Below are 56,010 nucleotides of genomic sequence, written 5' to 3' on the forward strand. Positions count from 1 at the left end.
CGCGCTCGGCCTCATCGGCCGGTGCCGGTCCGCCGACCCTCGCCGCCTGCTGAGCCTGCCGCCGCATGGGGTCGAATATCGGTCCGCCCGGTTCGACACCGCCACCGGCACGCTCTCGCAACGCCTGCCGGTCTATATCGCGGCGGCAGACGGGTTGTCCTTCGATGTCGTCGCCCGGTTCTGAGGAGTCTGATATGAATACACCGTCTTCCGGCCCCGCCCGGGAAACGACAAGGAAACAGTGATGTCCGGCGAGTCTCTCCAAACGACCATCGGCTTTCTGGTCGCCAATCTGAACCGCCAGCTCGAACGCGAGCTGGAAGAGAATCTGCGGCCGCTGAAGCTGCCGGTCGACCAGCTCCGGGTCCTTCAGACGCTGGCCTCCGACGGTGCGGCCGACGGGCTCAGCATGTCGGAAATCGCCCGAACGATTCTGATCGATGCCTCGACCCTGACCAAGGTGATCGATCGGATGATCTCGGACAGCCTGGTCTATCGGGCCGCCGATCCGGCCGATCGCCGCCGGGTCCGCGTGCTGCTGACCCAGAAAGGCGCCGCCCTTCTGAAGACGCTGCGCCCGATGCTCGACCGGCAGGAGGCGGAGCTTCGGCGCACTTTCGACGTGTTGATGGACGACCCGACGCCGCGGAACTTCGCGGAGTTGCTGGAGCATTTCTGCAAGCGAAGCGCGCCGCCGGCATAGGGTCGCCCGGATACAGGCGGCGCCCGATCAGACCCCTTCCACCATCAGCACGCGATAGTCGGCCGCCCGATAGCGATGGCCGCGGGCCTCGGCATAGGCCGGGCTGTCATACCAGGCGCGGGCGGCATCCATGTCGGGGAAGGACAGGATCACCACGCCTTCCGCCGCCGCACCTTCCAGCACCTGATGGGGGCCATAGAAGGCAAGCGGGGTGATCGGGTGGTCGCCGCGCGCGGCACGGGCGCCGGCGGCATAGTCCTTGAAGGCGTCTTCGTCGCGCATCTTCTCGCGGATCATCACGACATAGGCGGTCACGGGGCATCTCCTCCATGGGGGTGGTCTGGTTTCGACATCAAGGTGACCATCCGCCTGAACCCATCGGCAAACTGGCGGCGCGCGACCACCGGATCGGAGGTGATCGCACCCGACAGGTAGAACGCGCCGAACCCGATGCAGTAGGCCAGCAGGTCGGTCGTCATATGCCGCAGATTGCCGGTCTGAAGCCGGCCGGCCTCGACGCATTCCCGAATGGCATCGCGGGCCACGTCGTAGGTGGGCAGATGGATCCCCTCGATCGGGCGCCGGTCCTTCAGCCCGCTCAGCGTGCCGGAAGACAGGAACATCAGTTCGAAATAAGCGCTCTTCTCGATCGCGAAGTCGAAGACGCGGGCCGCCAGCGCCTCCAGATGGCGGACCGGATCCGCCTCCTGCCGTTCGATCGAGAGATAGCCTTCATAGATCCGGAAGCCCTCTTCGATCAGGGCACGCATCAGGGCTTCCTTGTCGGCGAAATGGCGGTAGATCGCCATGGGCGACAGGCCGGCCCGTTTGGCGATTTCCCGCAGGGAAACCGAGCCTGCGCCCATCTCCAGGAAGGCGTCGACGGCAATGGCGAGGATCCGGCTGCGCGTGTCCGACGGAGCCCCGCCCTCAGTCATGAGGCATCCTGAGCGAAAACCGGCGCCTTCTTGATCTCATCGACCATGTCCCTGCCAGTGACGGCAGAGGCACAGAGCACACCGCCGAACAACGCGCCGATGATGCCGTCGCTGGTCACGTCCTGTCCAGTCAGATACAGGCCCGGTACGGGGGTCTGCGCCCGCAGCCAGTCCTGTTCATAGCGCTGCGGCGAGCTTTCGATCCCCAGAAAATCGCCGTATTGCTGACGGACGAAGGTCTCGTAGGTCAGCGGGGTCGAGACCTCGACATAGCGCACGGCACCGCGGGTCGCAGGTACCAGGCGATAGAGATCGGCCAACAGGCGCTCCTGCACCTTCGCCTTCATCGCCTCGTAATCGGCGCCGCGCTTCATCCACCGCGTACCCTGCCAGGGGGCGAAGTGGCGGTAGTCGGTCAGCGCGTGCATCTCGATCGTCGACCGGTTCGGGAAGGTCTCGTTCCATGTCGGGTCCTTCGCCGAGGCGAAGGTGATGAAGTGAAACGGAAACGGCGCATCGAAATCGACACGGTGCGCCGCCAGGTTGGCGTCGAAATCGGTCCCCGGATGCGCCCAGATATTCGCAGGCTCCAGACCCAGCGTCGCCGCATCCCCCTCCAGCCCGATATGCAGCCCGACCACGGTATTGGTATAGGTCACGCTCTCGCGCATCCGGTCCAGCCCGGCCGCCGCACGCGCCTCGGGCGCCATCAGCCGGCCGAAGGTGTTGCGCAGGCCGGCGCCGCTGATCACGACCCCGGCGCGCACCTCTTCCCCCGATGCCATCACGACACCGGTCGCCCGGCCGTCCTCGACCAGGATGTGCGCCACCTCGGCACCATGCAGGACCAGCCCGCCCGCCGCCTCGATCACCGGCACGATCGCATCCGCAAAGGCCCGGCCGCCGCCATGGGGATAGCTGGCGCCGTTCATATAGTGCTTGGCCAGCATGGCATGCATGGCGAAGGAACTGCGCGCGGGTTCGATGCCGTAATCGCCCCAGTTGGCGCAAAGTACCGCGGTCAGTTCAGGATCCGAGGTCAGGTCGGCGATCACTTCGCGGGTCGTGCGCCGGGCGAAATCATGGAAGGGGCCGGTCATCGCTTCCAGCGCCGGCATCGGCCGGTCTGCCGGATAAGCCTTCAGAGCGAAGAAGGGGGCCGAGGACTTCGATGCCGCCGCCAGAAGCTCCAGATAGCGGTCGATCGCGGCATGCTCCTGCGGGAACCAGCCGTGGAGCGCGGCCCGATAGGCCTCGACTCCGGCGGGAATGCGATATTCGCGCCCGGCAATGTTCATCCGGTTGTAGATCGGGGGCAGATGCGCCCAGCGGATCCCACCCCGGGCCGCGTAGTCGAACATCTTCCAGGTCAGCGTCCGTGGCGATGCGACGTCGCCGATATAATGCATGCCTACCGTCCAGCGATACCCGGCCCGGTCATAGCTCTGGGTCAGGCCGCCGATCACGGCGTTCTGCTCCAGCACCAGCATGCGCATCCCCTGCTGCGCCAGGACGGAGGCCACCCCCAGCCCGCCCATGCCGGAGCCGATGACGATGGCGTCGAAGCCATGAGGAATGCCGTCCTTGCGCCTGTAGGGCCGCCCTTTGGTGTACATGCATCCTCCCGATTCTTTTGTTTATGCTTGTAAACTATCATACCGGGCCGCTTGGACAAGTCGGATTCTGAAATCCGGCATCTCTGTCCTCATCCGGTCAAATTCCGCAGACAGATTATCGAATGGCGGCCGGTTGCATAGTATACGACTGTACACTATGACTCGATCGGAGGAAACCTGAAGCCCCACACAGACCGGACAGAAAGGACGGCCCAGAGATGTCGGACCATCAGCCGAGCCCGACCATGACCATCAACGGTCATGGCGTGACCTCATCCCAGGTGATCGAGGTGATCAACCCGGCCACCAGCGAGGTCTTCGCCACCGCCCCGGACTGCAGCCGCGAGCAGCTGGACGCGGCGGTCGAAACCGCGCAGCAGGCCTGGGAAAGCTGGCGCCGGACCCCGGTGGCCGAGCGCCAGGCCGCCGTACGTGGCGTCGCCCGTGTACTGCGCGGCCATGCCGACGAGCTGGCACGCCTGTTCACCGCCGAACAGGGCCGGCCGCTGAAGGCCGCCCGGCAGGAAATCACCGGCGCCGCCGACTGGCTGGATGTCGTGGCCGGCATGACCCCGCCCGAGCATCTGACCGAAATGCCGGATGGTCAGCGCATGCATACCCGCCATGTGCCGCTGGGCGTGATCTGCGCGATCGCGCCCTGGAACTTCCCGGTCAGCCTGGCGATGTGGAAGCTGGGTCCCGCGCTGGTGGCGGGCAACACCGTGGTGCTGAAGCCGTCGCCCTTCACCCCGCTCTGCACGCTCAGAATCGGCGAGTTGCTGCGCGACGTGCTGCCGGCGGGCGTGCTGAACGTGATCAGCGGCAGCGACCGGCTGGGCCCCTGGATGACCGCGCATCCGGGTTTCGCCAAGATCTCGTTCACGGGATCCACCGCCACCGGCAAGGCGGTGCTGGCCAGCGCCGCCGCCGATCTGAAGCGCGTGACCCTGGAACTGGGCGGCAATGACGCGGCGATCGTGATGCCCGATGTCGATGTCGACACGGTCGCCCAGAAGATCTTTTTCGGCGCCTTCTTCAACACTGCCCAGATCTGCGTCGCGACCAAGCGGCTCTATGTCCACGAAGACATCTACGACGCACTGCGCGACCGGCTGGTTGCGATCGCCCGATCGGTGAAGATGGGTGACGGCACCGAACAGGGCACGGTTCTGGGGCCGATCCAGAACCGGCGCCAGTTCGACCGGGTGATGGAGCTGCTGGACGACGCCCGGCGGAACGGGCTGACCCTGCTTCAGGGCGCAGACGTGCCCGCATCGGGGTATTTCATCCCGGTGACCATCGTCGACAACCCGCCCGAGGCATCGCGTGTGGTCCAGGAAGAGGCCTTCGGCCCGGTGCTGCCGATGATGCGCTTCTCGGATGTCGACGAGGTGATCGCGCGCGCCAATGACAGCCCCTATGGCCTGGCCGGCGCGGTCTGGTCGGCGGACGAGGTGGCGGCGATCGCCATCGCCGAACGGCTGGAGACCGGCACCGTCTGGATCAACCAGAACCTCAACATCCGCCCCGACACCCCCTTCGCCGGCCACAAGCAGAGCGGTTTCGGCGTCGAGAACGGCATGGAAGGACTGCTGGAATATACCGTGCCGCAGGCCATCCATCTGCCGCCGCTCGCGGCGCGGCGCGGCGGGTCCTGAACGGCCGGCGATCTTTGGAAAAGGCAGGGGCCGGCCCCGAAGGACCGGCCCCTGCCCTACTCGTTCAGATCGACCCGTTCCGGGTTCTGGTGCAGATGCGCAGGCTTTGTCTGTTCAGAAGGTCTTCCAGTCGCCCGCCGCCTCGAAGGCAGCCGCGGCGGCATAGATGGTGCTCTCGTCATAATCCTTGCCGACCAGCATCATGCCGACCGGCAGGCCGTCGATCAGACCGCAGGGCACCGTCATGGCCGGATGGCCGGTCACGTCGAACTGCTGGGTGTTGCCCAGCACCGAGAAGGCGGTGGTGATGATCTCGGTCAGCGAGGCGTCGGCGGCCGGGATGGCCGGCGCCACGATCGGGCAGGTCGGCATCAGCAGCAGGTCGTACTCGGCGAAGGCGGCGTCATAGGCGGCCTTGACCTTGCGGGCGATGTTCTGGGCCTTGGCGTAGAAGCGGCCGTTATACTTCTGGATGAAGTACTCGCCGATGAACATCGAGATCTTCAGCGAGGGCGACAGCTCGTCGGCACGCTGGCGCCAGCCGCTATGGGCATCCAGCAGGCCGACATTGTAGAGCCCCTTCCAGTTCATGCCCATGCCGTTGCCGGCCATCATCTGCCACTGCAGACCTTCCAGCGCGATCGGCCCCCAGATCACCGCGGCGGTGTGGTGCTCGGGGATCGAGATTTCGGTGAGCACCGCGCCCGCCTCTTCCAGCTTCTTCGCCGCGGCGCGCACCTTCTCGTAAACGGCCGGATCGCCGTTCGCGACCTCGAACCCCTCCTTCAGGATGGCGATCTTCATGCCCTGGACGCCCTTGCCCAGCGCCTCGGTATAGGGCGCGGTCACAGGGGCGTACTGGCGCGGATCCAGCCCGTCCGCACCGGCGATCACCTCCAGCATCAGGGCGTTGTCCGCCACCGACGAGGTCATCGGGCCGGTGTGGTCGATGGTCGCCTCGATCGGCATCACGCCGGTATAAGGCACCAGACCATGGGTCGGCTTCATGCCGTAAAGACCGCAGAGGGCAGACGGCATGCGGATCGAACCGCCCTGGTCGCCGCCGATCGCCATGTCGACCTCGCCGCAGGCGACCAGCGCCGCACTACCCGACGACGAGCCGCCCGCGATATGACCCATCTTATAGGGGTTGTGCACCGGCGCCGGCGACGAGGTGTGGCTGCCGCCCGACAGGCAGAAATACTCGCAGGTCGCCTTGCCGACGATGGTGGCGCCTTCGTCGAGCATGCGGGTGACGATGGTCGCATCCAGCGCCGGGATATAGCCTTCCAGCGTCGAGGCGCCGTTCATCATCGGCACGCCGGCCAGCGCCACATTGTCCTTCAGCACCACGGTCTTGCCGGCGAGCTTGCCGGTGGCGGCACCCTTCACTTCCGACTTCACATACCAGGCACCGTATTTGTTCTCAGCGCCTTCCGGACGGTAGCCGGGGGTGCGGGGGTATTTCACGACCGGGATGTTGTCGGGCATCGCGTCGAGCGCGTCATAGGCGGCGAAATTGCCGGCCATCAGGGTGAGATACTCGGCCGCCTCGTCGGCGGAGAGCGTCATGCCGAGATCGGCGGCGAGGTCGATCAGCTGGTCGGTATTCGGGCGGGTGACGGACATCTTGGTCTCCGTTGTCCTTGAACGTGAAGCGAAAGACAAAGGGGGAGCGGCCCGGCGCAGAGTCCCTGTTCTCGCGCCGGCGGTCTGCATGCTCCCCGGGTTCTGGCCCGGTCGTCTCTTGGGGAAAATCGGGCGGGGGCCGTGGGTGTGGGGGGACTGGTGGTCCGAGGTCTCCTGTCGGTCAGGCGTGCATGCCGACGAAATCGGCGATGCGCTCCGGATCCGCCATCAGCTCCGGCGAGACCTCGTCGGTGATCACCCCTTTCTGGATGATCAGCAGCCGGTCCGAGAGGGCGGTCAGGAATTCGAGATTCTGTTCGACCAGGATCATGGCGATCCCGGTCTGGCGGCGCAGTTCGTGCAGGGTCTCGACGATCTCGTCCAGGATGTTGGGCTGGATGCCCTCGGTCGGTTCGTCGAGCAGGATCATGCGCGGTTCGGTGCACAGGCAGCGGGCCAGCGCCAGCAGCTGCTGTTCGCCGCCCGAAAGTGCGCCGCCGCGCCGGTCGAGCAGCCGGGTCAGCCGCGGGAACATGGTCAGCACCCGGTCGATGACCTCGCGACTTTCCCGCCTCTTGCCGGCCTGGCCCATGCGCAGGTTTTCGTAGACCGACAGATCCGGGAAGATCTGGCGGCCCTGCGGCACATAGCCGATGCCGGCCGCAGCCTTGGCCGCCGGCTTCGCGGCGGTGACGTCGCGGCCGTCGAGCACGATCCGCCCACCGGTCGCCGGCAGATAGCCCATCAGCGTGCGGATCAGCGTGGTCTTGCCCATGCCGTTATGGCCGAGGATGCCGAGGAATTCCCCGGCGCTCAGGGTGAAATCGACGCCCATCAGGATCGGGATCCGGCCATAGCCGGATTTCAGGCCCTGAACCTCCAGCAATGCGGTCATGTCAGTGCACCTTCTTGCCGAGATAGACGTCGCGCACCCGCTGATCCGCCAGCACCTGATCGACCCCCGCCTCGACCAGCACCTTGCCCTGATTGAAGACGGTGACGGTCTTGGCGATCATCCGGATGAACTGCATGTCGTGTTCGACCACGATCAGCGCCTTGGTCCGGTTGATGTCGCGGATGATCTCGGCGGTGCGCAGCACCTCGTCATGGGTCATGCCGGCGGCGGGCTCGTCGAGCAGGATCAGCTCGGGATCGCCCGCGATCACCATGCCGATCTCCACCCATTGCCGCTGACCATGGGAGAGCCGGCCCACCTGGGCATCGGCCAGTTCGGTCATGCGGATCCGCGCCAGCACCTCGTCGGCGACGTCGCGGGCCTTGCGGTCCAGATGCTGGCGGCGGGCGGCGAGCCAGACATGTTCGCGCACCGAGAGCCCGTCGAAGACATTGGGCACCTGGGTCTTGATGCCGATGCCGCGCCGGGCGATGGCATGGGGCTCGTCACCCGCGATCGGCGCCCCGCGGAAGGCGATCGCCCCCGTCGAGGGCTTCAACTGGCCGGTCAGCATCTTGAAGAAGGTGCTCTTGCCGGCGCCGTTGGGGCCGATCAGGCAGCGCAATTCCAGCTCGCGCAGGGTGAAGTCCACCTCCGACACCGCGACCACGCCACCGAAGCGCATGGTGAGGTCGCGGGTCTGAAGCAGGATGCCGTCGGATGGGGTGGTTTCCTGGATGGTCATGTCACTTCGCCCCCTCGACAGCCGTGGTTTCGGTGACGGTGGCGTCGGATGCCCGGGCCCTGCCGGGCAGCAGCCGCATCACCAGCCCGACCAGCCCCAGCCGCATCAGCGGCACCAGACCCATCGGGATCGCCATCACGAAGCCGAGCAGGATGGCCCCCATGACCAGATCGGCGTTGAAGGTCTGCTGGGTGCCGATCTGCATCACCAGATACTGCATGATGAAGCAGCCGAGCACCGGGCCGACCAGGGTGCCGAGGCCGCCGATGGTCACCCAGATGATGATCTGGGCTGCCGTCGACAGGCTGAACACGGTGGGGCTGACGAAGGCGCCCCAATTGGTGAACAGCCCGCCGGCCAGCCCCGCCACCGCACCGCCGACCACGAAGACCATCAGCTTGTAGATCCGCGGGTCGTAGCCGAGCAGCGCCGCCCGGGTCTCGTTCTCGCGCACGGCCACCACCACCCGGCCGAAATGGGTGCGCAGCAGCCCTTTCAGCGCCAGATAGACCAGCAGCAGGCAGCCGGCCGAGAGATACCAGTTCTCTTCCGGCCCGAAGAAGAAGTCGGGATCGCCGGGCATCGACAACCCGGGGACTGCGGGAATGCCATTGAAACCGCCGAGCGCCGCATTGCCGATGGTATAGGCATCACCGGCGGTGCTGTTGACCACGTTGAACAGGATCAGCGTCACCGTCAGCGTGATGACACCCAGATAGACGTCGCTGATCCGGCCGTAGAACATGAAGTAGCCGAGCACGGCGGCGAACACCGCCGGCACCAGCACCGCCAGGCCGACCGCGGCCCAGCTGCCGTCGGTATTGATCGCGGTCACCGCGAATGTATAGGCGCCCAGGCCGAAAAAGGCGGTCTGGCCGAAGGAGAGGATGCCACCGAAGCCCCAGATGAAGCCGAGGCTGAGCGCCAGCACGCCCATCACCACGAAGATCGTGTACTGCATCAGATCGAACAGCTCGACCATCGCCGGCATGAACACGATCAGCAGGGCGGCGATGAGAACGCCGATGGTCTGGCCGGCTTTGGAGACGGTCCGGATGTCGAGGCCCATGGATCAGAGGCTCCCCCTGAAGAAGCGCCCGGAGATGCCCTGGGGCAGCAGGCGGATCAGGATGATGGCGGCGACGAACAGGAAGACTTCGCCGATCACCGGGGTGGTGAGATACGAGGCGGTCTGGTTGATGAAGCCGAACAGACCCGAGGCGGTGGCGCTGCCGGCGATGATCGAGGTGCCGCCCGCAACCACGGTGATGAAGGCCTTGGCGATATAGGCCGCCCCCATGGTCGGCAGCACGCCCGCCACCGGAGCGAGCAGCCCGCCGGCAAGGCCGGTGATGGCGGCACCGAGGCCGAAGGTCGCCATATAGACCCGGGGCGGGCTGACCCCCATGGCCGCCGCCATGTCGGGGTTCTGCATGGTGGCGCGCGCGATCAGGCCGAAGCGGGTGCGACGCATCAGCAGCCAGAGCCCGCCGAGCAGGGTGATCGCCACCGCCACCAGAAAGACGGTGTAGAGGCTGCTGCGATAGGCGCCGATGGTGAAGCCGCCCAAAGGCGACGGCACGCTCTTGATCGTGTTGCCGAAGATGGTGGTGATCAGGCCGACGAGGAACAGGCTCAGGCCCCAGGTGGCGAGCATCGAATCCACCAGCCGGCCATAGAGCAGGCGGATGAAGGTCCGTTCCACCAGCAGCCCGACCAGCCCCACGAAGACCGGCGAGACCACGAGCATGGCGATCCAGATGTTGATGCCGGCCTCCACCGCCACCACGGTGGCATAGGCGCCCAGCATCAGGAATTCGCCATGGGCGAGGTTGATGATCTTCATCATCCCGAAGATGACGGCGAGGCCGGTGCAGAGCAGGATCAGCGAGGCCACGCCGTTCAGCACATCCAGGGTCAGGACGGCTGCGAGATCCATGAGCCTGTCCCCCGGGTCAGAGCGAGATCACATACTGCTTGTTGTCGTTCGGATTCTTGACCAGATCGCAGACCGCGGCGGTATCCGAAGGCTTCTGGTCGGGATAGCTCGCCACCACGTCCCAGAGCTTGTCCTTCGCCTCGGCGAGGAAGGCGTTGCGCACCGAATGATGGGTCGCCTTGTCCAGCGTGACCTTGCCGGTGGGGCCATCGAAGCTGAGCCCGGTCTCCAGCGCCTCGATCACCTTCATGCGGTCGATCGACTTCGCCTGCTGCGCCGCCTTCACCCAGAGATGGAAGCCTTCATAGGTGCCGGCCGCCAGTTCCGAGATATAGGGGATGCCGGGGAACTTCTCCTTGAGCGCCGAGACGAATTTCACGCTGGCATCGGTCTTCAGCTCTTCGTAATAGCCATAGCCCGAGACGATGCCGTTGCTTTCCGACGGCTCCAGCGCCGCCAACTCGTTGACCAGGCCGAAAGTGGTCGATGAGATCGGGATCGACCCCTTGAGGCCGGCCGCCGCCCACTGACGGTAGAAGGCGGTATGGTTGCCGCCGACCAGGGCCGAGAACACCACATCCGGCTTGGCCTGCTGAATCTTGCTGATCGTCGAGCCGAAATTGGTCACGTCGAGCGGGAAGAAGTCGATGGCCAGCACCTCGCCGCCATTGTCGCGGGTGTACTTCTCCATCCATTTGGCCGTGATCTGGCCGTAATTATAGTCGGCCGCCAGGATGTAGACCTTCTTGCCCCAGCGCTCCAGAGAATAGGGCACCAGCTTTTCGACCGTCTGGGCCGGGGTGGTGCCGGTGCAGAAGATGTTGCGGTCGCAGACGCCGCCTTCGTAGAGCGTGTTGTAGAAATAGAGCGTCTTGTAGCGATCGAAGATCGGCCGGATCGCTTCACGCGAGGCCGAGGTGATGCCGCCATGGATCACCGCGACCTTGTCCTTGAGCGCGATCTGCTGGGCATACTGGGTGTAGAGCTGAATGTTCGACTGGGTGTCGTAATGCACCAGCTTCAGCGGCCGGCCGAGCACGCCGCCGGCCGCGTTCACCTCTTCGATGCCCAGTTCCAGCGCCCGCACCATCGGGACGCCCGAGGTACCGACCGGGCCCGACTGGTCGTGCAGGCTGCCGATCAGGATCGGATCCTCGGAGCCGAGCGCAGCGTGGCGCATGATCATCGGCGCCGCGATCAGCCCGCCGGTCGCGAGTGCGGTGCTGCGGAGAAAACTCCTGCGGGTGAAGTTGGTCCGGTCGTTGGACATGTGTCGGCTGCTCCCTGCCAATGGCCGCCTTTCAGGACACGCTCCCCGTGTCCCTCGACGACTCCCTGACAGGCATTTGAAAACGAGCTTATTGAAAAGTCAACTATATGACGCGCTGCAAAAATGATGGATGATCAGACCAGGACCGGCGGCGCCGGCCGGCGGGGAAGCCCCCGGGGGGCTAGCGGCCGGCGCTGCGGAACGCGGTCTCAGAAAGACGCGACATGTTTGAAGTCGATACCCTGCACGGTGGCGATATGGACATGACTCGGCATTTCAAGGCTGTCCTCGCTGCGCGCCGACAGATGCGCCAGATGGAACCGGTCGCGCCGCTTGAACGGGCCGTAGCCGCGGGGAACCGCATCGACCAGGCTTTTCAGGAAGTGCACGCCCTCGTAGCACGACTGCCCCAGCATGTTGGGCACCGGCGAGCGCGCCCCGAAGAGCGCCAGATAGCGGTCCAGGAAGCGGTTGTTGGCGCGGGTGTCGAGATTGGCGAAATAGGCCGAGACGCTGTAGAGCCGCTCGGTGTTTTCCTCACCCACCGCATAGAGCAGGTTCTCGTCGAAGGCGAGGCAGAGCCGCGCCGCCCGTCCGGCCATGCCCGCCTCGCCGAAGGCGCGGTGGAACATGATCGCGTCCTCGCCCAGCAGCATCACCAGCACGCCATCGGCGCCGCTCGCCCGGATTGCGGCCAGTTCCTCCGAAAAGTCGGACCGTTCGGAATAGAGCCAGGGGACGTAGCGCTCCCCCACCAGCCGGGCACCGGTTCGTGCCGCGAGCGCCTTGACCAGCGCCGCCGAGCGCCGGGGCCAGACATAGTCGTTGCCCAGGATGAACCAGCGCTGCACCCGTTCATGCTCCGCTACCCAGCTCATGGCCGGCGGCAGCAGCTCGCGGCTGGTCTCGCCGATGGTGTAGACGCCGGGATGGCGTTCGCCGCCCTCGTATTGTGGGGTGTAGACATAGGGCACGCGGCCGGCGATGGAGGCGGCGATCCGCGCCCGCAGATCGCTGGGATGCATCGCCACCACCGCATCGATGCGCCGTTCGGCCACCGCCTTCGACACCCTGGCGGCCACCTGGTCCGGCGGCAGACCGGCATCCAGCACTTCCAGCGCGATTTCGTGCCCGCCAATGCCGCCGGCGGCATTGATCTCGTGCACCGCCAGCCGGGCACTGGTTTCGCAGGACGGTCCCCAGATGCCGGCGGGACCTTGGAGCTGAATCAGCAGTCCGATGTTCATCGGCGGAACTCCCTCGATTGCCAGTCAGGCCCTGAAACGGCGGCGACTTTTCTTGGATTTTTCGGTCGCCGGACCGCTTCCCTATCCCCTGTCGTTCTCGTCCGCGGCGCGCAAAGCGCCGCGGTCACTTGCACAGACATGTCGACGTCGGATAAATGATCGCGCGCGTTCCCCCGTGGTCCCACCCGACACGCGCCGGAAAGAGGGTGCAGAGTCTTCGTGCCGACGTCCATCGAACATAACGTGGCCTACATCGCCGCCCGTGTCGCCCGCCATCTGGAGCGGGATCTGGAAGAGGCGTTGCGGCCCGAAAAGATCCCGGTCTCGACCGCGCGCGTGCTGGCCCTGCTCGCCGACGATCAGGGCCGGCCGATGTCGGAACTGGCCGATGCGGTGCTGGTCGATCCGCCGACCATGACCAAGATGATCGATCGCCTGGTCTCGCAGTCGCTCGTGTTCCGTGCCCCCGACCCGGATGACCGGCGGCGGGTGCTGATCTTCATGGCCCCGCGCGGCGAAGAGCTGTGGCAGCGCATCGCGCCGGCTATCGCCCGCCAGCAGCAGCGCATCGAAGCGGCGATGGGCACAGCGGATCTCAACCGGCTCTGCCGCATGCTCGACGATCTGACCCGCGCCTGACCGCATCATTCCGCCCCATCCTCGTTCAGCAGAATATGCTTGGCCACCGAATACTGGTCGAGCGCATGGATCGACATGTCGTAGCCGAAGCCCGACCGGCGGCGGCCGCCATGGGGCATTTCGGCCGGGAAGACCATATGGTCGTTGATCCACACACAACCATAGGCCAGCCTGCGACCCAGCCGTATGGCGCGGCCGATATCGCGGGTCCAGATCGACGCCGCCAGGCCATGTTCCGAACGGTTGGCGAAGCGCAGCGCCTCGTCCACATCGGCGCAGCGCGTGACGGTCACCACCGGTCCGAACACCTCGCGGGTGACGATCTCGTCCTGGGGGCTGGTGTTGACGATCAGGGTCGGCTCGTAAAAGCAGCCATTGCCCGGCACCACCCGGCCGCCGGCGACGATTTCGGCGGTGCCGGCCGCGCGGGCGCGTTCTACATAGCTCGCCACCCGGTCGCGCTGGCGCGCAGAAATCAGCGGCCCCATCTCGGTCGCCGGGTCGAAGGGTGATCCGATGCGGATCGCCGCCACCGCCTCGGCCAGCCGGGCCACCAGCCGGTCATGGATGCCGGGCGCCACGAACAGCCGGGCCGCGGCGGTGCAGTCCTGGCCGGCATTGTAGAAGCCCGCGCGGCGGATGCAGGCCACCAGCCGGTCGACATCGGCGTCTTCTGCCACGATCACCGGGGCGTTGCCGCCCAGTTCCAGCAGGCTGCGCTTCACGCCGAAGGCCGCCCCGTCCAGCACCTTGCGGCCGGTGACCAGATCGCCGGTGACGGTGACCAGCGCCACGCCCGGATGGCGGACCAGGGCCTGGCCCACCACTTCGCCCGATCCCGCCACGACATTGAGCACGCCGGGCGGCAGCAGGTCGGCCGCCAGCGCCGCCAGCGCCAGCACCGAGAGCGGCGCCTCCTCCCCCGGTTTCAGGACGACCGTATTGCCCGCCGCCAGCGCCGGCGCCAGCTTCCAGGCCGCGATCATCAGCGGATAGTTCCAGGGGATGATCGCCGCCACCACGCCCAGCGGCTCGCGCAGCAGAATGCTGGTCCGGCCGGGCAGATAGGCATCCGCGGCCATGTCGGTGCGGGTGCGGGCGGCACCGGCGAAGAAGCGGAAGACATCCGCCGCCCGCGGCAGTTCACCATCGCGCGACGCCGACAGCGGCTTGCCGCAATTGCGCGCCTCGATCCCGGCAAGCGACGGCGTGTGGCGATCTATGGCATCGGCCACCGCCAGCAGGGCGCGCGCCCGCTCGCCGGGGGTGAGCGCCGCCCAGCCGGGTGCCGCCCGCTCTGCCGCCGCCACCGCCTCGTCGACCTGGACCAGGGCGGCATCGCGCAGCGTTGCGATCCCCGCACCGGTCGACGGGTCGATCACCATGCGCTCCGGCCCCTCGCCCGCCACCAGCCGGCCGGCGATCAACAAGGCGGTGTTGTCGATCTGCCCCGCCGGTCTCATGCCGTCATCTCCCCGGCGCGATGGCCCGGCCTCTGGCCCTGGCGGCAGGATTGCAGGAAATGCTCCACCGCCGGCATCCGCTCCAGCCCGCGCCGCCAGACCACGCCCACATCCAGCGCCGGCAGCGGATCGGCGATCGCCCGCACCTCCAGCCGATCGCCTTCCAGCGACCAGGGCCGGTAGGCGAGATCCGGGGCAATGGCGATGCCGGCGCCGGTGGCGACCATGCTGCGCACCGCCTCCACCGATCCGGTTTCGAACAGCACCCGGGGGGTGAGCCCGGCCCTGCGGAAGATCCGCGCCAGCGCGTCGCCGTAATCATCCGCACTCAGCACGATCAGCGGTTCCTCGCAGACGTCGAACAGCGTCACCCGGTCGCGCTTCAGGAAGCGGTGATTGGGCGGCAGCCACAGCCGGTTCTGCGACCGGGCCAGCACCTCATGCGCCAGCGCAGCCTTCTCTTCGATTTCCGAGACGATCAGGATCGCGACGTCCAGCTCGCCATTGATCAGCAGCTGTTCGATGAACGGCCGGCGGTCCTCCGAGGGCGCCACCTCGACCCCCGGAAAGGTGCGCCGGAAACGCGCCAGCAGATCGGCCAGGAAATAGCCCGCCACCATCGGCGAGACGCCGAGCCCCAACCGCCCGGTCAGCTTGCGGCCGGCGGCCGACAGCGTGCGGCCGGCCGCGGTCAGCGCCTCGATCATCGCATGGGCGTGGCGCAGGAACTGGTGCCCTTCATGGGTCAGCGACACACCACGGGGGTGCCGCTGCAGCAGTGGCACCCCCAGCTGATGTTCGATCGACTTGATGGCCTCGGTCACCGCCGATTGCGACACACCGACCAGCGCGGCCGCCCCCGTCACCGACCCCGCTTCCGCGGCGGCGACGAAATATCGGATGTGACGGAAGGACAGGTCCATGACGCGATGGTCGCCTTTCCGGCCCGGTTTCCCAGGGTGGTTCTCCCCGGGGTGGCAGAGGTCAGCCGAGCGTCACCCAGACGCTCTTGGTCTGGGTGTGGGCGACAACGGCCTCGAAACATTTGTCGCGGCCATTGCCGGTCTGTTTCCACCCGCCCCAGGGCTGGGTCATGTCGCCGTTCATATAGCCGTTGATCCAGACCATGCCGCACTCCACCCCCGCCGCGAAACGGTGGGCCTTGGTGAGATCCCGGGTCCACAGCCCAGCTGCGAGGCCATAGACCGTGTCGTTGGCGATGCGCAACGCCTCGTCCAGCCCGTCGAACGGGATCACCGCGCCCACCGGACCGAAGATCTCTTCAGATGCAATCCGCATGCCATTGTCCACATCGGCGAACAGGGTAGGTGCGACATAGGCCCCGCCTTCGCACCCCGGCGGCACCATGCCGCCGAAGGCCAGGCGCGCGCCCTCGGTCCGGCCGGTCTCGATATAGTCCAGCACCCGGCGCTGATGGCTGCGGGTGACCAGCGGCCCCAGCGTGGTGGCGGGGTCGAGCGGGTCGCCGACATGAACGGTCTCGCGGGTACGGGCAGCGAAGGCGTCGAGGACATCGGGCAGGATTGCCCGCTCGACCAGGACGCGGGAGCCGGCGCTGCATACTTCGCCCTGGTTGCCGTAGATGCCTGCAACCGCCGTGTTCACCGCGGTTTCCAGGTCGGGCGCATCGGCCATGATCACATGGGGCGACTTGCCACCGCATTCGGTCGAGACATGCTTGAGGTTGGACTGGCCTGCATATTCCATCATCAACCCGCCGACCTCGCCCGAGCCGGTAAAGGCGATCTTGTCGACATCCATATGGCGGGCCAGCGCCTGACCGGCCTCTTCGCCGAAGCCCGGCACCACGTTCAAGATGCCGGGTGGGCCGCCGGCCTCGACGAACAGCCGGCCGAGCAGCAGGGCGCTTAGGGGTGACTGTTCCGCAGGCTTCAGCACCACCGCATTGCCTGCGGCGAGGGCAGGCGCGATCTTCCATGCCGCCATCATCAGCGGATAATTCCAGGGCACGATGCAGCCCACCACCCCAAGCGGCTGCCTGAGGATGTAGTGGAGGGCCTGTTCTCCCGTTGCGGTGGTAGACCCGGTGATCTTGTCCGCGGCCTCGGCCATGAAGCGGAAGCAGGCGAGGCTGCCCGGGACGTCGATGGTCAGCATCTCGGCAATCGGTTTGCCCATATCCTGGGCATCCAGCACTGCAAATGCCTCGGCATGCGCCTCGATCAGCTCGGCGAAGCGGTAGAGCACCTCCATGCGGGCACGGGGCGGGATGCGCGCCCAGGGCGCCGTGCGGAAGGCCCGCCGGGCCGAAGCGACCGCCCGGTCGATATCGGCGGCACCACCGCGAGCGACCTCGGCCAGAACCGCATCATTCGCCGGATTGATCGTGGCGAAGCGGGCGCCGCTGGCGGCCTCGACGAACTCGCCATCGATGAACAGGCCGGTATCGGGTTTGAGCCGGCCGGCGAGCGCCGTCCAGTATCCGGCGGTCTTCAGATCAAAGGGCATGGGTGCCGCCTCACTTGGCCGAAAGTTCGGTGCAGGTTTCGAGGATCACCGGCCCGTCGAAATGCGGCGAAACCGCGGCGAAGAACACCGCCACCGCCTCCGACCCGTTATGGCGATCCATGGCCGCGACATCGGTGAAGCGTTCATAGGTCGTGAACCGGCAGGGATTGTCCCGCGACCGGCTGATGAAGAAGTCCACCGTCTCGGGCTCATTGGCCCGAACATGCGCCGCAACCTTGAGCAGCTCGGCCTCGGCAAGCGCTTCGGCGCCGGGCGTGACGGTGATGATGGCCGTGATGGTGATCATGGATCTGCAAATGCCTCCCGCGCAGGCCGACGGATCTCCCCAGACCCGTCCCCTGATCAGCCTGCGGCCGGCGGGGGCGGCATGACCAATTCAAAATCCCGGATTGCGCTATCGGAAAAGCCGAACGCGCTGGCAGGGCCTGCCGCAGATCGATGCATCTGCCATCGGCTTTGCCGATACCGGACCCGGCGCGTTTCCTGTTTTACAGCCCGCACGCGCCTGCGCTCTGCTGGCAGGCGGCCGGAACCCTGTCCGGCCGGCACTGACGGACGACGACAAGGAGATGGCAGACATGGCGCGCATGCAGGCGGCAGTGGTCGAACGGCCGGATGAGGGGTTGCGGATGATGGAGGTCGCGCGCCCGGAACCCGGTCCGGGCGAGGTGCTGATCCGCGTGGCAGCCTGCGGTGTCTGCCACTCCGACCTGCACATCGTCGATGGCGACTGGGGCACGCCGCCGAAACTGCCACTGATCCCCGGCCACGAGGTCACAGGCCATGTCGCGGCGCTGGGCGCCGGTGTGTCGGGCATCGCCATCGGCGACGCGGTGGGCGTGCCCTGGATGGCCCATGCCTGCGGACGCTGCGCCTGGTGCCAGGCCGGGATGGAAACGATCTGCGAGGCCGGCGGCGCCACCGGCTTCAGCCGCGATGGCGGCTATGCCGAGTATATGCTGGCCGAGGCCGCCTTCGTCGCCCGGCTCCCCGCCGATGCCGATCTGGTGGCGATCGCGCCGATCCTCTGCGCGGGTGTCACCACCTGGCGCGGCCTTAAGCGATCGGAGGCGCGGGCGGGCGAGCATGTGGCGATCGTGGGCGCCGGCGGGCTCGGCCATGTCGCGATCCAGTATGCCCGGGCGATGGGGCTGCGTCCGGTCGCGGTCGACGTTTCGCCCGCCCGGCTGGACCATGCCCTGACGCTCGGCGCCGAAGCGGTGGTCGATGCCGCGGCCGGTGACCCCGTGGCCGGCGTGCAGGCGGCGACCGGCGGCGGCGCCCATGCCGCAATCGTCACCGCCACCGCACCCGCGGCCTTCGAACAGGCCATCGCCATGACCCGCCCCGGCGGCACCACGGTGTTCATCGGCCTGCCGGGGGGCGAACGCGATGCCATCCGGGTGTCGATCGCCCGCATCTCCAACTGGGAACGCTCCATCCGCGGATCCAATGTCGGCACGCGCCGCGACCTGCAGGAGGCGGTGGATTTCGCGCTCCGCGGCCATGTTCGGGCAGAGGTGACCCCCCTGCCCTTCGCCCGGATCGACGAGGCCCTGGCCCGGCTGCGCCGCGGCGAGGTGACGGGCCGCCTGGTGCTGACCATGGGCAGGTGAAGACGGGCGCAGAGAGGGCTTGCACGTCATATAAGTATCTGCTTATCTATCGGCATGACCGAGACCGATGTGTTCAAAGCCCTCGCCGATCCCACCCGCCGCGCCATCTTCGAGAAGCTGGCCGCGGGGCGGATGAATGCCAGCGCGCTCAGGGACGGCATGGCGATCAGCCAGCCGGCGATGTCGCAGCATCTGGCCGTGCTGCGTGCCGCCGGGCTGGTGCGGGAAGAACGCCAGGGCCGGTTCGTCGATTACGAGGTCGATCCCGACGGTCTGGCCGTGGTGGCGGACTGGCTGGCGAAGTATCGCGCATACTGGCCGGCGCGGATCGATGCCCTGAAGGCGCTGCTGAAGGAGATGGACCAATGACCACCCCCGCCTCCACGCCCGGCGCCGATCGCATCGTGCAGGATTACGATCTCGACGCCCCGCCGCAGAAGGTCTGGCGGGCGATCAGCATCCCCGAACTTCGGGCACACTGGCTGCCGGCCGCGGATCTGGCGGCGGCCGAACCGGCCTCGGTCACGCCCGGGCGCGAACTCAGCTATCGCATGCGGGAACAGGCACCGCCCTTCACCGAAAGCCTGGTGACCTTCACCATCGCCCCCAATACCACCGGTGGCACCCGGCTTCGGGTCGTCCATCGCCGCATGGCCGCCGCCAATGACCGCAGCGGTCCGATGATGCGCGCCGCCTAGACGCGGTACAGCCTTCCCCACATTCAAAAGAGAGCGGAGGTCGCCGATGCGCGGCACGATGCAGCTCGTCCCCATGGTCGTGGAACAGTCGACCCGGGGCGAACGGGCCTTTGACATCTATTCCCGGCTGTTGAAGGAACGGATCATCTTCCTGAACGGCCAGGTCGACGATGACGTCGCGGCGGTGGTCTGCGCCCAGCTGCTGTTCCTGGAGGCGGAAGACCCCGGCAGGCCGATCAATCTTTACATCAACTCGCCCGGCGGCGTGGTCACCAGCGGCTTCGCGATGTACGACACCATGCGCTACATCCGCTCGCCGGTGCACACGCTGTGCATGGGGACGGCCCGTTCGATGGGTTCCTTCCTGCTGATGGCCGGCACGGCCGGCGAGCGCGCGGCCCTGCCCAATGCCAGCATCCTGGTTCACCAGCCCTCGGGCGGGTTCCAGGGCCAGGCCTCGGACATCCTGATCCATGCCGAGGAAACGCTTCGGGTGAAGCAGCGCATGATCCGGCTTTATGCCGAGCACTGCCATCGCACCCCTGAAGAGGTGGAACGCACGCTCGACCGCGACCGGTTCATGACCGCGGAAGAGGCGCTGGACTGGGGGCTGATCGACCGGATCCTCGACCGACGGCCCTGAGGGCGCGCGCGACACTTGCGGCGACCGGTTTCCGGTCGCATCATGCGCGGGCGTCTCCGCCGGCCGGCGGGGGCCGAACCGCAGGAAAGTCAGGCCCCCGCCCACAGATGCCCACCACTGCCGGCAAGACGGCCGCCCGTCACGACATCGCCGCCGACCCCAATCCGTCGCTCATGGCCGCCCGGCGTGACTGGCACCGGCTTCAGGCCGCGCTGGCGCCCGAGATGCGGGACTGGCTGGCCGGGCTGGTCAGTGCCTCTTCCGACGAGCTGGCGCGCGATTTCTACGATGTGCTGATGGCCGATGCCGAGGCGGCGCCGCTGCTGTCGAACGAGATCGTCCAGACCCGGCTGCGCGGCTCTCTGGCCGGCTGGATCCGCAGCCTGTTTCCGGCCGGCCCCGCACCCGATTTCGACAGCATGGCGACCGTGCAGACCCGCGTGGGCGAAGTTCATGCCCGGGTCCGGGTGCCACTGCACCTGGTCAGCCGCGGCGCACGGCTGATCAAGGCCGGCATCGCCGGACGGATCGCCGGCAGCCGGGTCGGCCGCGACGAGCTGGTCCGCCTGCTGCTGCATGTGGAGACCGTGATCGACATCGCCATCGAGCTGATGGGCGCGGTCTTCGTTTCCGGCATCACCCATCAGAGCCGCGACGAGGAAGCCTACCGGCTGTTCTTCCTGAGCCAGGATCTGTCGCTGGAACGCGAGAGCCAGCGCGCCTCACTGCTGGAATGGAACCAGGCCGTGCTGCTGGCGCTGGCCGGTGGCAGCGGTTCGACCGAGCCCCTGCCCCGCATCGGTCGGTCGGATTTCGGCCTCTGGTTCCACCATCGCGGCGGCATCATGTTCGAAGGCACGCCGGTGCTCGACCGGGTGAACGAGCTGATGCAGCGTCTGGACGAGGGCATCCTGCCCGAGACCGATGCGGCGCGCGCCGCCGGTGACGGTTTCGGGCCGGCGCTGGGGCTGATCCAGGCGGCGGTCAACGAGATCCGCTTCATCCTGAACGACGCCTTCCAGGCCATGATCGGCGCCGAGGCCGGTCGCGATGCCCTGACCCGGACGCTCAACCGCCGCTTCCTTCCCGCGATCCTGAAGCGCGAGATCACGCTGGCGATGCGTCGCGACCATCCCTTTGCGGTCATCATGGTCGATCTGGATCATTTCAAAACCATCAACGACAGCCACGGCCACAGTGCAGGGGATGCAGCGCTGCGCCAGGCGGCGGAGACCATCCTCGGCACCTGCCGCAGCAGCGATCTGGTCTTCCGCTATGGCGGCGAAGAGTTCCTGGTCGTCGCGGTCGAGGCCGGCGAAGCGGCCGCGCGTGCGCTGGCCGAACGGCTGCGCGAAGCCATCGGCAAGACCGAAGTCGTGCTCTCGGGCGATACCCGCATCCGGCTCGGCGCTTCGGTCGGTGTCGCGGTGTTCGACGGCCATCCCGATTACAACCATCTGGTCGAAGCCGCCGACAGCGCCATGTATCAGGCCAAGCGCGCGGGTCGCAACCGCGTGGTGGTCGCCGGCGGCCGATAGCCTCTTCTGTCCGTTTCCAACCCTCACCCCCGCCCGGCCCCACAGGGCCATATGTCCCCTCCCGAGGAGCGAGAGATGTATCCGAATACCAGCCTCTTCATCGACGGTACCTGGGCTCCGGGCTCGACGGGCAAGGACGAGGCCGTCCTGAACCCGGCCACCGCCGAGGAGATCGGCCGCGTCGCCCATGCGTCGACCGGCGATCTGGACCGCGCACTCGAGGCTGCCGCCCGGGCGTTCAAGACCTGGCGCAAGGTCTCGCCCTATGACCGGTCCAAGGTGATGCGCAAGGCGGCCGATCTGCTGCGCGAGCGGGCCGACACCATCGCCCGCATCATGACCATGGAACAGGGCAAGCCGCTGGCCGAAGCCAAGGTCGAGACGCTGGCCGCCGCCGACCTCATCGACTGGTTCGCCGAGGAAGGCCGCCGCACCTATGGCCGGGTGATCCCGTCCCGCGCCGTGGGTCATCTCCAGACCGTGACGCGCGAGCCGGTGGGCGTCGTCGCCGCCTTCACGCCCTGGAACTTCCCGATCAACCAGGTGGTCCGCAAGGTCTCGGCCGCGATCGCGACCGGCTGCACCATCATCGTGAAGGGCCCGGAAGAGACCCCGGCAAGCTGCGCCGAGCTGATCCGCGCCTATGCCGATGCCGGCGTGCCGGCCGGCGTGATCAACCTGGTCTACGGCATTCCGGCCGAGGTCTCGTCCTATCTGATCCCGCATCCGGTGATCGCCAAGATCTCGTTCACCGGCTCGACGGCGGTCGGCAAGCATCTGGCGGCGATGGCCGGCCAGCACATGAAGCGCGCGACCATGGAACTCGGCGGCCATGCGCCGGCGATCGTGTTCGGCGATGTCGACGTCTCGAAGGCGGCCAAGGCGCTGGCGGCGCAGAAGTTCCGCAATGCCGGCCAGGTCTGCGTCTCGCCGACGCGCTTCCTGGTGGAAGAGAGCGTCGCCGACCGCTTCGTCGGTGAATTCACCGAGGCGGTGGCCTCGATCAAGGTCGGTGACGGCCTCGATCCCGAGACCCGCATGGGGCCGCTGGCCAATTCGCGCCGCGTGGATGCGATGGAAGCCCTGGTCGCCGATGCCGTCGCCAATGGCGCCACCATCCGCACCGGCGGCGAGCGCATCGGCAACAAGGGCTATTTCTTCCAGCCGACGGTGATGACCGGCGTGCCGCTCGCGGCCCGGATCATGAACGAAGAGCCCTTCGGCCCGGTGGTGCCGGTTTCGACCTTCAGCGGCTATGACGCGCTGATCGCCGAAGCCAACCGCCTGCCCTATGGCCTGGCGGCCTATGCCTACACCTCGTCGTCGAAGACCGCGGCAGCACTTTCGGCCGATATCGAAAGCGGCATGATCTCGATCAACCAGGGCATGCTGGCCCTGCCCGAGGTGCCCTTCGGCGGCATCAAGGATTCCGGCTACGGCTCGGAAGGCGGCATCGAGGCGATGGAGCCCTATCTGATCACCAAGTTCACCGCCCATAACACGACCTTCTGACGGTCCGCGCCGTCGAAGCGGAAGAGGCCGGGACGGTAACGTCCCGGCCTCTTTTTCGTGGAGCGGTCGGTGCTCAGTCCGTACCGGTCGCCTGTTCCCAGAGGCGGGCATCCGGGTCCCGGGCCAGCGCCACCACCACCGCATTGGTGGTGTGTTCGATATGGCGGCGGATCACCTCGGCCGCGCGGTCGACATTGCGGTCGAGGGCCGCATCCAGCAGGGCGCGATGTTCCAGGTGGATGTCGCGGGTCATCACGGTCTTGGCGCGCGACAGGCGGCGATAGCGTTCATGATGGCGGAACATCATCGCCCGCATGCGCAGAAGCCAGGTCGAGGCGCAGGCCGAGACCAGGGCCTCGTGGAAATCGTGGTTCAGCCGTTCCCATTCCGACATCTGCTCGACGCCCTGGCGGTCGGCCAGCTCCAGCCGTTCCAGCCGGTGATAGGTGGTGATGACCCGCTCTTCCCAGGCGACATCGCCGGCCGGGATCGACTGGGCCAGGGCATCGGCCTCGAAGATCTTGCGCAGATGGCCGATCTCGCGGGCATCGGTCGCCGACATCGGCGCCACCACGAAGCCGCGCTGGCCCTGCATCTGCACCAGATATTCCCCCGACAGCCGGGCCAGCGCCTCGCGCAGCGGCCCCGCCCCGATCTGATAGCGGTCGCGCAGCATCTCGATCTTCAGCTTCAGATCGGGCGGCAGCGCCCCGGTGACGATGTCCTCGCGCATCAGGCGGTAGGCGCGTTCGGCCTGGGTCTTGTCTTCAATATCCGGTCGGGCGGGGCTATCCGGGCGGACGGGCGATCGCTTGTCCATGCGGTACGGGTTTCCCGGCGAGATTGAAATCAGAGGCAGGCTAGTTCGGCTGCCCGAAAATATCAATTTCCAAATTGACACGCTCAAAATATCGATATTTTATGCCCGCAGGGAGGAATATCGATGACAAAAATCCTCGAAGAAGCCGGCGCGTCGCAGTCCCCGCTGCACACCGGCACCCGCGGCGTCCCTGGTCCGGTCGCCTGCCTGCAAACACTCAGCAACCGCATCGCCGGGGTCGAAGCCTGGGCGGCGGGGCTGACGGTGTTCGGCATCTTCTGTCTGCTGCTCGGCAACGTCGTCTCGCGCAGCCTGGGCAATCCGCTGATCTGGACCGACGAACTGGCCGTGTTCCTGATGGCCTGGGCGGCCTTCATCGGCGCCTCGCTCGGCCTCGCGCGGCGTCAGCACATCGCGATCACCCTGCTGCCGGATGCGCTCAGGCCCGCCGCGCGGCGCCAGCTCGCGATCCTGGTGGATGTGGCGCTGCTGGTCTTCCTGGCCGTGCTCTCGGTGCAGATCTGGCGCTGGTTCGATCCCGTCGGCGTACTTCAGGCCCCGTCGATCGAGGATTTCACCTCATCGACCTTCAACTTCATCTATCAGGAGCCGACGGTGACGCTGGGCATGCACAAGGTCTGGTTCTGGCTGGTGATGCCGATCTTCTGCGTCACCGCCACCATCCATGTGCTGGCCTCGCTCGCTGGCCGCCTGACCGGCGGGGAGGAGATGGCGGCATGATCGCGGGCGTCTCTTTCCTCGCCATGCTGGCGGTCGGCATGCCGATCGCCTTCGCGCTCGCCGCCCTGGGCCTGATCTACATCTTCGCCACCGGCAACCTGATCCTGCTCCAGTCCTATGGCCAGCAGATGTTCGGTGGCCTTGAGAATTACGGCCTGCTGGCCCTGCCGCTGTTCATCCTGCTGGGCGAGTTCATGAATGCCGGCGGCATCGGCCGGCGGCTGATGGCGCTGGCGCTGGCCATGCTGGGCTCGATCCGCGGCGGGCTCGCCTATGTCAACCTGGTCGCCAACATGATGATGGCGGCGATTTTGGGCTCGACGGTGGCCCAGATCACCATCATGTCGCGGCTGGCGGTGCCCGAGATGGAAAAGGCCGGCTATCCGCGTGACGTATCGGTGGCGATCACCGCCGCCGGCGGCCTGCTGGCGCCGATCATCCCGCCCTCGATGCTGTTCATCATCTTCGGCGTGATCGCGCAGATCCCGATCGGCGACCTCTTTATCTCGGGCATCGTGCCGGGCCTGCTGATCTTCCTCGCCTTCATCGGCGTGATCATGTGGCTGGGCCGCCGCCACGGCTTTCCCAAGACCGAGGCGATGCCGATCCGCGCCCGCTTCCGTGCCGTGCTCGATGCCCTGCCGGCGGCCGCCATTCCGGTGATCATCGTCGGCTCGATCCTGGGCGGCCTTGCCACCCCCACCGAATCGGCCGCGATCGCCAGCCTCGCCGCGGTGCTGATCGGCCTGTTCGTCTATCGCGAGATGACGCCGGCCGACATCCTTCCCGCCTTCCTGAATGCCGCGCGCGGCTCGGCGACCGTGCTGTTCCTGATCGCCGCCGCCCAGGTGTTCAGCTGGGTCATCACCTTCGAGAACCTGCCCGCCCTCGTCGCCGAGACCATGCAGGCGATGACCGCCTCGCCGATCGTCTTCCTGCTGATGCTGAACGTGCTGCTGCTGGTGCTGGGCATGATCAGCGACCCGATCCCCGCGATCATCCTGATCGTCCCGGTCTTCCTGCCGGTCGCGACCGGCGTCTACGGCATCGATCCCTTCCATTTCGGCGTCGTGCTCTGCCTGAACCTGACGCTGGGTCTGCTGACACCACCGGTCGGCACCGGGCTGTTCGTCGCCTCGCTGATGGGCAAGGTCAAGGCCGAGCGTCTGGCGGTGCTGCTGATGCCCTTCTTCTTCGCGGTGCTGTCGGTGCTGCTGCTGCTGGTCGTCTTCCCCGTTCTTTCCACCGGCCTTAAGGATCTGCTCTGATGGCGCGCATCTGGATCCTGGGCGGCGGTCTGATCGGCTGCGGCTGGGCCGCCGCCTTCGCCGGCGCCAGCCATGAGGTGACGGTGATCGACCCCGATCCGGCCGTCGCAGACCGCATCGCCACCGTCCGGGCGCAGGCACTTCCGGTGCTGCAGGGCCTCGGCACCCTCAGCCCCGATGCGACCACGCCCCGCCATGTCGCGACCGCGGCCGAGGCCGGCCCGCCGCCGGTGCTGGTGCAGGAGAACCTGCCTGAGCGGCTCGATCTGAAGCGTCGGGCGCTGGCGGCACTGGAACCGCATCTCGCGGACGACACCATCATCGCCTCGTCCTCGTCGGGCCTGTCGCCCGACGACATGGCCGAAGGACTGGCCCGGCCGGAGCGCCTGCTGATCGCCCATCCCTGCAACCCGCCCTATCTGATGCCGGTGGTGGAGCTGTCGGGCGGCACCCGGACCGCGCCCGAGGTGGTGGCGCGGGCGTCCGACCTCTTCCGGACGATGGGCAAGACGGTGCTGACGCTCACCCGGCCGGTGCCCGGCCATCTGGTCAACCGCCTGCAGGCCGCCCTCTGGCGCGAGGCGGTGCATCTGGCGAGCGAGGGCATCGCCAGCCTCGCCGATATCGAACAGGCGGTGATCCAGGGTCTGGCGCCGCGCTGGTGCATCGTCGGCCCCTCCACCGTCTTCCATCTGGCGGGTGCCGAGGGCGGCATCGGGCGTTTCGTCGATGCGCTCGGCCCCGAATTCGAACGCTGGTGGGCGACGCTGGGCGATCCGCGCCTGGATGCCGCCACCCGCGCCCGCCTCGTCTCCGGCATGGCCGAGGCGGATCCGCGGCCGGTGGCCGAGATCGCCGCCAGCCGCGATGCCGGCCTGACCGAACTCATGGTCTTCCTCTCCAAGAAGGAAGCCACCCCCCATAACGATACCCCGAGAGGAAACCAGGGATGAAAGCAGCACGCATCCTGACCGCAGCCGCCGCATTGATGGTCGGCCTGATCGGCGCCGAGGCCCAGGCCGAACAGTATCGGCTGGGCCTGATCACCCCGCCGCCGCATCAGTGGTCGAAGAGCGCGGTGACGGTCGCAGAGCGCATCAAAGAAGCCACCAACGGTCGGGTCGAGATCCTGGTCTTCCCCTCGGGCCAGCTCGGCAACGAGGCGCAGATGCTCCAGCAGCTGCAGACCGGCGCGCTCGACTTCGCCTTCCTGACGCTGGGTGAATTCGCCAACCGCGATGCCGATTACGGCGTCTTCCTCGCCCCCTATATCGTCAAGGACGCCGCGGGCGCGCGGCAGATCCTGAAGGGCGGCGTGGCGCAGAAGCTGCTGGGCGGCGTGTCCAAATTCGCCCTCAAGGGCTTTGGCTGGGGCATGGCCGGCATGCGCCAGATCGTGATGCGCGGCCCCGTGGCCTCGGTCGAGGATCTGTCGGGCAAGAAGGTGCGCACCGTGCCCTTCGCCCAGGAGCTGGATTTCTGGACCCGGCTGGGCGCGGCGCCCACCCCCACTGCCGCTGCCGGCGCTCTATGACGCCTTCGCCAACGGCCAGGTCGACGGCATGCAGATCGATTTCGAGGGCACCTGGAACTCGAAGTATTACGAGCATGCCGGCACGATCGTGGCGTCCAACCACATGATGTTCCCGATGATCGCCGTCGGCTCGGGCCGCAAATGGCAGACCGTGCCCAAGGAAGATCAGGCGGTGATCGAAAAGATCATGGCCGAGGAGCTGGACGGCATCGTCGGCGCCTATGCCGAGATCGACGCTACCTATCTCGACAAGCTGAAGACCACCAGCGTGCCGGTGGTGAACGCCGATCGCGCCTTCTTCGGTGGCGCCATCGACCTCTGGTACCAGTCCTGGCGCGAGAAGACCCCGCTGCTGAAGGAACTGGAGAAGGAAGCCGCGGGTCTCTGATCCGCCCCGGCCTTCTTTCCCACTGCCACGGCCGCCGTTCCTCCCCTCGGGGGACGGCCGGCCAGGAGGACGATCGAGATGACCGATATCTACCGGGATCTGCGCTATCTGCGTGTGCCCGTCGAGGATCTGGACGGTGCCGAGGCCTTCGCCACCGGCATTTTCGGCCTGCAGCCGGGCGATCACGACGATGCCAATCGCCGCTTCCGCTCGGATGCGCGCAATTACGCGATCTGCTACACGGCCGAGGCCGGCCCCGCCGCGGTGGCGCTCACCGTCGCCCATGCCCGCGAGCTGGACGAGGCCGAGGCGCGGCTTGAAACCGCCTGTCCCGGCCTGCCCCGGCAGCGCCTGGATGCGGCGGCCTGCGCCGCGCGACAGATCAAGGCCGGGTTGTCGGTGATCGCCCCCAATGGCGTGGTCGTCGAGATCGTCTGGCGGCCGCTCACCTCGGGCTGGCGCTATCACGGATCGCGCGATGCCGGCATCACCGGCCTGCAATCGGTCCAGATCGCCTGCACCGACCCGGCCGCGAACGAGGATTTCTGGACCCGCGGCATCGGCGCCGAGGTCTCGGACTGGGCAGGCGATGCCGTGTTCCTGCGCATCGACGACGCCCATCACCGCATCGCCCTCTACCCCTCGGATCGCGACGGCCTGCTGGGCGCGGTCTGGGAGGTCGACGGCATCAATGCGGTGATGCAGGGCTGGTATCTGTTCCAGGCCCGCCAGGTGCCGGTGGTCCACGGCCCCGGCCGCCAGCCGACCTCGGGCGCGATGTTCGTCACCGCCCGCGGCCCCGGCGGCCTGCTGCATTCCTATGCCCATGGCATGGAGCGGGGCCCGGCGGTGACCGGCCGTGGGCCCCGCCAGTTCGCCGACGCCGCCCTGTCGCATTGCGCCTGGGGGTCACCCTGCACGGCCCCCGAATTTCTGGGGAGGGATGAGAGGTGATCGGTCTCAAGGACGTCGTCTATTGCCGTCTCGGCACCCGCGATCTGGCCGGTGCCGAATGGTTCGCGGTCAACATCCTGGGGCTTGAGGTGGCCGAGCGCCGCAAGGGCGCGATCTACTTCAAGTCCGACGCCCGCGCCCACACGCTCTGCTATGTCGAAGGCGGCCGCGAGCAGGAGGCGACGGCCTTCGAGATCGCGACCTCCGCCGATCTCCAGAACGCGGGTGCGGTGCTGGAAAATCTCGGCCATGCCGTCCATTACGGCACGCCTGCCGAATGCGATGCCCGCCATGTCCGCGAATTCATCCGCTTCGACGACCCGAGCGGCAACCACATCGAATTCGTGGTGCGGCCCGAGACTACGGCACAGCGCTATCACGGCAGCCGCGATGCCGGCATCACCGGCTTTTCCCATGTCGGGCTCTGCTCCACCGACCCGGCGCGCGACGAGCTGTTCTGGACCGATGTCTGCAAGGCGCGGGTGTCGGACCGGATCGGCGATGCGCCGCTGATGCGCTTCGGCACCATCCATCACTCGGTGGCGCTGTTCCCCTTCCACCAGCCAGGCATCCAGCACGTCAACCATCAGGTGGCGAGCACCGACGACATCCAGCGCTCGCTGGCGCATCTGCGCCGCAACCAGGTGACGGTGACCTTCGGCCCCGGCCGGCACCCCACCTCGTCGGCACAGTTCCTGTATTTCGCCGGCCCTGACGGCATGACCTTCGAATACTCGACCGGGGTGTGCGAGATCCACGACGAGCCGCTGTGGCGGGACCGCCAGTTCCATTTCGCGCCCAAGGGCTTCTGTCAGTGGGGTTCGGCACCCAACATCGCCGCCTTCAAGGACTGAGATCATGACCGATCGTCTTGCTGCAACCGTCCGGGTCGCTGCCCGCGCACTCGGACGGGCCGGGCTGGTGCATGCCTATGGCCACTGCTCGGCGCGGATCGATGCCGACACTTTCCTGGTCTGCCCCTCGCGGCCGATGGGGCTGGTACGTCCGGACGAGGCCTGCACCGTGGTGCCGGTGGAAGGTCCCCTGCCCGCCGGCGTGCTGGGCGAGGTGCGGCTGCACCAGCGGATCTATGCGAAGCGCCCCGAGGCGCAGGGCGTGGTGCGCTTCATGTCGCCCAATATGATGGCGCTGGCCGCCCTCGGCCGGGTGCCGCGCATGCGCCATGGCTTCAGCACCTATTTCGCCCCCGGCGTCGGGCTCTGGGACGACATCCAGCTGGTCCGCGACGACGAGAAGGCGGCGGGCGTGATCGCGGCGATGGGCGAGAGCGCCGGCGTGCTGATGCGCGGCAACGGCGCGGTCGTGGCCGGCGCCAGCCTGGAAGAGGCGGTGGGCCTTGCCTGGTATCTGGAAGACGTCTGCCGGATCGAGCTTGCCGCCCTCTCCACCGGCCTCGGCGACACCGCCCCGGTGATCGGCCCCGAGGCCGCCGCCGCCCGCGCCACCCGTGCCGGCCTGATCTTCGAACGCATGTGGGACTACCTGACCGACGGCGATCCCGAGCGCGACATCGCCACGCCGCCGGCCGACCGAAAGGAATGACCGACTTGACCCGTTTCCTGAACTTCATCGACGGCGAATTCGTCGCGGGCAGCGGCGAGGCCTTCGCCAATCATTTTCCGACCACGGGTGAAGTCATCGGCGAGGTCTCCGCGGCCGGCCGGGCGGACGTGGACGCCGCAGTCGGCGCCGCGAAAGCGGCGCTGAAGGGCCCCTGGGGCCGGATGTCGATCCCCGAACGGGTCGCCCTGCTGCGCAAGCTGGCCGACGGCATCAACGCCCGCTTCGACGAGTTCCTGGCGGCCGAGATCCGCGACACCGGCAAACCGCGCTCGATCGCCTCGCATATCGACATCCCGCGCGGGGCCGCCAATTTCAACGTCTTCGCCGACCAGATCCTGACCGCCTCGACCGAAACCTTCGAGATGGCAACGCCCGACGGGGGCGGCGCGCTCAATTATGCGCTCCGCCTGCCGCGCGGGGTGATCGCGGTGGTCTGCCCCTGGAACCTGCCGCTGCTGCTGATGACCTGGAAGGTCGCCCCGGCGCTGGCCTGCGGCAACACCGTGGTCGTGAAGCCCTCGGAAGAGACCCCCGCCACCGCCACCCTGCTGGGCGAGGTGATGAATGCGGTCGGCATCCCGCGCGGCGTCTACAACGTCGTCCACGGCATGGGGCCGGGGGCGGCCGGCGAGTTCCTGACCAGCCATCCGGACGTCAACGGCATCACCTTCACCGGCGAGACCCGCACGGGTGAGGCGATCATGCGCGCGGCGGCCGGCGGCATCCGCCCGGTCTCGCTGGAACTCGGCGGCAAGAATGCCGGCATCGTGTTCGACGACGCAGATCTGGAGGCGACGCTGGAAGGCCTGGGGCGCGCCTGCTTCGCCAATACCGGTCAGGTGTGCCTGGGCACCGAGCGGCTCTATGTCCAGCGCGGCATCTTCGACCGCTTCGTCGAAGGGCTGGCGGCCAAGGCGCGCAGCTACCGCTTCGGCGACCCCTTCGACCCCGCCACCACAATGGGCCCGGTGATCAGCGCCGAGCATCGCGCCAAGGTGCTGTCCTATTACGACAAGGCGCGTGCGGCCGGCGCCACGCTGATCGCCGGTGGCGGCACACCGGATGTCGCGGGCTATGCCGGCGGCTACTGGGTGGAGCCGACGGTCTGGACCGGCCTGCCCGAGGATGCGGCCGTGGTCCGCGACGAAATCTTCGGCCCCTGCACCCATGTGACGCCCTTCGACACCGAGGAAGAGGCGCTGGCGCTGGCCAACGACACCCCCTATGGCCTCGCCACCTCGATCTGGACCACCAATCTCGGCCGCGCCCATCGCACCGCCAAGGCGATCGAGGTCGGCATCGCCTGGGTGAACTGCTGGTTCCTGCGCGATCTGCGCACGCCCTTCGGCGGCTCCAAGGCATCGGGCATCGGCCGCGAGGGCGGCATCCATTCGATGGAGTTCTATACCGAACTCCGCAACGTCTGCATCAAGCTCTGAGAGAGGGATCGGGTTTACCATGCTGACCGAAGAACAGCGCGCACGCTGCGTCGACAGCCTGCTTGAAAGCCACCGCACCAAGGTGCAGGGCCAGCGCCCCTCGGAGATGTTCCCCGAGATCGAGATCGCCGACAGCTATGCGATTTCCTCGGCGGTGGCCGCCGCCAAGGTGAAGGCCGGGGCGAAGATCATCGGCCACAAGATCGGCCTCACCTCCAAGGCCATGCAGGCGGCATCGAAGATCGACGAGCCGGATTACGGCTACATGTTCGACGATCTGGTGCTCGCCGACGGCGCCAAGGTGCGGTTCGAGGATTTTTGCGTGCCCCGCGTCGAGCCGGAGCTGACCTTCATCCTGAAGGAGCCGCTGAAGGGCCCGAATGTCGGCCTGGTCGATGTGCTGCGCGCCACCGAATGGGTCGTGCCCTCGATCGAGATCATCGATGCCCGGGTGACCGAGCCGCGGCGGATCTTCGACACGGTTGCCGATAACGGTGCTGCCGCCGGCCTGGTGCTGGGCGGCCGGCCGGTGCGGCCGACCGATGTCGACCTGCGCTGGGTGGGGGCCATCTTCTACCGCAATTCCGAGATCGAGGAGACGGGGCTCGCCGCCGGCGTGCTCGGCCATCCGGCGATGGCGGTGGCCTGGCTCGCCAACAAGCTCGCCCCCTTCGACGTGACGCTGGAACCCGGCCACATGCTGCTCTCGGGCAGCTTCACCCGGCCGGTCTGGGCGAAGAAGGGCGACACGCTGCATGCCGATTTCGGCCCGCTCGGCGCCGTCGCCGTGCAGTTCGTCTGAGGTGCGGCGATGAAGGCCCCGCGCAACGACTTCAAGCGCCGGCTTACCGCCGGTGAGGTTCTGAACGGCTTCTGGCTGTCGCTGGCAAGCCCCGTCGCCTCGGAAGCCCTGTCGCTGGCCGGCTTCGACTGGCTGCTCTTCGATGGCGAGCATTCGCCGGTGGATGTGGCCGGCGTGCAGCCGCTGCTGCAGGCGGCCGCCACCGGCACCGCCTCGGCGGTGGTGCGCCCGGCCTGGAACGACAAGGTGCTGATCAAGCGCCTGCTCGACATCGGCGCCCAGACCCTGCTGGTGCCCTTCGTCCAGTCGGCGGAAGAAGCCGCGGCCGCCGTGCTGGCCTCGCGCTACCCGCCCCATGGCGTGCGCGGCGTCGCCGGTGCCACCCGCGCCAGCCGCTACGGCCAGACCGAAGACTATTTTGCAGTCGCCAACCAGGAGATCTGCGTCCTGGTCCAGGTGGAAACCGGCGAGGCGCTGGACCGGCTGGAAGAGATCGCGGCGGTCGACGGGGTCGACGGCGTGTTCATCGGCCCCTCGGACCTCGCCGCCTCGATGGGTCATCTGGGCAGGCCCGGCCATCCCGAGGTGCAGGCGGCGCTGAAAGACGCCGCCGCCCGCATCGCCGCCACCGGCAAGGCCCCGGGCATCCTGGCGACCAACGCCGCCGATGCCCGGCGCTATGTCGACTGGGGCTATCGCTTCGTGGCCGCCGGGGTGGATGTGGGCGTGCTGATGGCCGGCGCGAAAGCCATGCTGGCCGAGGTCCGCGGCGGCTGACATCTGACGCGATCGGAACGATGCACGGGGGAGGACGGCATGGCCGTCCTCCCCCGTTTCCCGTTCTCCCCCGGTCACGTTCACCCGCCCGCCGCCCACTGGTCGAGCAGCCGGATCCAAAGCGCCTTGGCGCGGAGCTGATAGGCGATCATGCCCTCGGTCAGCCGGCGCCGCGTCTCGCCCGGGCGCAATTCGTCGGGCAGCAGCGGATCGCGCACCAGATTGCGGATCACCGTGCGGCCGATGGCGAGCGAGTCCGCCGCCACCGGCTCGGGCGCCGCCTCGCCCGCCTCGACCGCATCCTGCGCCGCATTGCCGCGCGCCAGCAGCCGGTCGAGGTCGGCCTCCACCCGGTCCATGGCGGCGGCATCCCAGAGCGCGCGCGCACCCGCCTCGTCTTCAGGCGCCAGATCATCCAGGCGAAACACGGTCGACAAAGGGGCCAGACCCAGCTGCGTCAGATCATCCCGCAGCGCCGCCGTGCCGCCGGCCAGATTGTCGGGCCGGATCCACACCCCCTGGGTCAGCTGTCGGAAGCCGCGCAGCCGCAGCGCGCGGTCGTGGCGGCGCAGCTGCGGCCGGTCCGTCCGGTCGATCGCCGCATCGGCGACACCGATCCAGGCGCCGGACCAGGCCACCAGACGCCTTTCCCGCCGCCGCCAGCCATCCACCTCGCGCACCAGCGCCCCGGCCGCGGCCAGCGCATGAACGCCCCGCGCCGGAGAGGCGATCACCCCGTCCGCCTTCAGCCGGCTGAGCGCCACCCGCACCGTCTGATCGGTATAGCCGAAGAGATTGCCGGCCCGAACCAGCGCCTTCAGCGGCAGTTCATGCGCGTCATGTGTCGTCAAAAGATCCAGAACCATCTCCCGTGCGTTGGGCGGGGTTGGATTCGTGACCGTTTCAGTGGAAACTGAAGCGTCGGCTTGCGATGTTTCGTCGATCGTCATTAAATACCATAAACTGAAGCAAACGGCTTGACCCGACGGAGACACCCGATGAGCACAGATGACACCACTGCAGACCGGCCGGCTGTCAGAGTCGAGACCGAAGCCGGCATTGCAACCATCATCCTGGATCGCCCCGCGCGGCGCAATGCGGTGGACCGGCCGACGGCCGAGGCGCTGCGTGCGGCCTTTGCCGCGGCGGATGCTGATCCCGAGGTGCGGGTGATCGTGCTCTGGGGGAATGGCGGCACCTTCTGCGCCGGGGCCGATCTGCGCGCCCTGGGCGACCCGGATCTGCGCAACGAGGTGGAGCCGACCGGCACCGGTCCCGGGCCGATGGGGCCCAGCCGGATGGTGATCGACAAGCCGGTCATCGCCGCGGTTGCCGGCCATGCCGTGGCCGGCGGTCTGGAACTGGCTCTGATGTGCGACCTGCGGGTCGTGGAAGAAGATGCGGTCTTCGGCGTGTTCTGCCGCCGCTGGGGTGTGCCGCTGATCGATGGCGGCACGGTGCGCCTGCCGCGGATCGTCGGCCATGGCCGGGCGATGGACATGATCCTGACCGGCCGCCCGGTCGATGCGATCGAGGCGCTGACCATGGGCCTTGCCAACCGGGTGGTGCCGAAGGGCGAGGCGCGGACGGCAGCCGAAGCGCTCGCCCGCCAGATCGCCGCCTTCCCGCAGGCCTGCATGCGCGCCGACCGGCGATCGGCGATCGGCCAGTGGGATCTGCCGATGGCCGAGGCCCTGGTTCGTGAGGGCGCCGGCGGCTACCCGATCGTGTTCGAGGAAGCCATCGCCGGCGCCGGCCGTTTCGCCGCCGGCGCCGGGCGCCATGGCAGTTTCGAAGACTGACCGAAGAACCCCGGCACAGACCGGGGCAGGTGACCATGCAACCATGCCGGCCGCGCCCAAGCCCGCGGCCCCGTGACAGGGAGACCAGACGTCCGATGTCCGCCACCGCCTGTGGACCTCTCTACCGCGACCTGATCGACCAGGGTGCGCGCTGGCACGGCCCGCGCACAGCGATCGAATTCGAAGGCCAAAGCCTGACCTTCACCGAGGTCGACCAGCTCTCCGCCCGGCTCGCCAACGCCTTCCATGCCGCCGGCCTCGGCCACCGCACCCGCGTGGCGCTGCTGCTCGACAACGGACTGATGAGCGTGCCGGTCGATTTCGCCTGCGTGCGCGCCGGCATCGACCGCGTGCCGCTGAATTCCAGGCTGTCGCTGCGCGAACACGCCCATATGCTGCGCGAAACCCGGGTCAGTGCCCTGGTCTACGGGCCGGAACTCGCAGGCCGGGCGGCAGAGCTTGCGGCCGAACTGCCCGATCTGACCCTGCTCGGCCTGGGCACAACCGAGGGCGGCGGCAGCGATGTCGTGGCGGCCGCGGCCGACCAGCCCACCACCCCGCCCGCGATCCGGGTTGAACCCGACGACGTGGTGCTGACGCTGTTCACCTCGGGCACGACCGGCACGCTCAAGGCCGCGCAGCACACCCAGGCCTCCTATGCCGCGATCTGCCGCAACGTGCTGCTGAACCTGCTGCCGGCCGGCCCCGACGACGCCATGCTCCATGCCGCCTCGCTGATCCATGCGAGTGGCGTGTTCGTTCTGCCCTTCTGGCTGCGCGGCGGCCGCACGGTGATCATGCGCGGCTTCGAGCCCGATGCCTACCTGGCCCGGATCGTCGAAGACGGCATCACCGCGATCAACATGGTGCCGACCATGCTGGGCATGCTGCTCGACCGGCCAGGGGCGGCCGCCGTGGCGGACAGCCGGCTGAAAACGATCATCTACGGCGCCTCGCCCATGCCGCGGCCGGTGATCGAACGGGCGATGGCGATGTGGGGGCAGCATCGTTTCTGGCAGTATTACGGCCAGACCGAATGCCCGCTGACCATTTCGGTGCTCCGCCCGGAAGACCATGTTGCGGACCTGCTGGGTGCCGCCGGCCGGCCGGCGCTGGATGTCGAACTCCGCATCGTCGATGCCGCCGGCCAGGACGTGCCGGCGGGCGAGCCGGGCGAGATCGCGGTCCGTGCGCCCCAGCGGATGAAGGGCTATCTGGACGCGCCCGCACTCAATGCCGAAACCCTGCTGCCCGATGGCTGGATGCGCACCCGCGACATCGGCCGGATCTGCGACCGCGGCTATCTGCACCTGCTGGACCGCACCTCGGACATGATCGTCACCGGCGGCTACAACGTCTATCCGCGCGAGGTCGAAGACGTGCTGGCGGCCCATCCGGCCGTCGCCGAATGCGCAGTGATCGGCCTTGCCGATCCGCAATGGGTGGAAGCCGTGACCGTGGTGGTGGCGCTCCGCCCCGACCACCGCGCCCGCGCGGCTGCCGACCCCGAAGGCTTCACCGAGGAATTGCGCGCCTTCGCAGGCGAACGCCTCGCCGGCTATAAGAAGCCGCGCCGGGTGATCGTGGTGGATGCGATCCCCAAAACCGCGGTCGGCAAGCTCAACCGCAAGGCCCTGCGCGACACGCATCGGGCGGGCTGACACGCCCGACCCGTCATCGGACGTCTCAGGCCGGCCGCGATCCGTCGCAGCCGGCCTGATTTCGTTCGGGCGGACGATTGTCTCCCGACCTCACTTCCGCCCCGGCCTCACTTCCGCCCTGGCCTCACTTCCGACCGGTCTCGATCCCCAGCCGTTCGATCATCCGGCCGGTGTCGCGCAGATGGGCGGTCAGCAGCTCCACCGCGGTCGGGGCGTCGCGGGCGATGGCGGCGTCCATGATCGCCTTGTGCTCGGCCTCGATGTCGCGGCCGGCGGTGCCCTCGCCGGCCGATGCACCCTCATCATCCGGGGCGGCGCCCGCGCGCATCAGGGCCGGGCGGCGGTAGCGCTCGGTCTGGACATAGAGCATTTCCGACAGCTCCCGCGTCCAGCGCGAGGGACAGGCGGCGATCAGGGCGCGGTGGAAGGCCTGGTGGCGGCGCTCGATTTCCTCGATCGCCGGCTCGCTCGGCCAGTCGCCGGCGGCGCGCAGGCGTTTGCTGCAATGGCTGAGGGCATGGAACGCCTGGACGATGCCGATTTCCCAGTCGTCTCCACCCCGGGCGATCGCGGCGGTGAGCGCCTCGCGCTCGATCATGATGCGGGTCTCGATCGTGTCCCACATCTCGTCGACCGACATTTCGGCGACGCGGAAGCCGCGGAGCGCATAGGCCGTCACCAGCCGCTCGCTCTGCAGCCGCGCCAGCGCCTCGCGCAGCGGCGAGAAGCTGAGCCCGTAGGTCTCCTTCAGATACTCGAACCGCATAGGCTGGCCCGGCGCCAGGCGGCCCGCGACGATGTCGCGGCGGATGGCGCGATAGGCCTGTTCGGCCAGCGTCTGGGCGGGCTCGGCATCGGCTTCGGCACGGATGGCGGCGGTGTCGGCCATGGCGGCTCCGGGGGTGGCGGGTCTGGGGGTGGCCCATCTGGGTGGGACATCGGCCCATGGGATATGAACCCGGCGCGCGATCTTGTCCAGACCGCTTTCGCAGGACGCCTCCATCCTCGCCAATCTGCACGATCGACGCAAGTCTTCTGGATTTTCGACAATCCGTTTGACTTTCTACAGACCGGGTCCTAGCGTTTGAACAGGACGCAGGCCGGGGCATGAGGTTTCCTTGAAGAGACCTGCCCGGGGCCGGCGTGACGCCGGCGCGGGAGAGACGCCGGAATCGACAGACAGGGAAATTCCGGTCCGCAGGGAGAACCGATCGATGCGGGAAGACATTCCCGGCCGGGCGAATGTCGCCGACACGCCCGAACTCGCCGCCTATTACGAAGAGCTGGCCGCCCGCGAGATGGGCGCGCTGTGGACGGTCGCCAACGATATCGAGCCCTGGTTCCCGAAGCCGAAATCGGTGCCGGTGATCTGGCGCTGGCAGGATGTCCGCCCCTTCGTCGACCGTGCCCCCGGCCTGGTGCGGCCGGAAGATGCCGGCCGACGGGTGGTGATGCTGGTCAATCCGGGCCGGCGTGACATCTCGGCCGCGGTCGGCCTGCTCTATACCGGCGTGCAGGTGATGGATCCGGGTGAATGCGCCAGCGCCCACCGCCATATGGCGAGTGCGCTGCGTTTCATCATGGAAGGCTCCGGCGCCTATACCATCGTCGAGGGCGAGCGGATGACCCTCGGCGCCCGCGATTTCGTGCTCACCCCCAACGGCACCTGGCATGAGCATGGCGTGGCCGAGGGTGGCACCCGCAGCATCTGGCAGGACGGGCTCGACATCCCGCTGATGAATGCGCTCGACGCCAATTTCTACGCGGTCCATCCCGATCTGCATCAGGGTGAGACGAAGCCGGTCGACAGCTCCGCAACGCTCTGGTCGGGCGGAATCATCCAGCCGACCGAGCTGCGCAAGAACTGGCAGAAACCCTGGTCGCCGGTGCTGAAATACGCCTTCGAGCCGGCCTTCGAGGCGCTGACCCGCGCCGCGAAGGTTCATGAAGGCTCCCCCTTCGACGGGGTGATCATGGAATATGTGAACCCGCTGACCGGCGGGCCGGTGATGCCGACCATCGGCTCCAGCCTGCAGCTGCTCCGCCCCGGCCAGCATAGCCGTGCCCACCGCCATACCGGATCGATCGTCTACCAGGTGGCCAGGGGCAGCGGCTTCTCGATCATCGACGGCAAGCGCTATGACTGGTCTGAGAAAGACATCTTCGTGGTGCCCTCCTGGTCGCTGCACGAGCACGCCAATGCATCGGAGAGCGAGGACGCCTGCCTGTTCTCGTTCAACGACCTGCCGGTGATGCGCGCGCTCGGCATCTATCACGAAGAGGCCTATACCGGCACGCCTGACGGCCGCCAGGCGATCATCGCCGGCTGAAGCCCTCACGACATCCTCTTCCCCCACCGGTCGCCCGCCCCCGCGCGGCCGGTCGCGGGAGGGCGTGTGCCCGCTCTCCCGCCCCTCCCTTCCGTCACATCCCCCAATCGACGTCTTTTCGAGGACCTGATGAAGCTCGTCACCTTTGACCGGGACGGCGCGGCGCGGCTCGGTGCCGTGGCCGGCGACCTGATCGTCGACCTCTGTGCGCTGGCAACCGCCGCAGGCGAGACCTGCCCTGCAACCATGCTCGCCCTGATCGAAGCCGGCCCCGCGGCGCTGGACAATGTGAAGCGGCTGATGGCCGCCCATGACGGCGCCTGGCCCGCCGGCACCACGGCCAGGCTGGCGGATACCCGCCTGCTCGCCCCCATTCAGCGCCTGCCCAAGGGCGTGATCGGCGTCGGCCTCAACTACTCCGAGCATGTCGAGGAGAGCAGCCGGACGATGGACACCGATCGCGACATGCCCTCGCATCCGGTGATCTTCTTCAAGCCGCCGACCGCCGTGATCGGGCCTGAGGACAGCATCGTCCACAACCAGGCCCAGACCTCGCAGCTCGACTGGGAAAGCGAGCTTGGCGTGGTGATCGGCCGCCGCTGCCGCGACGTGGCGCCGGGCGACGCGCTCGACCAGGTCTTCGGCTATACCTGCGTCAACGACATCTCGGCGCGCGACCTGCGCCATGGCGGCCAGTGGTGCTTCGCCAAGGGCCAGGACACCTTCGCGCCCATGGGCCCCTGGATCGTGACCGCCGACGAGATCGAGGATCCGCATGCCCTGCGCATCGGCCTGCGCGTCAACGGCGTCACCAAGCAGGACGGCAACACCCGCCAGATGATCTTCCGGGTGCCGGCGCTGATCGCGCATCTCTCGTCGGGCATCACGCTGGAGCCCGGCGACGTGATCGCCACCGGCTCACCGGCCGGCGTCGGCATTTCCTATGTGCCGCCGCAATTCCTGAAGCCGGGTGACGTGGTCGAAGTCGACATCGAGAAGATCGGCGTGCTCAAAAACACGGTCGTCGCCGGCTGAGTCTTTTATTTAGTCCCTCGCCGGGCGGGCACTCCGTGCCCTTGGCCGCCGCCTCAATGGCGGCTGGGGGGTGCAGGCCCATCGCCTTCCTCACCTAATTCCCCTCCCCGCACCCGGTGCAGGGCCGGCCGCGCGAACGAGCCGGCCCGCGCCATCCGTCTCAAGCCATGACAGGAGGCCAGACATCATGCGGACCAGGATCACCGCCTTCACCCTCGGCCTGACGGCCGCGACCGCGCTTTCGGGCGTGCTGTTCGCCGCGCCGGCCGATGCCGCCGACCCGCTCCGGATCGGCTTCATCACCACGCTCTCCACCCCCGCCGGCTATATCGGCGAGGATGAGCGCGACGGCTTCAAACTCGCCATCACCCAGGAAGACGGCAAACTCGGCGGCGTGCCAGTGGAGCTGGTGGTCGAGGACGATGCGCTGAAGCCCGCCAATGCCAAGCAGATCGCCGAGCGCATGACCGGGGACGGCATCCGGCTGTTCACCGGCGTCAACTTCTCGAACGTGTTGTCGGCGGTCGCACCCACCGTGCTCAAGACCGGCGCCTTCTATGTCAGCCTCAACCCCGGCCCCTCGGTCTTCGCGGGCGGCGGCTGCAATGCGAACTATTTCGTCGCCTCGTATCAGAACGACAATTTCCACGAGGCCGGCGGCCTTGCCGCCAATGAACTCGGCTACAAGAAGGTCGTGATCCTGGCACCGAACTACCAGGCCGGCCGCGACGCGCTGGAAGGCTTCAAGCGCACCTTCAAGGGCCAGGTCGTCTCCGAGATCTACACCAAGCTGGACCAGACCGATTTCTCGGTGGAGCTGGCGCGGATCCGCTCGGCGGCACCGGATGCGATCTACCAGTTCCACCCGGGCGGTGCCGGCATCAACTTCGCCAAGCAGTATGCCAATTCGGGCCTCGCCAAAGAGATCCCGATGGTGCTGCCGGTGTTCTCGATGGATGCCCGGATGATGGCAGCCACCGGCGATGCGGCCGAAGGCTATTACATCGCCAGCAACTGGAGCGCCGGGCTCGACAACGCCGCCAACAAGGACTTCGTCGCCGCCTTCGAGAAGACCTATGGCCGCAAGCCGACCATCTATGCCGCCCAGGCCTATGACACCGCGAAGCTGATCGCCTCCGGGCTCGACAAGGTCGATGGCGATATCGAGAAGCAGGACGCGTTCCGCGCAGCACTCAAGGCCGCCGACTTCACCTCGGTGCGCGGCAGCTTCGCCTTCGCCCAGAACCAGCACCCGATCCTGGACTGGTATCTGATGCGGGTGGAGCGCGGCGCCGACGGCCAGCTGGCCGATACGGTGGTGCGCAAGGTGGCGACCGCCATGCAGGACGCCTATGCCGCCGAGTGCAAGATGTGACGCCGGGCAAGATGTGACGCCGGCCAACATCTGACGTCCGGCACCGGACGACCGGGCGGCGGTGCCTTGCGCCGCCGCCGCACTTCCTCTCGCATGCGGAAGGGCCCATGTCCACGCTGCTGATCGAGCAGATCCTGAATGGTCTGCAATACGGCGCGATGCTGTTCCTGCTCGCTTCGGGTCTCACCCTGATCTTCGGGATCATGGGGGTGATCAACCTCACCCACGGCTCGTTCTACATGGTCGGCGCCTTCTGCGCCGCCTATGCCGCCACCGCCACCGGATCCTTCGCCGCGGCGGTGCTGGCGGCACTCGCGGGCGCCGGGCTTTACGGGCTGGTGATGGAGCTGGTCGTCATCCGCCGGCTTTATGCCCGCGACCATCTGGACCAGGTGCTCGCCACCTTCGGCATGATCCTGTTCACCAACGAGTTGGTGAGCGTGGTTTTTGGCCGCACGCCGCCCTTCATGGACATCCCGTCCTTCCTGACCGGCACCGTCGCGCTGCTGCCCGGCCTCGCCTATCCGGTGGTGCGCCTCGCCTTCATCCTGGTCGGCGCCCTGGTCGCCATCGGGCTCTGGCTGCTGATCACCCGCACCCGGATCGGCATGCTGATCCGCGCCGGCGCCGATGACCGCGCGATGGTCGATGCGCTGGGCGTCGACATCCGCCGGCTGTTCAGCCTGGTCTTCGCGCTGGGCGCGGTGCTCTGCGGTCTTGCCGGCGTGATGACGGCACCCCTGCTCGCGGTCGAGATCGGCATGGGCGAGCGCATCCTGATCACCACCTTCGTGGTCATCGTGGTCGGCGGGGTCGGATCCGTGCGCGGTGCGGCCGTGGGTGCGCTGATCGTCGGCATGATCGACAGCCTGGGCCGGGCCTATATCCCGATCACCCTCTACGAATTGCTGCCGCCCGAGATCGCGAGCACGCTCGCGGCCGGGCTGGTCTCCGCCAGCATCTATGTCGCCATGGCGGCGATCCTGCTTGTGCGGCCGCGCGGCCTGCTGCCCGCCCGAGGATAGGAAGACATCCGATGTCCGACAGCCTTACCCACAGCGCGGCGGCAGCCACCACCTCCCGCCCGGGCCCCGGGCGGCGGCTGGTGGTCCATGGTCTGGGCCTTGCCGTCTTCGCCGCCATGCCGCTTGTCGCCGCCGCGATCGGCGACCCCTTCGTCGTCAGCCTGTTCACCCGCTTCCTGATCTATGCCATCGCCGCGGTGGCGCTCGATCTGGTGATGGGCTATGGCGCGCTGATCAGCTTCGGCCATGCCGCCTTCTTCGGGCTGGGCGGCTATGTGGTCGGCATCATTGCCCATCACGCCGCCGAGACCGGCACGATCTTCGGTCTGGCGACCAGCAATTCGGCGCTTGTGGTCTGGCCGGTGGCGATCGGGCTGTCGGCCCTGCTGGCCCTGATCATCGGCGCCCTGTCGCTGCGCACCCAGGGCGTGCAGTTCATCATGATCACCCTCGCCTTCGGCCAGATGGTCTATTTCATGCTGGTCTCGCTGGAGGTCTATGGCGGGGATGACGGGCTGCTGATCATGGAGCGCAACACCCTGCCGGGGATCGACCTCTCCAACCCGACGGTTTTCTACTATCTCTGCCTCGCCATGCTCGCCGGCTGGCTACTGCTCTGCCGGCGGCTGGTGGGGTCGCGTTTCGGCATGGTGCTGCGCGGGCTGAAGCAGAATGAGCGCCGGGCGGTCAATCTGGGCTTCGCGCCGCTGCCGCACCGCCTGGCCGCTTTCGTGATCTCGGGTGCCGGCACCGGCCTTGCCGGCGTGCTCTGGGCCAATTACGCGCTCTATGTCAGCCCCGACATGGCCGCCTGGTCCAAATCGGGTGAATTCATGTCGATCGTGATCCTGGGCGGGGTCGGCACGCTGTTCGGGCCGGTGATCGGCGCTGCGGTGTTCCTGGGCCTGGAACAGCTGCTGGCGATCTGGACCGAACACTGGATGCTGGTGATGGGGCCGGTGCTGGTGGCGGTGGTGCTGTTCGCCCGCCGCGGCCTCTATGGCTTCCTGGTCGGGGAGAGAGCCCATGACTGACGCCACCGCAGCCGAACTGCCCCGGCTGGTGATCGAAGGGCTGCACAAGCGTTTCGGCGCCGTTGCCGCCACGGCCGGGGTCGATCTGGAGGTGCGCCCGCGTGAGCTGCATGCCCTGATCGGCCCCAACGGCGCCGGTAAGACCACGCTGATTTCCCAGATCGCCGGCGAAATCTTCCCCGATCAGGGCCGGATCCTGATCGACGGCCGCGACGTCACCCGCATGGCCGCCTATGCCCGGGCCGGCCAGGGGCTGGCGCGGTCGTTCCAGATCACCCAGCTCTTCACCGATTTCACCGCCCTCGACAATGTCGCCATGGCGATCCAGGCCCGGCAGGGCGGCAACTGGCGCTGTTTCGGATCGGCCAGGCAGGACCGGAGCCTGCGCGAGCCGGCGATGGCCCACCTGACCGCGGTCGGCCTGGGTCACCGCGCCGATGAGGTGGTGGCGGATCTCGCCCATGGCGAATGCCGGCAGCTGGAACTGGCGGTGGCGCTGGCCGCCGAGGCCTCGCTGCTGCTGCTCGACGAGCCGATGGCCGGGCTCGGCCCCGAGGAGAGCCGGCAGATGACCCGGATCCTGCAGGGGCTGAAGGGCCGCTATGCCATCCTGCTGGTCGAGCACGACATGGATGCGGTCTTCGCGCTGGCCGACCGGGTGACGGTGCTGGTCTATGGCCGCACCCTGTTCACCGGCACGCCCGACGAGGTCCGCGCCCATCCCGAGGTGCGGGCCGCCTATCTGGGAGACGGTGTCTGATGCTGAAGGTCGATGGTCTGGAAGCCGGCTATGGCCGCTCGCAGGTGCTGTTCGGCATGACGCTGGCGGCCGAAGAGGGCGAGGTCGTCTCGCTGGTCGGCCGCAACGGCATGGGCAAGACCACCACGGTCAACACGCTGATGGGCCTGCTGCCGGTGCGCCGTGGCCGGATCGGCTTCGACGGCGCCGACATCGCCGGCCGTGCGCCCAACCGCATCGCCCGTGCGGGCATCGGCCTGGTGCCGGAAGGAAGGCGGGTCTTCGCCTCGCTGTCGGTGGAAGAAAACCTGGTCGCCACCGCCCGCCGCGGCGCCGGCGCCCGCTGGGGCCTTGCCGATGTCTTCGGCCTGTTCCCGCGCCTGCAGGAACGCCGCCGGCAATCGGCGCGCACGCTGTCGGGCGGCGAACAGCAGATGCTGGCGATCGGTCGGGCGCTGCTCACCAACCCCCGCCTGCTGATCCTGGACGAGGCGACCGAGGGGCTGGCGCCGATCATCCGCCAGGAAATCTGGGCCTGTCTCGGCCGGCTGAAGGCCGAGGGCCAGACCATTCTGGTGATCGACAAGAACCTGAAGGAGATGGCCCGCCTGGTCGACCGCCATCACCTGATCGAGAAAGGCCGCGTGGTCTGGGCAGGCTCCCCCGAGGCGCTCGCCCGGGAACCCGATCTCGCCCATCGCCATCTCGGCCTCTGACGGAGCCCCGGCATGTCCTCTCCCCTTCCCTTCACGGCGGGCGTCGCCCAGATCGGCGCCGATCCCTTCGATCCCATGGCCTCGGCCGCGAAGGTCGCCGCCACCATCCGCCGCGCCGCAGGTAGCGGCGTCGCCCTGCTGGTCTTCCCCGAAGCCTGCATCGGCGGCTACCCCAAGGGTGCCAGCTTCTCGACGCCGGTCGGCATGCGCCTGCCCGAGGGCCGCGAGGCCTTCCGTCGCTATCACGACGCCGCCATCGACCTTCACGGCCCCGAACTGGCGCTGGTGGCCGAGGCCGCAGCGGAGACGGGCATGGTGGTGGTGCTGGGCGTGATCGAGCGCGACGGCGGCACGCTCTATTGCACGGCGCTCACCTTCGACGGCGCGCGCGGCCTGGCCGGCCGGCACCGCAAGCTGATGCCGACCGCGGCCGAGCGGCTGATCTGGGGCTTCGGCGACGGCTCGACCATGGAGGCGGTGCCAACCCGCCTCGGTACCGTTGGCGCGGTGATCTGCTGGGAGAATTACATGCCGGCGCTGCGCATGCACATGTACGCGCAGGGCGTGACGCTCTACTGCGCGCCGACCGCGGATGATCGCGACAGCTGGCTCTCTTCCATGCGTCATATCGCGCTTGAAGGCCGCTGTTTCGTGCTCACCGCCTGCCAGTTCATTCGCCGCGGCGCCTATCCCGCCGATTACGACTGCGCGCTGGGTGATGCCCCCGACACCGTGCTGATGCGCGGCGGCAGCGCGATCGTGGGGCCGCTCGGCCAGGTGCTGGCGGGGCCGGATTTCGACGGCGAGACCGTGCTCACCGCCCGCATCGACCCGGCGGAGATCCTGCGCGGCAAATATGATTTCGATGCCACCGGCCATTACGCCCGCCCCGACATCTTCCGGCTGGAGGTCGACACGGCGGCGAAGCCCGCAGTGCTGCGCCGCGACGGCGGGCTTTGAGGGGCGGGCAGGATGGAGTTCGATTTCGCAACGCTCGACACCGCCCACCGCTACAAGGTGCTGGCCTCCACCGTTGTGCCGCGGCCGATCGCCTGGGTGACCAGCCGGGCGCCCGACGGCACCGCCAATGCCGCCCCCTACAGCTTCTTCAACGTGATGGGCTCGAACCCGCCGGTGGTGGCGCTGGGCATCCTGGCCCGCCCCGACGGCACGCTGAAAGACACGGCGGCGAACATCGTCGCAGGGGGTGCTTTCATCGTCCACCTGGTCTCGGAAGATCTGGCACCGGCGATGAACCTGACCTGCATCGACGCGCCGCCCGGGGTGGACGAGATTGCGCTCGCGGGTCTCGCCACCACCCCCGGCACGAAGACCGGGCTGCCGCGGCTGGTCGATGCCCCGGTCGCCTTCGAATGCGTCAGCCGTGCGGCGATCGCCACGGGGCCGTCGCAGATGCTGGTGGTCGGCGAGGTGCTGACCGCACATGTCCGCGACGATGCCGTGCTCGATGCCGGCCGCTGCCATTTCGCCACCGAACGGCTGGGCCTGGTCGCCCGCATGCACGGCGCCGGCTGGTATGACCGCGTCGGCACCGACATGTTCCGGCTCGACCGGCCGGTCTGGGCCGATCGCCTGCTTCCGGAGACCGGATCTTGACCGCTCTTACCCCCACCGATCGCCTCTGGCGCGGCTTCGACCGCGCGGGCCTGGACCATCAATACGATGCCCGCGGCACCGTCGCCGATTACGAGGCAGAGGCCCGCGCCTATGCCGAAGACAGTGTGGCCGCGATGACGACCCTCGACCGGCGCGCCGATCTGGTCTTCGATCCGGCCTCGGGCGCTGCACTCGACCTCTACCCGGCCGCGGGGCCGGGGCCGCATCCGGTCTTCGTCTGGGTGCATGGCGGCTATTGGCGGGCGCTTTCCAAACAGGAAAATGCCTTCGTTGCTCCCGCGCTGGTGGCGGCCGGGGTCAGCGTCGCGGTGATCGACTACACCCTTGCCCCGGCGGCGACGCTGGAAGAGATCACCCGCCAGACCCGGGCGGCCGTCGGCTGGATCCATCACAACGCCGCCGCGCAGGGCCTGGATGCCAACCGGATCTTCGTCGGCGGCTCTTCGGCCGGCGGACATCTGACCGGCATGCTGCTGGCCGCAGACGGCTGGCGGGCCGAGGCGGGGCTGCCGCGTGATGTGATCAAGGGGGCCGTATCGCTGAGCGGGCTTTACGACCTGGAGCCGGTACGGCTCGGCCGGGTCAACGACTGGCTGGGGCTGGATGCACCCCGCGCCCGGCGGTTGAGCCCGCTGCATCTGCTGCCGACCGATCCGGCCGATGGCTGCCCGCTGATCGTTTCTTACGGCGGATCGGAGACGGCCGAATTCAAGCGCCAGACCGACGACTATCTGGCCGCCTGGACCGGCCACGGCCATCCGGGCAGGTTCGTGGCCATGGAAGACTGCAACCATTTCGACATTGCCCGCCGGCTGGGCACGCCCGGCACACCGCTGGCCCAAGCCGCCATCCGGCTGATCCACGGAACCTGACCTGCGGCATCCGACCTTCCGGAGTGGCATCCGTGGCCAGCCGCGGGCATGATGCGGGTCTGGCACGAAGATGCCCGAGAATCGCCTGGGAGGGAAAGGTCCGCATCATGATCGACTGGATGGAGAAGGCGCGCCGGCTGCAGGATTTCTACGCCGGCCGGCTGTCGGCCGACGAGGCCGAGGCCCTGCGCCGCGATCTGGGCTGGCCGGCGCTGATGCCCGCCGGTACCGCCGGGGCCGGCATGCAGGATGCCTGGACCCGCGGCATGGCCGCCAACAAGGCGATGTTCGAGGCGATGACCGCGGCCCCCGGCGGCCTGCCCGATCCGGCCCGGATGGGGGCCGCCGCCATGGCCATGGCGGCAGCGGCAGCCCCGGCGATGGAGGCCTGGCGCCAGGCGGCCGCCGGCACACTGCGCGGCTTCGGCGGGTTCGAGACCACCGCGCCGCCGGCGCCCGCAGCCCCGGCCGAGACGCCGGCCCCGGCGCCAGAGGCGGCACCCGCAGCCAAAGCCGAACCGGGTGCCGAGATCGAGACCTGGCGGCAGCGGCTGGACGCTCTGAACCAGGAGCTTCAGACGGCGGTGGCGACGCTGCGCAGCCTGCAGGAAGCGCCCGATGCCGATCCCGCGGCGGTCGAGGCAACGCTGAAGCGTCTGCAGGAGCTGAATGCGGCAGCAACCGAGGCCATGCAGGGCTATCACGCCGCGCTCGCCGCCGAAGCCGCCGGGCAGAAGTGACCGGATCCTCGGCGGTCTTCAGAAAATATCCTCGTCGGCGTCGATCAGCACGCTTGGCCGGCAGAACCGCTTCACCGCCTCGATGTCGGTGATGTCGATCGTGTTGCCGTCGACCCCGACGCCGTATTTCTTCAGAGCCGCGAAGCTGCGCGACAGGTTCTCGGGCGTCATGCCCAACAGCGAGGCGAGTGTCTTCTTGTCGTAGGGCAGGACGACGCGGCCGGTGCCGCCCTGGGCGTCGTTCTGGATCAGCAGCCGCGCCGCCAGCCGCTCGGTGCCCGAGCGCAGTTTCAGCGCCTTGTATTCCTTGACCATGGTCCGGAAGCCCACCGCCAGTTCGGTGACGATGGCGCGGGCGAAGGCGGCATCCTTTTCGAAGGCCGCACGGATGTTCTCGGACGGGATCATCAGCAGGCGCGACACCTCGGTGGTCCGCGCCGACATCAGATAGACCGCGTCGCGGATCACCGCCGCCAGGATGAAGGATCTGACCGGCCGGACCATGGCGAGCGTGGTTTCGCGTGCGGCATGGCGGCTGAACAGCTCCACGCAGCCTTCGACCACGATGTAGAGAAAATCCGCCGGCTCGCCCTCGAAGATCAGATCGACCTGGCGGGGGAAGCGCTGCAGATAGGCCGCGTTCATCAGCTCGGAGAAGTTCTCCGGTTCCATGCTCCGGAACAGCGGCAGCGCACGCACCTCCGGCAGGTCATTCGCTCGCATCACGATCCTCTTGATTTTTATCAAGCCCTACTTTGACGGACATATACCGCGGGGCTGTGCGCCTGTAAATCACAGAACCACGACAATCAATTTCCAGTCCTTCATAATCATAAGGGCGATTTATTTCGGAACATGAAGCCATGCTTCTTGATCTGGATCAACATTCGATCCGGATACGGGGCCTAACGTCGGCGCATCCCCACATGCGGGCCACGGATGGCCTGCCAATCCAGGTGGATGACTTCGATGCAGGCACCCGGCACCCCCGTCCCGAAACAGGCGGGCCGGATACTCGGCATGAGTACTCTGGCTTTCACCACATCCTTTGCCGTCTGGACGATCTTCTCGATCATCGGAATCCGCATCCAGCAGGAGCTGGGGCTGACCGATACCCAGTTCGGCCTCCTCGCCGGCACTCCCATCCTGACCGGATCGCTGGTGCGGATCGTGCTGGGCGTCTGGGCCGACCAGTATGGCGGGCGCACCGTCTTTGCGCTGACCATGCTGGCGGCGGCGGCGGCAACCGCCCTGCTCTCACTGGCCGACAGCTACGAGACCATGCTGCTGGCCGCCCTCGGCGTGGGCCTCGCCGGCGGCACCTTCGCCGTCGGCGTCGCCTATGTCTCCAAATGGTATCCGCGCGGCCGGCAGGGCACGGCGCTCGGCATCTTCGGTGCCGGCAATGTCGGCGCGGCGGTGACCAAATTCGTCGCCCCCTTCGTGATGGTCGCCTTCGGCTGGACCACGGTCGCCCTGGTCTGGGCGGCGGCGCTGGCGGTGATGGCGGTGGTGTTCTGGCTGACCACGGCCGACGATCCTGAAACCATCGCCCGCCGTGCCCGCGGCGAGAAGCCGCGCAGCGCCTTTCTGGAACTGGCGCCGCTGAAGCGGCTGCAGGTCTGGCGGTTCGCGCTCTACTACTTCTTCGTCTTCGGCGCCTTCGTGTCGCTGGCGCTGTGGCTGCCGCATTATCTGGTGGGCGTCTACGGGCTCGACATCAAGACCGCCGGCATGCTCGCCGCCTTCTATTCGGTGCCGGCCAGCGTCTTCCGGGCCTATGGCGGCCATCTGTCCGACCGCAAAGGCGCGCGCACGATCATGTACTGGACCTTCGGGGTCTCGGTCATCGCCACCTTCATGCTGTCCTACCCGCCGACCGATTACGTCATCCACGGTCTCGCCGGCCCGATCGCCTTTTCGACCAGCATGGGGCTCGTGCCCTTCGTGATCCTGATCTTCGTGCTGGGCTTCTTCATGTCGCTCGGCAAGGCCGCAGTCTACAAGCATATCCCCGTCTACTACCCCGACAATGTCGGCGCGGTCGGCGGGCTGGTCGGGCTGATCGGCGGGCTGGGCGGCTTCATCCTGCCGCTCACCTTCGGCGTGATGCTCGACCTGACGGGCATCTGGACCAGCTGCTTCATGCTGCTGTTCGCGATCGTCGCCGCAGCCTTCATCTGGATGCATCTCTCGGTCCGGCAGATGGAACGCCAGGCGCTGGCCCCCGAACTCGACGCCCTGCCCGAGCTGCCGGAAATGCGCGAAATCCACGGCCCGGCAGAGCGCGCGGCGACCAGCCGGGTGATCGAGGACTGGCGGCCCGAGGATCCGGATTTTTGGAAGACCACCGGCCGGCGCGTCGCCCGGCGCAATCTCTGGATCTCCATCCCCTGCCTGCTGCTCGCCTTCGCGGTCTGGATGGTGTGGAGCATGGTGGTGGCCAAGCTGCCGGCGATCGGCTTCGCCTATTCGACCGAACAGCTGTTCTGGCTCGCAGCCCTGCCCGGCCTGTCGGGCGCCACGCTCCGGATCTTCTATGCCTTCATGGTGCCGGTCTTCGGCGGCCGGCTGTGGACCACACTCTCCACCGCATCGCTGCTGATCCCGGCCTTCGGCATCGGCTATGCCGTGCAGAACCCCGAAACCCCCTATCTGATCTTCCTGGTCCTCGCCCTGCTCTGCGGTTTCGGCGGCGGTAACTTCGCCTCCTCCATGGCCAATATCAGCTTCTTCTTCCCGAAGAACGAGAAGGGCAATGCCCTCGCCCTCAATGCCGGGCTCGGCAATCTGGGCGTCAGCGTGATGCAGTTCCTGGTGCCGCTGGTCATCACCATGGGCGTGTTCGGCGCCATGGGCGGCGATGCCCGCCCGACCGCGGCGGGCGATATGCTCTGGCTGCAGAATGCCGGCTTCGTCTGGGTGCCCTTCATCCTGGTCGCGACGGTGGCCGCCTGGTTCGGCATGAACGACATCGCCTCGGCCAGGGCCTCGTTCCGCGATCAGGCGGCGATCTTCGGCCGCTCGCACACCTGGATCATGTGCTGGCTCTATACCGGCACCTTCGGCTCGTTCATCGGCTATGCCGCCGCCTTCCCGCTGCTCACCCGCACCCAGTTCCCCGAAATCGACGCGCTGCAGTTCGTCTTCCTGGGCCCGCTGGTCGGCGCATTGTCGCGGGCCGGCACCGGCTGGATCTCGGACCGCTTCGGCGGCGGCCGGGTCACCCTCTGGACCTTCGTGCTGATGATCGCAGGCACGGCCGGCGTGATCTGGTTCCTGGGCATGAAGGATCAGCCGGGCGCGTTCTGGGGCTTCTTCGCGATGTTCATGGTGCTGTTCTTCGCGACCGGCATCGGCAACGCCTCCACCTTCCAGATGATCCCCGTGATCATGCGCACGGTGATCGACCGCACCGCCCCGGCCAACCTCGCCCCGGCAGAGCGGCTGCGCCAGGCCGAGCGCGAATCGGCCGCGATCATCGGCTTCACCTCGGCCATCGCCGCCTATGGCGCCTTCTTCATCCCCAAAGCCTATGGCAGCTCGATCGCCATGACCGGCGGTGCCGAAGCCGCACTGCTGGGCTTCCTCGGCTTCTACGTCACCTGCGTCGCCGTCACCTGGTTCTTCTACACCCGGAAGAACGCCCCGGTGCGCTGCTGAGCCGCCGCACGCAAGGAATTCGTCCCGATGAGCCATCTCCTCGACCGCCTCAACTTCCTGTCCGAGAAGACCGTCGGCCGGTTCTCGAACGGCCACGGCGTCACCACCACCGAAAGCCGCGCCTGGGAAGACGCCTATCGCAAGCGCTGGCAGCACGACAAGATCGTGCGCTCCACCCATGGCGTGAACTGCACGGGTTCGTGCTCGTGGAAGATCTACGTCAAGGGCGGCATCGTCACCTGGGAAACCCAGCAGACCGACTATCCCCGCACCCGGCCCGACCTGCCCAACCACGAACCCCGCGGCTGTTCGCGCGGCGCCAGCTACAGCTGGTACATGTATTCGGCCAACCGGGTGAAGCATCCGCTGATCCGCGGCCGGCTGCTCAAGGCCTGGCGCGCCGCCCGCGCCAGCCTGCCGCCGGTGGCGGCCTGGGCCTCGATCGTGAACGACCCGGCGGCCCGCGCCTCTTACACGAAGCTCCGCGGCCTGGGCGGCTTCGTGCGGGCCGACTGGGACGAGGTGAACGAGATCATCGCCGCCGCCAATGCCCACACCGTCAAGGCCCATGGCCCTGACCGGGTGATCGGCTTCTCGCCGATCCCGGCGATGTCGATGGTCTCCTACGCTGCGGGCTCGCGCTATCTGTCGCTGCTGGGCGGGGTGTGCCTGTCGTTCTACGACTGGTATTGCGACCTGCCGCCGGCCTCGCCGATGACCTGGGGCGAGCAGACCGACGTGCCGGAATCGGCCGACTGGTACAATGCCGGCTTTCTGATGCTCTGGGGATCGAACGTGCCCCAGACCCGCACGCCCGACGCCCATTTCTATACCGAGGTCCGCTATAAGGGCGCCAAATCGGTGGTGGTCTCACCCGACTACTCCGAAGCGGCCAAATTCGCCGATCTCTGGCTGCACCCCAAACAGGGCACCGATGCGGCGCTGGCCATGGCGCTGGGGCATGTGGTGCTGCGCGAATTCCATCTGGACCGCACCACGCCCTATTTCGAGGACTATTGCCGGCGCTACACCGACATGCCGATGCTGGTGCGGCTGGAACGTCGCGGCGACCGGCTGGTTCCGGGCCGGCTGCTGCGCGCCTCGGATTTCGAAGGCGGCCTTGGCGAGACGGCGAATACCGAGTGGAAGACGGTCGCCCTCGACCACCGCTCGGGCGAGATCGTGGTGCCGCAGGGCTCCGCCGGCTTCCGCTGGGGGGATGCCGGCCGCTGGAACCTGGAGCCGCGCGACGGCCGGGGCCGCGAGATCGAACCGGTGATGACCCTGCTCGCAGGCCCGCTGCATGACGAGGTGGTCGAGGTCGGCTTCCCCTATTTCGGCAACCGCAAGCACGACCATTTCGAAGGCACCGATCATGCCGACGTGCTGGACCGCCGGGTGCCGGCGCGGCGGGTGCAACTGGCCGACGGCGAGGCGCTGGTCGCCACCGTCTTCGACCTGCTGGCCGCCAATTACGGCCTGGATCGCGGCCTGGGCGGCGCCAATGTCGCCCGCGACTACGATCTGAACGAGCCCTATACCCCCGCCTGGGCGGAGCGCATCACCGGCGTGCCGCGCGGCCATATCATCACGGTCGCACGCGAATTCGCCCGCAATGCCGAAAAGACCAATGGCCGGTCGATGGTCATCCTGGGCGCCGGGCTGAACCACTGGTACCACATGGACATGAACTATCGGGGGATCATCAATCTCCTGATCATGTGCGGCTGCATCGGCCAGTCCGGCGGCGGCTGGAGCCATTATGTCGGCCAGGAAAAGCTCAGGCCGCAGACCGGCTGGCTGCCGCTCGCCTTCGGGCTGGACTGGAACCGGCCGCCGCGGCAGATGAACGGCACCTCCTTCTTCTATGCCCATACCGATCAGTGGCGCTATGAAACGCTCGACGTCGCCTCGATCCTGTCGCCGACGGCCCCCGAGGGCGACTGGTCGGGCAGCCTGATCGACTACAACATCCGTGCCGAGCGCATGGGCTGGCTGCCATCGGCCCCCCAGCTCGCCACCAACCCGCTGACGCTCGCCGCCGCCGCAGGCAAGGCCGGCCGGGAGGTCAAAGACTATATCGTCGACGGCCTGGCCGACGGCTCGCTGAAGATGTCGGCCGAAGATCCGGATGCGCCCGAGAACTGGCCGCGCAACCTGTTCGTCTGGCGCTCCAACCTGCTCGGCTCGTCGGGCAAGGGCCATGAATACTTCCTGAAGCACCTGCTCGGCACCTCGCATGGCGTGCTCGGCAAGGATCTGGGCAAAGAGGGCCGGCGGCGCTCCACCGAGGCCGCGTGGCACGACCGGGCGCCGGAAGGCAAGCTCGACCTGCTGGTCACGCTCGACTTCCGCATGTCGACCACCTGCGTCTATTCCGACATCGTTCTGCCCACCGCCACCTGGTACGAGAAGAACGACCTCAACACTTCGGACATGCATCCCTTCATCCACCCGCTGTCGGCCGCGGCCGATCCGGCCTGGGAAGCGCGGAGCGACTGGGAGATCTTCAAGGGGCTGGCGCGCGCCTTCTCGAAAGTGGCACCCGAGGTGCTGGGGGTGGAGACCGATGTCGTGCTGACGCCGATCCTGCACGACACCGCCGGCGAAATGGCCCAGCCCTTCGACGTGCATGACTGGAAGCGTGCGGGTGCTAAGCCGGAGCCCGGCCGCACCGCGCCGCAGATCGCGGTGGTGGAGCGCGACTATCCGGGGCTCTACGACCGCTTCACGGCCCTCGGGCCGCTGATGGACACGCTCGGCAATGGCGGCAAGGGCATCGGCTGGAAGACCAGCCACGAGGTCGAGGCGCTGGGCCGGCTGAACGGCATCCAGCCCGAGGGCCGCAGCACGGCCGGACGGCCGCGGATCGAGACCGATATCGACGCGACCGAAGTCATCCTGATGCTGGCGCCCGAGACCAATGGCGAGGTGGCGGTGAAGGCCTGGGAGGCGCTGTCGAAGGCCACCGGCCGCGACCATGCCCATCTGGCCCTGCCCAAGGAAGACGAGAAGATCCGCTTCCGCGACATCGTCGCCCAGCCGCGCAAGATCATCTCGTCGCCCACCTGGTCGGGCATCGAGTCGGAAAGCGTCTGCTACAACGCCGGCTATACCAATGTCCACGAGCTGATCCCCTGGCGCACGCTGACCGGCCGTCAGCAGCTCTATCAGGATCATCTCTGGATGCGGGCCTTCGGCGAGGGCTTCTGCCTCTACCGGCCGCCGATCGACACCCGCTCGATCGATCCGGTGATCCGCGAGAAGGACGACGGCACGCCGCAGGTGGTGCTGAACTTCATCACCCCGCACCAGAAATGGGGCATCCACTCCACCTATTCCGACAATCTGCTGATGCTGACGCTCAATCGCGGCGGGCCGGTGGTCTGGATGTCGGAGGTGGACGCCGCCCGGGCCGGCATCACCGACAACGACTGGGTGGAGGTCTACAACGCCAACGGCGCGCTGGTCGCGCGGGCGGTCGTGTCCCAGCGCATGAAGCAGGGCACGCTGTATATGTACCACGCCCAGGAAAAGATCGTGAATACGCCGGGATCGAAGGTCACCGGCCAGCGCGGCGGCATCCACAACTCGGTGACCCGCGCCATCACCAAGCCGACACACATGATCGGCGGCTATGTGCAGCAGTCTTACGGCTTCAATTACTACGGCACGGTCGGCTCCAACCGCGACGAATTCGTTGTCGTCCGGCGGTTGGACAAGATCGACTGGCTGGAAGGGCCGTATCGTGAGGAGGCGGCGGAATGAAAGTCAGAGCACAGGTCGGCATGGTCCTCAATCTGGACAAATGCA

55 protein-coding genes (2 of these 55 cut by a window edge) are annotated in these 56,010 nt (G+C 67.7%); 37 read left to right on the plus strand and 18 right to left on the minus strand.

All coding sequences use genetic code 11. From position 1 onward, the window contains the following. Together TMO_RS22750 and TMO_RS22755 are read left to right on the plus strand one after the other, a co-directional pair. Positions 1-184: the 3' portion of a substrate-binding domain-containing protein gene (locus TMO_RS22750; RefSeq protein ID WP_014753158.1), read on the plus strand. Its footprint begins 920 nt before the window's first position; the window shows 184 of its 1,104 coding nt (coding positions 921-1,104); the start codon falls outside the window, past its left edge; the stop codon is at positions 182-184. 60 nt (positions 185-244) lie between these two features. Then, positions 245-703, plus strand: a complete 459-nt coding sequence (locus tag TMO_RS22755; RefSeq protein ID WP_014753159.1) for a MarR family winged helix-turn-helix transcriptional regulator — start codon at positions 245-247, stop codon at positions 701-703. 27 nt (positions 704-730) lie between these two features. Here TMO_RS22755 and TMO_RS22760 read toward each other — a convergent pair whose 3' ends face one another. Genes TMO_RS22760 through TMO_RS22770 form a run of 3 tightly spaced genes read right to left on the minus strand, consistent with a single transcriptional unit; the run spans position 731 to position 3,257 of the window. Then, entirely contained in the window at positions 731-1,018 is a 288-nt protein-coding gene (locus tag TMO_RS22760; RefSeq protein WP_014753160.1) for a DUF1330 domain-containing protein, read from the minus strand. Next, positions 1,015-1,641 (minus strand): TetR/AcrR family transcriptional regulator, encoded by a 627-nt coding sequence (locus tag TMO_RS29925; protein ID WP_014753161.1) that lies wholly within the window; start codon positions 1,639-1,641, stop codon positions 1,015-1,017. Before TMO_RS29925 ends, TMO_RS22760 begins: the two co-directional genes overlap by 4 nt. Beyond that, on the minus strand, positions 1,638-3,257 hold the full coding sequence (locus TMO_RS22770) for a phytoene desaturase family protein (RefSeq protein WP_014753162.1): 1,620 nt from the start codon (positions 3,255-3,257) through the stop codon (positions 1,638-1,640). The genes TMO_RS29925 and TMO_RS22770 overlap by 4 nt, the downstream gene beginning before the upstream one ends. A gap of 218 nt (positions 3,258-3,475) precedes the next feature. Here TMO_RS22770 and TMO_RS22775 point away from each other — a divergent pair, with 218 nt between their 5' ends. Continuing rightward, positions 3,476-4,915 (plus strand): aldehyde dehydrogenase family protein, encoded by a 1,440-nt coding sequence (locus tag TMO_RS22775; protein ID WP_014753163.1) that lies wholly within the window; start codon positions 3,476-3,478, stop codon positions 4,913-4,915. Positions 4,916-5,029: 114 nt separating this feature from the next. Here the strand turns inward: TMO_RS22775 and TMO_RS22780 are convergent, their stop codons facing one another. The 7 genes from TMO_RS22780 to TMO_RS22810 all read right to left on the minus strand — a co-directional run bounded on the left by TMO_RS22780 (position 5,030) and on the right by TMO_RS22810 (position 12,640). Further along, positions 5,030-6,544, minus strand: coding sequence for an amidase (locus tag TMO_RS22780; protein WP_014753164.1), 1,515 nt, complete (start codon positions 6,542-6,544; stop codon positions 5,030-5,032). Between the two features lie 181 nt (positions 6,545-6,725). Next, complete coding sequence (locus tag TMO_RS22785; protein WP_014753165.1) at positions 6,726-7,439, minus strand: ABC transporter ATP-binding protein; 714 nt, start codon at positions 7,437-7,439, stop codon at positions 6,726-6,728. Position 7,440: 1 nt separating this feature from the next. Further along, positions 7,441-8,184 carry an ATP-binding cassette domain-containing protein gene (locus TMO_RS22790; RefSeq protein WP_014753166.1) on the minus strand — a complete coding sequence of 248 codons (744 nt, stop codon included), beginning with the start codon at positions 8,182-8,184 and terminating at the stop codon, positions 7,441-7,443. Between the two features lies 1 nt (position 8,185). Further along, on the minus strand, positions 8,186-9,253 hold the full coding sequence (locus TMO_RS22795; RefSeq protein ID WP_014753167.1) for an ABC transporter permease subunit: 1,068 nt from the start codon (positions 9,251-9,253) through the stop codon (positions 8,186-8,188). A gap of 3 nt (positions 9,254-9,256) precedes the next feature. After that, positions 9,257-10,123: an ABC transporter permease subunit gene (locus TMO_RS22800; RefSeq protein ID WP_014753168.1), complete on the minus strand. Its 867-nt coding sequence runs from the start codon at positions 10,121-10,123 to the stop codon at positions 9,257-9,259. Positions 10,124-10,139: 16 nt separating this feature from the next. After that, positions 10,140-11,393, minus strand: coding sequence for an ABC transporter substrate-binding protein (locus tag TMO_RS22805; RefSeq protein ID WP_014753169.1), 1,254 nt, complete (start codon positions 11,391-11,393; stop codon positions 10,140-10,142). Between the two features lie 209 nt (positions 11,394-11,602). Beyond that, a complete protein-coding gene (locus TMO_RS22810; protein ID WP_014753170.1) occupies positions 11,603-12,640 on the minus strand; it encodes a substrate-binding domain-containing protein in 1,038 nt (345 codons plus the stop codon). A gap of 219 nt (positions 12,641-12,859) precedes the next feature. Here TMO_RS22810 and TMO_RS22815 point away from each other — a divergent pair, with 219 nt between their 5' ends. Continuing rightward, positions 12,860-13,279: a MarR family winged helix-turn-helix transcriptional regulator gene (locus tag TMO_RS22815; protein WP_014753171.1), complete on the plus strand. Its 420-nt coding sequence runs from the start codon at positions 12,860-12,862 to the stop codon at positions 13,277-13,279. 5 nt (positions 13,280-13,284) lie between these two features. Here the strand turns inward: TMO_RS22815 and TMO_RS22820 are convergent, their stop codons facing one another. From TMO_RS22820 to TMO_RS22835, 4 genes are all read right to left on the minus strand, one after another. Beyond that, positions 13,285-14,742: an aminobutyraldehyde dehydrogenase gene (locus TMO_RS22820; protein WP_014753172.1), complete on the minus strand. Its 1,458-nt coding sequence runs from the start codon at positions 14,740-14,742 to the stop codon at positions 13,285-13,287. Then, a complete protein-coding gene (locus TMO_RS22825; RefSeq protein ID WP_014753173.1) occupies positions 14,739-15,665 on the minus strand; it encodes a LysR family transcriptional regulator in 927 nt (308 codons plus the stop codon). Before TMO_RS22825 ends, TMO_RS22820 begins: the two co-directional genes overlap by 4 nt. Before the next feature lie 61 nt (positions 15,666-15,726). Then, complete coding sequence (locus TMO_RS22830; RefSeq protein ID WP_014753174.1) at positions 15,727-17,232, minus strand: aldehyde dehydrogenase; 1,506 nt, start codon at positions 17,230-17,232, stop codon at positions 15,727-15,729. A gap of 10 nt (positions 17,233-17,242) precedes the next feature. Continuing rightward, positions 17,243-17,539, minus strand: a complete 297-nt coding sequence (locus tag TMO_RS22835) for a putative quinol monooxygenase (RefSeq protein WP_014753175.1) — start codon at positions 17,537-17,539, stop codon at positions 17,243-17,245. 292 nt (positions 17,540-17,831) lie between these two features. On the opposite strand from TMO_RS22835, the gene TMO_RS22840 reads away from it, so the two are divergent. From TMO_RS22840 to TMO_RS22865, 6 genes are all read left to right on the plus strand, one after another. After that, on the plus strand, positions 17,832-18,869 hold the full coding sequence (locus tag TMO_RS22840; RefSeq protein WP_014753176.1) for an alcohol dehydrogenase catalytic domain-containing protein: 1,038 nt from the start codon (positions 17,832-17,834) through the stop codon (positions 18,867-18,869). 54 nt (positions 18,870-18,923) lie between these two features. Beyond that, positions 18,924-19,238, plus strand: coding sequence for an ArsR/SmtB family transcription factor (locus tag TMO_RS22845; protein WP_014753177.1), 315 nt, complete (start codon positions 18,924-18,926; stop codon positions 19,236-19,238). Further along, positions 19,235-19,567, plus strand: a complete 333-nt coding sequence (locus TMO_RS22850; RefSeq protein ID WP_014753178.1) for an SRPBCC family protein — start codon at positions 19,235-19,237, stop codon at positions 19,565-19,567. The genes TMO_RS22845 and TMO_RS22850 overlap by 4 nt, the downstream gene beginning before the upstream one ends. A gap of 46 nt (positions 19,568-19,613) precedes the next feature. Beyond that, a complete protein-coding gene (locus TMO_RS22855) occupies positions 19,614-20,210 on the plus strand; it encodes an ATP-dependent Clp protease proteolytic subunit (protein ID WP_014753179.1) in 597 nt (198 codons plus the stop codon). 107 nt (positions 20,211-20,317) lie between these two features. Beyond that, positions 20,318-21,748, plus strand: coding sequence for a diguanylate cyclase (locus TMO_RS22860; RefSeq protein WP_014753180.1), 1,431 nt, complete (start codon positions 20,318-20,320; stop codon positions 21,746-21,748). Positions 21,749-21,823: 75 nt separating this feature from the next. Beyond that, positions 21,824-23,260 carry an NAD-dependent succinate-semialdehyde dehydrogenase gene (locus tag TMO_RS22865; RefSeq protein WP_014753181.1) on the plus strand — a complete coding sequence of 479 codons (1,437 nt, stop codon included), beginning with the start codon at positions 21,824-21,826 and terminating at the stop codon, positions 23,258-23,260. A 73-nt stretch (positions 23,261-23,333) separates the two neighbouring features. Here the strand turns inward: TMO_RS22865 and TMO_RS22870 are convergent, their stop codons facing one another. After that, on the minus strand, positions 23,334-24,080 hold the full coding sequence (locus TMO_RS22870; RefSeq protein ID WP_014753182.1) for a GntR family transcriptional regulator: 747 nt from the start codon (positions 24,078-24,080) through the stop codon (positions 23,334-23,336). Positions 24,081-24,203: 123 nt separating this feature from the next. On the opposite strand from TMO_RS22870, the gene TMO_RS22875 reads away from it, so the two are divergent. The 11 genes from TMO_RS22875 (at position 24,204) to TMO_RS22920 (ending at position 33,567) form a co-directional block, all read left to right on the plus strand. Beyond that, positions 24,204-24,821, plus strand: coding sequence for a TRAP transporter small permease (locus TMO_RS22875; RefSeq protein WP_014753183.1), 618 nt, complete (start codon positions 24,204-24,206; stop codon positions 24,819-24,821). Then, entirely contained in the window at positions 24,818-26,089 is a 1,272-nt protein-coding gene (locus TMO_RS22880; RefSeq protein ID WP_014753184.1) for a TRAP transporter large permease, read from the plus strand. Before TMO_RS22875 ends, TMO_RS22880 begins: the two co-directional genes overlap by 4 nt. Next, positions 26,089-27,042 carry a 3-hydroxyacyl-CoA dehydrogenase family protein gene (locus TMO_RS22885; protein WP_014753185.1) on the plus strand — a complete coding sequence of 318 codons (954 nt, stop codon included), beginning with the start codon at positions 26,089-26,091 and terminating at the stop codon, positions 27,040-27,042. Before TMO_RS22880 ends, TMO_RS22885 begins: the two co-directional genes overlap by 1 nt. After that, positions 27,039-27,623, plus strand: a complete 585-nt coding sequence (gene dctP, locus TMO_RS32875; RefSeq protein ID WP_014753186.1) for a TRAP transporter substrate-binding protein DctP — start codon at positions 27,039-27,041, stop codon at positions 27,621-27,623. The genes TMO_RS22885 and dctP overlap by 4 nt, the downstream gene beginning before the upstream one ends. 28 nt (positions 27,624-27,651) lie before the next feature. Beyond that, complete coding sequence (locus tag TMO_RS32880; protein ID WP_014753187.1) at positions 27,652-28,011, plus strand: trap dicarboxylate transporter- dctp subunit; 360 nt, start codon at positions 27,652-27,654, stop codon at positions 28,009-28,011. Positions 28,012-28,089: 78 nt separating this feature from the next. Continuing rightward, positions 28,090-28,965: a VOC family protein gene (locus tag TMO_RS22895; RefSeq protein ID WP_014753188.1), complete on the plus strand. Its 876-nt coding sequence runs from the start codon at positions 28,090-28,092 to the stop codon at positions 28,963-28,965. Further along, positions 28,962-29,819, plus strand: a complete 858-nt coding sequence (locus tag TMO_RS22900; RefSeq protein WP_014753189.1) for a VOC family protein — start codon at positions 28,962-28,964, stop codon at positions 29,817-29,819. Before TMO_RS22895 ends, TMO_RS22900 begins: the two co-directional genes overlap by 4 nt. Positions 29,820-29,823: 4 nt before the next feature. Next, positions 29,824-30,528 carry a class II aldolase/adducin family protein gene (locus TMO_RS22905; RefSeq protein ID WP_014753190.1) on the plus strand — a complete coding sequence of 235 codons (705 nt, stop codon included), beginning with the start codon at positions 29,824-29,826 and terminating at the stop codon, positions 30,526-30,528. A 5-nt stretch (positions 30,529-30,533) separates the two neighbouring features. Further along, positions 30,534-31,988 carry a 2-hydroxymuconic semialdehyde dehydrogenase gene (locus TMO_RS22910; RefSeq protein WP_014753191.1) on the plus strand — a complete coding sequence of 485 codons (1,455 nt, stop codon included), beginning with the start codon at positions 30,534-30,536 and terminating at the stop codon, positions 31,986-31,988. 19 nt (positions 31,989-32,007) lie between these two features. Next, on the plus strand, positions 32,008-32,790 hold the full coding sequence (locus TMO_RS22915) for a fumarylacetoacetate hydrolase family protein (protein WP_014753192.1): 783 nt from the start codon (positions 32,008-32,010) through the stop codon (positions 32,788-32,790). A 9-nt stretch (positions 32,791-32,799) separates the two neighbouring features. After that, positions 32,800-33,567, plus strand: a complete 768-nt coding sequence (locus tag TMO_RS22920; RefSeq protein ID WP_014753193.1) for an HpcH/HpaI aldolase family protein — start codon at positions 32,800-32,802, stop codon at positions 33,565-33,567. 80 nt (positions 33,568-33,647) lie between these two features. Here TMO_RS22920 and TMO_RS22925 read toward each other — a convergent pair whose 3' ends face one another. Continuing rightward, the gene (locus TMO_RS22925) at positions 33,648-34,418 is read right to left on the minus strand and encodes a transcriptional regulator (protein ID WP_187297860.1); all 771 of its coding nucleotides are present in this window, start codon (positions 34,416-34,418) and stop codon (positions 33,648-33,650) included. Positions 34,419-34,565: 147 nt separating this feature from the next. Here TMO_RS22925 and TMO_RS22930 point away from each other — a divergent pair, with 147 nt between their 5' ends. Then, positions 34,566-35,369, plus strand: coding sequence for a crotonase/enoyl-CoA hydratase family protein (locus TMO_RS22930; protein ID WP_014753195.1), 804 nt, complete (start codon positions 34,566-34,568; stop codon positions 35,367-35,369). 95 nt (positions 35,370-35,464) lie between these two features. Then, positions 35,465-37,030, plus strand: coding sequence for a class I adenylate-forming enzyme family protein (locus TMO_RS22935; protein ID WP_014753196.1), 1,566 nt, complete (start codon positions 35,465-35,467; stop codon positions 37,028-37,030). Positions 37,031-37,154: 124 nt separating this feature from the next. Here TMO_RS22935 and TMO_RS22940 read toward each other — a convergent pair whose 3' ends face one another. After that, positions 37,155-37,919 carry a GntR family transcriptional regulator gene (locus tag TMO_RS22940; RefSeq protein ID WP_041607367.1) on the minus strand — a complete coding sequence of 255 codons (765 nt, stop codon included), beginning with the start codon at positions 37,917-37,919 and terminating at the stop codon, positions 37,155-37,157. Positions 37,920-38,244: 325 nt separating this feature from the next. Between TMO_RS22940 and TMO_RS22945 the strand changes: the two genes are divergently transcribed. The 11 genes from TMO_RS22945 (at position 38,245) to TMO_RS22995 (ending at position 48,534) form a co-directional block, all read left to right on the plus strand. Continuing rightward, entirely contained in the window at positions 38,245-39,360 is a 1,116-nt protein-coding gene (locus TMO_RS22945; RefSeq protein WP_014753198.1) for a cupin domain-containing protein, read from the plus strand. Between the two features lie 129 nt (positions 39,361-39,489). Next, positions 39,490-40,395: a fumarylacetoacetate hydrolase family protein gene (locus TMO_RS22950; RefSeq protein ID WP_014753199.1), complete on the plus strand. Its 906-nt coding sequence runs from the start codon at positions 39,490-39,492 to the stop codon at positions 40,393-40,395. Positions 40,396-40,582: 187 nt separating this feature from the next. Further along, positions 40,583-41,770, plus strand: a complete 1,188-nt coding sequence (locus tag TMO_RS22955) for an ABC transporter substrate-binding protein (RefSeq protein ID WP_014753200.1) — start codon at positions 40,583-40,585, stop codon at positions 41,768-41,770. Positions 41,771-41,877: 107 nt separating this feature from the next. Next, positions 41,878-42,795 (plus strand): branched-chain amino acid ABC transporter permease, encoded by a 918-nt coding sequence (locus TMO_RS22960; protein ID WP_014753201.1) that lies wholly within the window; start codon positions 41,878-41,880, stop codon positions 42,793-42,795. Between the two features lie 11 nt (positions 42,796-42,806). Further along, positions 42,807-43,829 (plus strand): branched-chain amino acid ABC transporter permease, encoded by a 1,023-nt coding sequence (locus tag TMO_RS22965; protein WP_014753202.1) that lies wholly within the window; start codon positions 42,807-42,809, stop codon positions 43,827-43,829. Next, complete coding sequence (locus TMO_RS22970) at positions 43,822-44,589, plus strand: ABC transporter ATP-binding protein (RefSeq protein WP_014753203.1); 768 nt, start codon at positions 43,822-43,824, stop codon at positions 44,587-44,589. Before TMO_RS22965 ends, TMO_RS22970 begins: the two co-directional genes overlap by 8 nt. After that, positions 44,589-45,284: an ABC transporter ATP-binding protein gene (locus TMO_RS22975; protein ID WP_014753204.1), complete on the plus strand. Its 696-nt coding sequence runs from the start codon at positions 44,589-44,591 to the stop codon at positions 45,282-45,284. The genes TMO_RS22970 and TMO_RS22975 overlap by 1 nt, the downstream gene beginning before the upstream one ends. Positions 45,285-45,296: 12 nt before the next feature. Next, the gene (locus TMO_RS22980; protein WP_014753205.1) at positions 45,297-46,244 is read left to right on the plus strand and encodes a carbon-nitrogen hydrolase family protein; all 948 of its coding nucleotides are present in this window, start codon (positions 45,297-45,299) and stop codon (positions 46,242-46,244) included. Positions 46,245-46,256: 12 nt separating this feature from the next. Next, entirely contained in the window at positions 46,257-46,901 is a 645-nt protein-coding gene (locus TMO_RS22985) for a flavin reductase family protein (RefSeq protein ID WP_014753206.1), read from the plus strand. Next, positions 46,898-47,794 carry an alpha/beta hydrolase gene (locus tag TMO_RS22990; protein WP_014753207.1) on the plus strand — a complete coding sequence of 299 codons (897 nt, stop codon included), beginning with the start codon at positions 46,898-46,900 and terminating at the stop codon, positions 47,792-47,794. Before TMO_RS22985 ends, TMO_RS22990 begins: the two co-directional genes overlap by 4 nt. A 107-nt stretch (positions 47,795-47,901) precedes the next feature. Further along, on the plus strand, positions 47,902-48,534 hold the full coding sequence (locus tag TMO_RS22995) for a hypothetical protein (RefSeq protein WP_014753208.1): 633 nt from the start codon (positions 47,902-47,904) through the stop codon (positions 48,532-48,534). 18 nt (positions 48,535-48,552) lie between these two features. On the opposite strand, the gene TMO_RS23000 is transcribed toward TMO_RS22995, so the two are convergent. Continuing rightward, entirely contained in the window at positions 48,553-49,257 is a 705-nt protein-coding gene (locus TMO_RS23000; protein WP_014753209.1) for a cyclic nucleotide-binding domain-containing protein, read from the minus strand. Positions 49,258-49,503: 246 nt separating this feature from the next. Between TMO_RS23000 and TMO_RS32780 the strand changes: the two genes are divergently transcribed. The 3 genes in view from TMO_RS32780 to narH are tightly spaced (at most 27 nt apart) and all read left to right on the plus strand, a layout consistent with a single transcriptional unit that may run on beyond the window. After that, complete coding sequence (locus TMO_RS32780) at positions 49,504-52,197, plus strand: nitrate/nitrite transporter (RefSeq protein WP_014753210.1); 2,694 nt, start codon at positions 49,504-49,506, stop codon at positions 52,195-52,197. A 27-nt stretch (positions 52,198-52,224) separates the two neighbouring features. Next, entirely contained in the window at positions 52,225-55,965 is a 3,741-nt protein-coding gene (locus TMO_RS23010) for a nitrate reductase subunit alpha (protein WP_014753211.1), read from the plus strand. Continuing rightward, positions 55,962-56,010, plus strand: partial view of a nitrate reductase subunit beta gene (gene narH / locus TMO_RS23015; RefSeq protein ID WP_014753212.1) — the start only. The gene runs 1,490 nt beyond the window's last position; the window shows 49 of its 1,539 coding nt (coding positions 1-49); the start codon lies at positions 55,962-55,964; its stop codon lies off the right edge, out of view. Before TMO_RS23010 ends, narH begins: the two co-directional genes overlap by 4 nt.

This window comes from Tistrella mobilis KA081020-065 (genome assembly GCF_000264455.2).
GTDB lineage: Bacteria > Pseudomonadota > Alphaproteobacteria > Tistrellales > Tistrellaceae > Tistrella > Tistrella mobilis.

Excerpts from the sequence above, each read along its gene's own strand:
- TMO_RS22755 (WP_014753159.1), top strand. The coding sequence starts at position 245 with ATGTCCGGCGAGTCTCTCCAAACGACCATCGGCTTTCTGGTCGCCAAT.
- TMO_RS29925 (WP_014753161.1), bottom strand. The coding sequence starts at position 1,641 with ATGACTGAGGGCGGGGCTCCGTCGGACACGCGCAGCCGGATCCTCGCC.
- TMO_RS22770 (WP_014753162.1), bottom strand. The coding sequence starts at position 3,257 with ATGTACACCAAAGGGCGGCCCTACAGGCGCAAGGACGGCATTCCTCAT.
- TMO_RS22775 (WP_014753163.1), top strand. The coding sequence starts at position 3,476 with ATGTCGGACCATCAGCCGAGCCCGACCATGACCATCAACGGTCATGGC.
- TMO_RS22780 (WP_014753164.1), bottom strand. The coding sequence starts at position 6,544 with ATGTCCGTCACCCGCCCGAATACCGACCAGCTGATCGACCTCGCCGCC.
- TMO_RS22785 (WP_014753165.1), bottom strand. The coding sequence starts at position 7,439 with ATGACCGCATTGCTGGAGGTTCAGGGCCTGAAATCCGGCTATGGCCGG.
- TMO_RS22790 (WP_014753166.1), bottom strand. The coding sequence starts at position 8,184 with ATGACCATCCAGGAAACCACCCCATCCGACGGCATCCTGCTTCAGACC.
- TMO_RS22795 (WP_014753167.1), bottom strand. The coding sequence starts at position 9,253 with ATGGGCCTCGACATCCGGACCGTCTCCAAAGCCGGCCAGACCATCGGC.
- TMO_RS22800 (WP_014753168.1), bottom strand. The coding sequence starts at position 10,123 with ATGGATCTCGCAGCCGTCCTGACCCTGGATGTGCTGAACGGCGTGGCC.
- TMO_RS22805 (WP_014753169.1), bottom strand. The coding sequence starts at position 11,393 with ATGTCCAACGACCGGACCAACTTCACCCGCAGGAGTTTTCTCCGCAGC.
- TMO_RS22810 (WP_014753170.1), bottom strand. The coding sequence starts at position 12,640 with ATGAACATCGGACTGCTGATTCAGCTCCAAGGTCCCGCCGGCATCTGG.
- TMO_RS22820 (WP_014753172.1), bottom strand. The coding sequence starts at position 14,742 with ATGAGACCGGCGGGGCAGATCGACAACACCGCCTTGTTGATCGCCGGC.
- TMO_RS22825 (WP_014753173.1), bottom strand. The coding sequence starts at position 15,665 with ATGGACCTGTCCTTCCGTCACATCCGATATTTCGTCGCCGCCGCGGAA.
- TMO_RS22830 (WP_014753174.1), bottom strand. The coding sequence starts at position 17,232 with ATGCCCTTTGATCTGAAGACCGCCGGATACTGGACGGCGCTCGCCGGC.
- TMO_RS22835 (WP_014753175.1), bottom strand. The coding sequence starts at position 17,539 with ATGATCACCATCACGGCCATCATCACCGTCACGCCCGGCGCCGAAGCG.
- TMO_RS22840 (WP_014753176.1), top strand. The coding sequence starts at position 17,832 with ATGGCGCGCATGCAGGCGGCAGTGGTCGAACGGCCGGATGAGGGGTTG.
- TMO_RS22845 (WP_014753177.1), top strand. The coding sequence starts at position 18,924 with ATGACCGAGACCGATGTGTTCAAAGCCCTCGCCGATCCCACCCGCCGC.
- TMO_RS22850 (WP_014753178.1), top strand. The coding sequence starts at position 19,235 with ATGACCACCCCCGCCTCCACGCCCGGCGCCGATCGCATCGTGCAGGAT.
- TMO_RS22855 (WP_014753179.1), top strand. The coding sequence starts at position 19,614 with ATGCGCGGCACGATGCAGCTCGTCCCCATGGTCGTGGAACAGTCGACC.
- TMO_RS22860 (WP_014753180.1), top strand. The coding sequence starts at position 20,318 with ATGCCCACCACTGCCGGCAAGACGGCCGCCCGTCACGACATCGCCGCC.
- TMO_RS22865 (WP_014753181.1), top strand. The coding sequence starts at position 21,824 with ATGTATCCGAATACCAGCCTCTTCATCGACGGTACCTGGGCTCCGGGC.
- TMO_RS22870 (WP_014753182.1), bottom strand. The coding sequence starts at position 24,080 with ATGGACAAGCGATCGCCCGTCCGCCCGGATAGCCCCGCCCGACCGGAT.
- TMO_RS22875 (WP_014753183.1), top strand. The coding sequence starts at position 24,204 with ATGACAAAAATCCTCGAAGAAGCCGGCGCGTCGCAGTCCCCGCTGCAC.
- TMO_RS22880 (WP_014753184.1), top strand. The coding sequence starts at position 24,818 with ATGATCGCGGGCGTCTCTTTCCTCGCCATGCTGGCGGTCGGCATGCCG.
- TMO_RS22885 (WP_014753185.1), top strand. The coding sequence starts at position 26,089 with ATGGCGCGCATCTGGATCCTGGGCGGCGGTCTGATCGGCTGCGGCTGG.
- dctP (WP_014753186.1), top strand. The coding sequence starts at position 27,039 with ATGAAAGCAGCACGCATCCTGACCGCAGCCGCCGCATTGATGGTCGGC.
- TMO_RS32880 (WP_014753187.1), top strand. The coding sequence starts at position 27,652 with ATGCAGATCGATTTCGAGGGCACCTGGAACTCGAAGTATTACGAGCAT.
- TMO_RS22895 (WP_014753188.1), top strand. The coding sequence starts at position 28,090 with ATGACCGATATCTACCGGGATCTGCGCTATCTGCGTGTGCCCGTCGAG.
- TMO_RS22905 (WP_014753190.1), top strand. The coding sequence starts at position 29,824 with ATGACCGATCGTCTTGCTGCAACCGTCCGGGTCGCTGCCCGCGCACTC.
- TMO_RS22915 (WP_014753192.1), top strand. The coding sequence starts at position 32,008 with ATGCTGACCGAAGAACAGCGCGCACGCTGCGTCGACAGCCTGCTTGAA.
- TMO_RS22920 (WP_014753193.1), top strand. The coding sequence starts at position 32,800 with ATGAAGGCCCCGCGCAACGACTTCAAGCGCCGGCTTACCGCCGGTGAG.
- TMO_RS22930 (WP_014753195.1), top strand. The coding sequence starts at position 34,566 with ATGAGCACAGATGACACCACTGCAGACCGGCCGGCTGTCAGAGTCGAG.
- TMO_RS22935 (WP_014753196.1), top strand. The coding sequence starts at position 35,465 with ATGTCCGCCACCGCCTGTGGACCTCTCTACCGCGACCTGATCGACCAG.
- TMO_RS22940 (WP_041607367.1), bottom strand. The coding sequence starts at position 37,919 with ATGGCCGACACCGCCGCCATCCGTGCCGAAGCCGATGCCGAGCCCGCC.
- TMO_RS22945 (WP_014753198.1), top strand. The coding sequence starts at position 38,245 with ATGCGGGAAGACATTCCCGGCCGGGCGAATGTCGCCGACACGCCCGAA.
- TMO_RS22950 (WP_014753199.1), top strand. The coding sequence starts at position 39,490 with ATGAAGCTCGTCACCTTTGACCGGGACGGCGCGGCGCGGCTCGGTGCC.
- TMO_RS22955 (WP_014753200.1), top strand. The coding sequence starts at position 40,583 with ATGCGGACCAGGATCACCGCCTTCACCCTCGGCCTGACGGCCGCGACC.
- TMO_RS22960 (WP_014753201.1), top strand. The coding sequence starts at position 41,878 with ATGTCCACGCTGCTGATCGAGCAGATCCTGAATGGTCTGCAATACGGC.
- TMO_RS22965 (WP_014753202.1), top strand. The coding sequence starts at position 42,807 with ATGTCCGACAGCCTTACCCACAGCGCGGCGGCAGCCACCACCTCCCGC.
- TMO_RS22970 (WP_014753203.1), top strand. The coding sequence starts at position 43,822 with ATGACTGACGCCACCGCAGCCGAACTGCCCCGGCTGGTGATCGAAGGG.
- TMO_RS22975 (WP_014753204.1), top strand. The coding sequence starts at position 44,589 with ATGCTGAAGGTCGATGGTCTGGAAGCCGGCTATGGCCGCTCGCAGGTG.
- TMO_RS22980 (WP_014753205.1), top strand. The coding sequence starts at position 45,297 with ATGTCCTCTCCCCTTCCCTTCACGGCGGGCGTCGCCCAGATCGGCGCC.
- TMO_RS22985 (WP_014753206.1), top strand. The coding sequence starts at position 46,257 with ATGGAGTTCGATTTCGCAACGCTCGACACCGCCCACCGCTACAAGGTG.
- TMO_RS22995 (WP_014753208.1), top strand. The coding sequence starts at position 47,902 with ATGATCGACTGGATGGAGAAGGCGCGCCGGCTGCAGGATTTCTACGCC.
- TMO_RS23000 (WP_014753209.1), bottom strand. The coding sequence starts at position 49,257 with ATGCGAGCGAATGACCTGCCGGAGGTGCGTGCGCTGCCGCTGTTCCGG.
- TMO_RS32780 (WP_014753210.1), top strand. The coding sequence starts at position 49,504 with ATGCAGGCACCCGGCACCCCCGTCCCGAAACAGGCGGGCCGGATACTC.
- TMO_RS23010 (WP_014753211.1), top strand. The coding sequence starts at position 52,225 with ATGAGCCATCTCCTCGACCGCCTCAACTTCCTGTCCGAGAAGACCGTC.